Source organism: Alicyclobacillus shizuokensis NBRC 103103 (assembly GCF_001552255.1).
GTDB classification, from domain to species: Bacteria; Bacillota; Bacilli; order Alicyclobacillales; family Alicyclobacillaceae; genus Alicyclobacillus_G; species Alicyclobacillus_G shizuokensis.
Window position 1 is genome coordinate 1 of record NZ_BCQV01000009.1, and the last position, 56,799, is coordinate 56,799.

The 56,799-nt window shown below is 59.7% G+C and carries 58 protein-coding genes (1 of these 58 only partly in view); 44 read left to right on the forward strand and 14 right to left on the reverse strand.

What is annotated here, in order from left to right; translation table 11 throughout:
* Positions 1–49 precede the first annotated feature (49 nt).
* Positions 50–796, reverse strand: coding sequence for an RNA polymerase sporulation sigma factor SigK (sigK, locus tag ASH01S_RS04805; RefSeq protein WP_157066998.1), 747 nt, complete (start codon positions 794–796; stop codon positions 50–52).
* Between the two features lie 388 nt (positions 797–1,184).
* Between sigK and ASH01S_RS18805 the strand changes: the two genes are divergently transcribed.
* The 5 genes from ASH01S_RS18805 (at position 1,185) to ASH01S_RS04830 (ending at position 5,621) form a co-directional block, all read left to right on the forward strand.
* Positions 1,185–1,400, forward strand: a complete 216-nt coding sequence (locus ASH01S_RS18805; RefSeq protein ID WP_067924464.1) for an IS1634 family transposase N-terminal domain-related protein — start codon at positions 1,185–1,187, stop codon at positions 1,398–1,400.
* 35 nt (positions 1,401–1,435) lie between these two features.
* Positions 1,436–2,413: an ABC transporter ATP-binding protein gene (locus tag ASH01S_RS04815; RefSeq protein ID WP_067924467.1), complete on the forward strand. Its 978-nt coding sequence runs from the start codon at positions 1,436–1,438 to the stop codon at positions 2,411–2,413.
* Positions 2,414–2,422: 9 nt separating this feature from the next.
* Positions 2,423–3,169: an ABC transporter permease gene (locus ASH01S_RS04820; protein ID WP_067924469.1), complete on the forward strand. Its 747-nt coding sequence runs from the start codon at positions 2,423–2,425 to the stop codon at positions 3,167–3,169.
* A 135-nt stretch (positions 3,170–3,304) separates the two neighbouring features.
* Entirely contained in the window at positions 3,305–3,934 is a 630-nt protein-coding gene (locus ASH01S_RS04825) for a superoxide dismutase (protein WP_217996295.1), read from the forward strand.
* Positions 3,935–4,388: 454 nt separating this feature from the next.
* Positions 4,389–5,621, forward strand: a complete 1,233-nt coding sequence (locus ASH01S_RS04830) for a C40 family peptidase (protein WP_067924474.1) — start codon at positions 4,389–4,391, stop codon at positions 5,619–5,621.
* Positions 5,622–5,757: 136 nt separating this feature from the next.
* On the opposite strand, the gene ASH01S_RS04835 is transcribed toward ASH01S_RS04830, so the two are convergent.
* Positions 5,758–6,405, reverse strand: coding sequence for an SGNH/GDSL hydrolase family protein (locus tag ASH01S_RS04835; protein WP_067924476.1), 648 nt, complete (start codon positions 6,403–6,405; stop codon positions 5,758–5,760).
* A 245-nt stretch (positions 6,406–6,650) separates the two neighbouring features.
* Here ASH01S_RS04835 and ASH01S_RS04840 point away from each other — a divergent pair, with 245 nt between their 5' ends.
* A complete protein-coding gene (locus ASH01S_RS04840) occupies positions 6,651–7,316 on the forward strand; it encodes a sulfite oxidase-like oxidoreductase (RefSeq protein ID WP_067924479.1) in 666 nt (221 codons plus the stop codon).
* Here the strand turns inward: ASH01S_RS04840 and rnz are convergent.
* Positions 7,267–8,220, reverse strand: coding sequence for a ribonuclease Z (gene rnz, locus ASH01S_RS04845; protein WP_067924480.1), 954 nt, complete (start codon positions 8,218–8,220; stop codon positions 7,267–7,269). The genes ASH01S_RS04840 and rnz overlap by 50 nt on opposite strands.
* A gap of 80 nt (positions 8,221–8,300) precedes the next feature.
* Between rnz and ASH01S_RS04850 the strand changes: the two genes are divergently transcribed.
* On the forward strand, positions 8,301–9,290 hold the full coding sequence (locus ASH01S_RS04850; protein ID WP_067924483.1) for a 2-hydroxyacid dehydrogenase: 990 nt from the start codon (positions 8,301–8,303) through the stop codon (positions 9,288–9,290).
* Positions 9,291–9,296: 6 nt separating this feature from the next.
* On the opposite strand, the gene iadA is transcribed toward ASH01S_RS04850, so the two are convergent.
* Entirely contained in the window at positions 9,297–10,628 is a 1,332-nt protein-coding gene (gene iadA, locus ASH01S_RS04855; protein WP_067924666.1) for a beta-aspartyl-peptidase, read from the reverse strand.
* Between the two features lie 224 nt (positions 10,629–10,852).
* Between iadA and yfbR the strand changes: the two genes are divergently transcribed.
* A complete protein-coding gene (gene yfbR, locus ASH01S_RS04860) occupies positions 10,853–11,449 on the forward strand; it encodes a 5'-deoxynucleotidase (protein WP_067924487.1) in 597 nt (198 codons plus the stop codon).
* Positions 11,450–11,509: 60 nt separating this feature from the next.
* On the opposite strand, the gene ASH01S_RS04865 is transcribed toward yfbR, so the two are convergent.
* Positions 11,510–12,118, reverse strand: a complete 609-nt coding sequence (locus ASH01S_RS04865) for a superoxide dismutase (protein WP_067924490.1) — start codon at positions 12,116–12,118, stop codon at positions 11,510–11,512.
* Between the two features lie 212 nt (positions 12,119–12,330).
* On the opposite strand from ASH01S_RS04865, the gene fabI reads away from it, so the two are divergent.
* Positions 12,331–13,107, forward strand: coding sequence for an enoyl-ACP reductase FabI (gene fabI / locus ASH01S_RS04870; RefSeq protein ID WP_067924669.1), 777 nt, complete (start codon positions 12,331–12,333; stop codon positions 13,105–13,107).
* A 129-nt stretch (positions 13,108–13,236) separates the two neighbouring features.
* On the opposite strand, the gene pyrD is transcribed toward fabI, so the two are convergent.
* Positions 13,237–14,334, reverse strand: a complete 1,098-nt coding sequence (gene pyrD / locus ASH01S_RS04875; RefSeq protein ID WP_067924492.1) for a dihydroorotate dehydrogenase (quinone) — start codon at positions 14,332–14,334, stop codon at positions 13,237–13,239.
* A 206-nt stretch (positions 14,335–14,540) separates the two neighbouring features.
* On the opposite strand from pyrD, the gene ASH01S_RS04880 reads away from it, so the two are divergent.
* The 14 genes from ASH01S_RS04880 (at position 14,541) to ASH01S_RS04945 (ending at position 26,515) form a co-directional block, all read left to right on the forward strand.
* Positions 14,541–16,142, forward strand: a complete 1,602-nt coding sequence (locus ASH01S_RS04880; RefSeq protein WP_067924499.1) for an APC family permease — start codon at positions 14,541–14,543, stop codon at positions 16,140–16,142.
* Positions 16,143–16,289: 147 nt separating this feature from the next.
* Positions 16,290–16,826: a sigma-70 family RNA polymerase sigma factor gene (locus tag ASH01S_RS04885; protein WP_245628928.1), complete on the forward strand. Its 537-nt coding sequence runs from the start codon at positions 16,290–16,292 to the stop codon at positions 16,824–16,826.
* Positions 16,823–17,836: a hypothetical protein gene (locus ASH01S_RS04890; protein ID WP_067924502.1), complete on the forward strand. Its 1,014-nt coding sequence runs from the start codon at positions 16,823–16,825 to the stop codon at positions 17,834–17,836. Before ASH01S_RS04885 ends, ASH01S_RS04890 begins: the two co-directional genes overlap by 4 nt.
* Before the next feature lie 17 nt (positions 17,837–17,853).
* A complete protein-coding gene (locus ASH01S_RS04895; protein ID WP_067924505.1) occupies positions 17,854–18,129 on the forward strand; it encodes a hypothetical protein in 276 nt (91 codons plus the stop codon).
* Positions 18,130–18,279: 150 nt separating this feature from the next.
* Positions 18,280–19,398, forward strand: a complete 1,119-nt coding sequence (ald, locus tag ASH01S_RS04900) for an alanine dehydrogenase (RefSeq protein ID WP_067924509.1) — start codon at positions 18,280–18,282, stop codon at positions 19,396–19,398.
* Between the two features lie 227 nt (positions 19,399–19,625).
* Positions 19,626–20,000: a cupredoxin domain-containing protein gene (locus ASH01S_RS04905; RefSeq protein ID WP_067924512.1), complete on the forward strand. Its 375-nt coding sequence runs from the start codon at positions 19,626–19,628 to the stop codon at positions 19,998–20,000.
* Between the two features lie 30 nt (positions 20,001–20,030).
* The gene (locus ASH01S_RS04910; RefSeq protein ID WP_067924515.1) at positions 20,031–20,339 is read left to right on the forward strand and encodes a metal-sulfur cluster assembly factor; all 309 of its coding nucleotides are present in this window, start codon (positions 20,031–20,033) and stop codon (positions 20,337–20,339) included.
* 137 nt (positions 20,340–20,476) lie between these two features.
* On the forward strand, positions 20,477–21,262 hold the full coding sequence (gene sufC / locus ASH01S_RS04915) for a Fe-S cluster assembly ATPase SufC (RefSeq protein ID WP_067924518.1): 786 nt from the start codon (positions 20,477–20,479) through the stop codon (positions 21,260–21,262).
* A 12-nt stretch (positions 21,263–21,274) separates the two neighbouring features.
* Positions 21,275–22,573: a SufB/SufD family protein gene (locus tag ASH01S_RS04920; protein WP_067924521.1), complete on the forward strand. Its 1,299-nt coding sequence runs from the start codon at positions 21,275–21,277 to the stop codon at positions 22,571–22,573.
* Complete coding sequence (locus tag ASH01S_RS04925) at positions 22,570–23,802, forward strand: cysteine desulfurase (RefSeq protein WP_067924523.1); 1,233 nt, start codon at positions 22,570–22,572, stop codon at positions 23,800–23,802. Before ASH01S_RS04920 ends, ASH01S_RS04925 begins: the two co-directional genes overlap by 4 nt.
* The gene (sufU, locus tag ASH01S_RS04930) at positions 23,789–24,226 is read left to right on the forward strand and encodes a Fe-S cluster assembly sulfur transfer protein SufU (RefSeq protein WP_067924525.1); all 438 of its coding nucleotides are present in this window, start codon (positions 23,789–23,791) and stop codon (positions 24,224–24,226) included. Before ASH01S_RS04925 ends, sufU begins: the two co-directional genes overlap by 14 nt.
* Before the next feature lie 44 nt (positions 24,227–24,270).
* On the forward strand, positions 24,271–25,668 hold the full coding sequence (gene sufB / locus ASH01S_RS04935; protein ID WP_067924530.1) for a Fe-S cluster assembly protein SufB: 1,398 nt from the start codon (positions 24,271–24,273) through the stop codon (positions 25,666–25,668).
* 3 nt (positions 25,669–25,671) lie between these two features.
* Positions 25,672–25,980 carry a Rieske (2Fe-2S) protein gene (locus ASH01S_RS04940; RefSeq protein WP_067924535.1) on the forward strand — a complete coding sequence of 103 codons (309 nt, stop codon included), beginning with the start codon at positions 25,672–25,674 and terminating at the stop codon, positions 25,978–25,980.
* Between the two features lie 88 nt (positions 25,981–26,068).
* Positions 26,069–26,515, forward strand: a complete 447-nt coding sequence (locus ASH01S_RS04945) for an RrF2 family transcriptional regulator (protein ID WP_067924538.1) — start codon at positions 26,069–26,071, stop codon at positions 26,513–26,515.
* Between the two features lie 113 nt (positions 26,516–26,628).
* Here ASH01S_RS04945 and ASH01S_RS04950 read toward each other — a convergent pair whose 3' ends face one another.
* Complete coding sequence (locus ASH01S_RS04950) at positions 26,629–26,913, reverse strand: hypothetical protein (protein ID WP_067924540.1); 285 nt, start codon at positions 26,911–26,913, stop codon at positions 26,629–26,631.
* 113 nt (positions 26,914–27,026) lie between these two features.
* Between ASH01S_RS04950 and ASH01S_RS04955 the strand changes: the two genes are divergently transcribed.
* The 4 genes from ASH01S_RS04955 to ASH01S_RS04970 all read left to right on the forward strand — a co-directional run bounded on the left by ASH01S_RS04955 (position 27,027) and on the right by ASH01S_RS04970 (position 30,162).
* Positions 27,027–27,566 carry a peroxiredoxin gene (locus tag ASH01S_RS04955; RefSeq protein WP_067924542.1) on the forward strand — a complete coding sequence of 180 codons (540 nt, stop codon included), beginning with the start codon at positions 27,027–27,029 and terminating at the stop codon, positions 27,564–27,566.
* A 178-nt stretch (positions 27,567–27,744) separates the two neighbouring features.
* Positions 27,745–28,419 (forward strand): fatty acid metabolism transcriptional regulator FadR, encoded by a 675-nt coding sequence (gene fadR / locus ASH01S_RS04960; protein ID WP_505578021.1) that lies wholly within the window; start codon positions 27,745–27,747, stop codon positions 28,417–28,419.
* On the forward strand, positions 28,385–29,155 hold the full coding sequence (locus tag ASH01S_RS04965) for an electron transfer flavoprotein subunit beta/FixA family protein (protein WP_067924544.1): 771 nt from the start codon (positions 28,385–28,387) through the stop codon (positions 29,153–29,155). The genes fadR and ASH01S_RS04965 overlap by 35 nt, the downstream gene beginning before the upstream one ends.
* Before the next feature lie 20 nt (positions 29,156–29,175).
* On the forward strand, positions 29,176–30,162 hold the full coding sequence (locus ASH01S_RS04970; protein ID WP_067924546.1) for an electron transfer flavoprotein subunit alpha/FixB family protein: 987 nt from the start codon (positions 29,176–29,178) through the stop codon (positions 30,160–30,162).
* Positions 30,163–30,342: 180 nt separating this feature from the next.
* On the opposite strand, the gene ASH01S_RS18390 is transcribed toward ASH01S_RS04970, so the two are convergent.
* Positions 30,343–30,483 (reverse strand): hypothetical protein, encoded by a 141-nt coding sequence (locus ASH01S_RS18390; RefSeq protein ID WP_157067000.1) that lies wholly within the window; start codon positions 30,481–30,483, stop codon positions 30,343–30,345.
* 173 nt (positions 30,484–30,656) lie between these two features.
* On the opposite strand from ASH01S_RS18390, the gene ASH01S_RS04975 reads away from it, so the two are divergent.
* The 3 genes from ASH01S_RS04975 to hutH all read left to right on the forward strand — a co-directional run bounded on the left by ASH01S_RS04975 (position 30,657) and on the right by hutH (position 33,245).
* Positions 30,657–30,995: a hypothetical protein gene (locus ASH01S_RS04975; RefSeq protein WP_067924549.1), complete on the forward strand. Its 339-nt coding sequence runs from the start codon at positions 30,657–30,659 to the stop codon at positions 30,993–30,995.
* A 44-nt stretch (positions 30,996–31,039) separates the two neighbouring features.
* Entirely contained in the window at positions 31,040–31,480 is a 441-nt protein-coding gene (locus ASH01S_RS04980; protein ID WP_067924552.1) for a hypothetical protein, read from the forward strand.
* Positions 31,481–31,727: 247 nt separating this feature from the next.
* The gene (hutH, locus tag ASH01S_RS04985; protein WP_067924675.1) at positions 31,728–33,245 is read left to right on the forward strand and encodes a histidine ammonia-lyase; all 1,518 of its coding nucleotides are present in this window, start codon (positions 31,728–31,730) and stop codon (positions 33,243–33,245) included.
* 66 nt (positions 33,246–33,311) lie between these two features.
* Here hutH and ASH01S_RS04990 read toward each other — a convergent pair whose 3' ends face one another.
* Positions 33,312–34,787 (reverse strand): class II fumarate hydratase, encoded by a 1,476-nt coding sequence (locus ASH01S_RS04990; RefSeq protein ID WP_245628929.1) that lies wholly within the window; start codon positions 34,785–34,787, stop codon positions 33,312–33,314.
* 267 nt (positions 34,788–35,054) lie between these two features.
* Here ASH01S_RS04990 and ASH01S_RS04995 point away from each other — a divergent pair, with 267 nt between their 5' ends.
* The 8 genes from ASH01S_RS04995 (at position 35,055) to ASH01S_RS05030 (ending at position 44,225) form a co-directional block, all read left to right on the forward strand.
* Positions 35,055–35,945 carry an inositol monophosphatase family protein gene (locus ASH01S_RS04995; RefSeq protein ID WP_067924554.1) on the forward strand — a complete coding sequence of 297 codons (891 nt, stop codon included), beginning with the start codon at positions 35,055–35,057 and terminating at the stop codon, positions 35,943–35,945.
* Between the two features lie 2 nt (positions 35,946–35,947).
* Complete coding sequence (locus tag ASH01S_RS05000) at positions 35,948–37,522, forward strand: nicotinate phosphoribosyltransferase (RefSeq protein ID WP_083516824.1); 1,575 nt, start codon at positions 35,948–35,950, stop codon at positions 37,520–37,522.
* A gap of 54 nt (positions 37,523–37,576) precedes the next feature.
* Positions 37,577–38,521, forward strand: a complete 945-nt coding sequence (locus tag ASH01S_RS05005) for a 4-hydroxy-3-methylbut-2-enyl diphosphate reductase (protein WP_067924557.1) — start codon at positions 37,577–37,579, stop codon at positions 38,519–38,521.
* A gap of 26 nt (positions 38,522–38,547) precedes the next feature.
* Positions 38,548–38,742 (forward strand): hypothetical protein, encoded by a 195-nt coding sequence (locus ASH01S_RS05010; protein ID WP_067924560.1) that lies wholly within the window; start codon positions 38,548–38,550, stop codon positions 38,740–38,742.
* A 182-nt stretch (positions 38,743–38,924) separates the two neighbouring features.
* Entirely contained in the window at positions 38,925–40,376 is a 1,452-nt protein-coding gene (gene proS, locus ASH01S_RS05015) for a proline--tRNA ligase (protein WP_067924562.1), read from the forward strand.
* Positions 40,377–40,397: 21 nt separating this feature from the next.
* Positions 40,398–41,312 carry a proline dehydrogenase family protein gene (locus tag ASH01S_RS05020; RefSeq protein ID WP_067924568.1) on the forward strand — a complete coding sequence of 305 codons (915 nt, stop codon included), beginning with the start codon at positions 40,398–40,400 and terminating at the stop codon, positions 41,310–41,312.
* Positions 41,313–41,492: 180 nt separating this feature from the next.
* Positions 41,493–43,100 (forward strand): FMN-binding glutamate synthase family protein, encoded by a 1,608-nt coding sequence (locus ASH01S_RS05025; protein WP_067924571.1) that lies wholly within the window; start codon positions 41,493–41,495, stop codon positions 43,098–43,100.
* A gap of 24 nt (positions 43,101–43,124) precedes the next feature.
* Positions 43,125–44,225: a M24 family metallopeptidase gene (locus tag ASH01S_RS05030; RefSeq protein WP_083516825.1), complete on the forward strand. Its 1,101-nt coding sequence runs from the start codon at positions 43,125–43,127 to the stop codon at positions 44,223–44,225.
* Positions 44,226–44,322: 97 nt separating this feature from the next.
* On the opposite strand, the gene ASH01S_RS05035 is transcribed toward ASH01S_RS05030, so the two are convergent.
* From ASH01S_RS05035 to ASH01S_RS05045, 3 genes are all read right to left on the reverse strand, one after another.
* Positions 44,323–44,634, reverse strand: a complete 312-nt coding sequence (locus ASH01S_RS05035) for a DUF1811 family protein (RefSeq protein ID WP_067924573.1) — start codon at positions 44,632–44,634, stop codon at positions 44,323–44,325.
* 98 nt (positions 44,635–44,732) lie between these two features.
* Entirely contained in the window at positions 44,733–45,194 is a 462-nt protein-coding gene (locus ASH01S_RS05040; protein ID WP_067924576.1) for a sporulation membrane protein YtrI, read from the reverse strand.
* Positions 45,191–45,535: a YtrH family sporulation protein gene (locus ASH01S_RS05045; RefSeq protein WP_245628930.1), complete on the reverse strand. Its 345-nt coding sequence runs from the start codon at positions 45,533–45,535 to the stop codon at positions 45,191–45,193. Before ASH01S_RS05045 ends, ASH01S_RS05040 begins: the two co-directional genes overlap by 4 nt.
* Positions 45,536–45,686: 151 nt before the next feature.
* Here ASH01S_RS05045 and ASH01S_RS05050 point away from each other — a divergent pair, with 151 nt between their 5' ends.
* Entirely contained in the window at positions 45,687–48,857 is a 3,171-nt protein-coding gene (locus tag ASH01S_RS05050; protein WP_067924578.1) for a DEAD/DEAH box helicase, read from the forward strand.
* Positions 48,857–49,621 (forward strand): SWIM zinc finger family protein, encoded by a 765-nt coding sequence (locus tag ASH01S_RS05055; protein ID WP_067924581.1) that lies wholly within the window; start codon positions 48,857–48,859, stop codon positions 49,619–49,621. The genes ASH01S_RS05050 and ASH01S_RS05055 overlap by 1 nt, the downstream gene beginning before the upstream one ends.
* Positions 49,622–49,635: 14 nt before the next feature.
* Here the strand turns inward: ASH01S_RS05055 and ASH01S_RS18395 are convergent, their stop codons facing one another.
* Complete coding sequence (locus ASH01S_RS18395; protein ID WP_157067002.1) at positions 49,636–49,782, reverse strand: hypothetical protein; 147 nt, start codon at positions 49,780–49,782, stop codon at positions 49,636–49,638.
* A gap of 204 nt (positions 49,783–49,986) precedes the next feature.
* On the opposite strand from ASH01S_RS18395, the gene ASH01S_RS05060 reads away from it, so the two are divergent.
* A complete protein-coding gene (locus tag ASH01S_RS05060; protein ID WP_067924584.1) occupies positions 49,987–51,153 on the forward strand; it encodes a thiolase family protein in 1,167 nt (388 codons plus the stop codon).
* Between the two features lie 47 nt (positions 51,154–51,200).
* Here ASH01S_RS05060 and ASH01S_RS05065 read toward each other — a convergent pair whose 3' ends face one another.
* Positions 51,201–52,403, reverse strand: a complete 1,203-nt coding sequence (locus ASH01S_RS05065) for a CynX/NimT family MFS transporter (protein ID WP_067924691.1) — start codon at positions 52,401–52,403, stop codon at positions 51,201–51,203.
* 309 nt (positions 52,404–52,712) lie between these two features.
* Between ASH01S_RS05065 and ASH01S_RS05070 the strand changes: the two genes are divergently transcribed.
* The 3 genes in view from ASH01S_RS05070 to ASH01S_RS05080 are tightly spaced (at most 11 nt apart) and all read left to right on the forward strand, a layout consistent with a single transcriptional unit that may run on beyond the window.
* Entirely contained in the window at positions 52,713–54,014 is a 1,302-nt protein-coding gene (locus ASH01S_RS05070; protein ID WP_067924586.1) for a Y-family DNA polymerase, read from the forward strand.
* The gene (locus tag ASH01S_RS05075) at positions 54,011–54,253 is read left to right on the forward strand and encodes a DUF6504 family protein (RefSeq protein ID WP_067924593.1); all 243 of its coding nucleotides are present in this window, start codon (positions 54,011–54,013) and stop codon (positions 54,251–54,253) included. The genes ASH01S_RS05070 and ASH01S_RS05075 overlap by 4 nt, the downstream gene beginning before the upstream one ends.
* 11 nt (positions 54,254–54,264) lie before the next feature.
* Positions 54,265–56,799, forward strand: partial view of a DNA polymerase III subunit alpha gene (locus ASH01S_RS05080; RefSeq protein ID WP_067924596.1) — the 5' portion only. 591 nt of this gene lie beyond the right edge of the window; only the first 2,535 of its 3,126 coding nucleotides appear in the window; it begins with the start codon at positions 54,265–54,267; the stop codon falls past the right edge of the window.

Consider the following 56,799-nt stretch of genomic DNA (forward strand, 5'->3'; position numbering starts at 1 on the left):
GGGGGGGGGGGGTGCCGACGCGCCGTGTCAGGATGTCAGGGGTGCCGTGTCAGGAGCGCCGTGTGCTGTCGGAGGGTGGTCGATAGACAAACGGCCGTCGCTTGCGTTGTCCGGTGAACGATTGGTGGAACATTTTCAACAGTGCCCGCTTTTCCAGCCGCGACACGTACGAGCGGGAAATGCCCAGCTCTTCCGCCACCTCGTTTTGCGTCCATTCGCGGCCGTCAGCCAAGGCAAACCGCAGTTCAATAACCTTCCGCTCACGCTCATCGAGGATATCCATCAGCTTCATCATGTTGCGGATTTCTATCCGCTTGTTGACCTCTTCTTCTGTCTCATCCGCCTCAGAACCGAGGACATCTGAGATGGTGATTTCGTTACCTTCTTTATCCGTTCCGATGGGGCTGTAAAGGGATACATCCTTGCGCGTTTTCTTGAGCGCCCGCAACTGCATGAGGATTTCGTTTTGAATACAGCGCGCCGCATACGTCGCAAATTTCGTGCCTTTCGTCGGCTGGTAGGTCTCGACAGCCTTGATTAGGCCGACGGTGCCGATGGAGATCAGGTCGTCGTGGTCGATGCCGGAGGCATCAAATTTCTTTGCGACGTGGGCCACCAGGCGCAGGTTGTGCTCAATCAGGGCATGGTACGCCTCGCGGTCTCCTTGTTGCCACCGCTCGAAATAGGCTTGTTCTTCTTTTTTGGACAATGGTTGCGGGAATGACTGGTTCACATAGCCGGTCGTCAACGTGAGGTCATGCATGAGAAAATGGGCGGCATTGGCTAAAGACAGCAATCGCACGACACCTCCGCGCGTGGGGCTCAGGATGGATCAGTGTATGCGGGGCGGACAGATAATGTCTGGGCGATGACTGGGGAGACGTCATATGCACTCCGTAACGAATCGCGGAGGACAATTTTGTTGTCAACGGACATGTTTAGAGTGTGGACGTAGAGGCCGTCGCCAGCCTGATTGATGCCTAGTTGGAAAGACCTTAAAGGATACTGTAAATGCGGCGGTTGGGAACTGTACAAGCACATGGACCACTGAGAGCTTGACGGACAAGGTCTCATGGCACCTTTGTTTTGGAAAACGTATCCATTCAATTATTGGCAGTGAGGAAGGAATCTTTCATTCCACGTCGAATATCTGTCGAATATCTATGGGAAAACTAACCAAAGTCATGTACGGAGCCATCACCAAACGCACATATAAGGGCAAGACCTACACCTCCATCTTTCTTCGACAGACTTACCGGGAGATTGGCAAGGTCAAATATCGCGCGCTCGCCAATCTGTCCGCGTTCCCCGAGCATGTCGTCGAGCTCGTTCGCCGCGCTTGCTTTCCAAATGAAAAAGAGGTCTTCGCAGAGGAAGAAGAATTCCGCGTCAAAATTTGAAACAAAAGCATTCGAAGGGAAAGTGAGGGAAGGTGATGGAGCCACATCCGTTGTTAGCGAAAGCCAACGGCAGGTCCATCTCGAAGCACTGTGTAAAGCCTTCGGTCATTGAAGTAAAAAATCTTCAAAAAAGATACGGCCAAACGGTCGCCGTCGAAGACATCAGTTTTCGAGTCGAAACCGGTGAAATCTTTGTGCTGGTCGGTCCAAACGGCGCCGGGAAAACGACAATTGTGGAATGCATGGAGGGGTTGCGCGTCCCGGATGGCGGATTGGTCCGCATTCTTGGATTGGACCCAAGAAAAGATAGAGCGCGCATCTTTCAACAAGTCGGTGTTCAATTGCAAGAAGACCAATTGCTCCCGCGCCAAAAGCTGATTGAGGCGCTGAAGGTGTTCGCGAGTTTCTACGCCGATCCGTTCCCGTATAAAGAATTGATGGAGGCATGTGGCCTTTCCGGCTTGGAAAATAAATTCTTTGGGAAGTTATCAGGCGGCCAGAAGCGGCGGTTTATGCTTGTCCTTGCCTTAATTGGCCGGCCAAAGCTTGTGATGTTGGATGAACCCACAAGCGGACTTGATCCGCAAGCGAGGTTCAATATTTGGAGCATGCTGGAGCAATTCAAGCGGGAAGGGATGACGATCTTTTTGACGACGCATGACATGAATGAAGCCGAGGAACACGCAGACACATTGTGCATGGTCGATCACGGCAAAGTCATTGCGATGGGGGCGCCCAAGGAACTATTGCAGGAAAATCAAATGGGCGTAATGGTTAAAATCCCGGATCAACGAAACTGTGCACTCGATGAATTGGAGAACATTCCGCATCTCGGCAAATTGGAAAAAGTCCAATCCGATTATTTGCTTTACGGAATCGATTCGGAATTTCTGCCGTCGATTCATCGTTATGTTCAGGCCAAAGGCATCCCATTGGATGAAATCGAAACGCGCAAAGCCAACCTCGAGGACTTGTATTTATTTATGACGGGTCGCGTTTATCGAAAGGAGTGAGAAATTTTCATGAAATCCATTGCGCGCATGTTTTGGGCAGAAATTTTGTTGTTCGTGCGTGAACCGTTCGCGATGTTTTTCACACTTCTTTTCCCAGTGATTTTATTGTTGCTCTTTGGCTCCGTGTACGGACATTACGACATGCACAATGGCTTTCGTTTTATTGATATCTACATTCCTTCACTCTTTGCCATGGTGATTGCGAATCTCGGATTGATTTCGATTCCGATCACGCTCGCCGAATATAGGGAACGGGGCATTCTAAAGCATTATCAAGTAACCCCGATGCCACGGTTTGTCTTTTTGACCGTTCAGGTGGCTGTTCAAATCTTTATGTTCTTGATTTCAGCTGTTTTAATTTTAATCGTCGGGAAGATTGTTTTTAATATTCATTATGGCGGAAACCTTTTTGACACGGGTTTGTTCCTGTTGTTAAGTATGGCGATGTTGTATGCGGTCGGTTTTGCCGTCGGTGGGCTGGCGTCTACAATAAGGACCGCGCAGACGGCGGGGATGACTCTCTTTTTTATCATGTTTTTTTCTTCGGGTGCCGCCATTCCTAGAAGCGAGTTTCCGGAATGGCTGCAGCATGTGACCGATTATATCCCTCTTTCCCACGTAGTAGATGTGCTCGATGATTTATGGGTCGGCAAGCGCCTGATTCATTATATGGATTCCACTATATTGATTTTAGCCATTCTTGTCGTGGCCTTGATCGTCGCCAAATGGAAATTTCGCTGGGAATCGGTCAGTTGACGAAATACGAGAACCCGATGACGTTGCCATTGAACGCTATGGAGGGAATGCAGAACAGGATTCGGGACAAAGCACACAGTACGATGACGCCTCATACGCTGACCCACAGAGGATATGACCTAGAGGTGGATGAACGTGTACGAAAAGTACGAAGTCAGACCGCTCTCGTCCAAGCTCTTGAAACTACGCGGAATTTCCCCGCGAACCATCACGGAGCACTATAAGTTGTACGAGGGATACGTCAATAAGGTGAACGAGACCAGGGAAAAGTTACAGGCTGTCGATATGACGAAGGGGAATGCCACATACAGTGAAATTCGTGCATTAAAGCGCGGCGAAGGTTTTGCCCTGAACGGAGCAAAACTGCACGAACTGTACTTCGAACAATTGGGCGGAAAGGGCGGTTCTCCATCCGGCACTCTGATGAAGGCTATCCAAACTCAATACGGGTCTTATGACGCATTTTTGCGAGAGTTTCGGGGTTCAGGCCTATCCGGTCGAGGATGGGCCATTCTGGCCCATGATTGGGTCAGAAACGAACTCTTCGTTTATATCACCGATGACCAACAGGACGGGCATGTGATTCAGTCCACGCCCATTCTGCCGATGGATGTATATGAACACGCCTATTACATTGACTATGGCACAAATCGAAGCGAGTATATTACAGCATTCTTGGAAAACCTGGACTGGTCCATCGTAAATATACGGTATCAAACATCCGTGAAGAGGACCAGTCCACGTTTTCGCATCAGTTTCTCCTAACCTCAGCTGCATACTGTCGATGGGTCACGTCCATGGTGACGGCATTCTCTCCGAATTCCTACCAGAAATATCAGGAAGAACGCACATCTTCGATCAACTTCCCGGTTTCGACACAGATAACAGATAATAATTGGTGGTAAACTCGTTGCCCTCTTCATCGTGCCGATGGAGAGAAGGTCGTTGTGGTCGATGCCGGAGGAGTCAATTTTTTTCGCCATATGGGCCACCAGGCGGTTGCGCATGGAGATGGCCGCACTTTTCTGGTCTTCTTCTGTCGATCTTGTAAGAGAAACGGGGACACTGTGAAATTCCCGACGTCAGCGGCAGGAATTTTGCGATACACGTCGAAATGGGAGATTCATGGTTTCATGCGTGGGATGTGAGTATACTTCCGCACGTGTGAGGTGGCATAGGAACGGCCAGAAAAAAACTCTTGGGTGAAGGGGTTGGCGTCTTGCGGTTGCGCAAACAGCTGATGGTCTCCCTGAGTGGCGCTTTGGTGGCCGTGTCCGCGTTGGTTCCGCAGGTGAAGGCGGACAGTCTGAGCGATAAGCAGCAGCGGCTCAACAAATTGCAGTCTCAGGCAGACCAGGTGTCCAGCGAAATCGCCCGCCAGCGGGCCAAGGCGAATGCGATTCAAAGCAAGATCGATGATTATCAGGCGCATATCGATTCGATGAATCAACAGATTGAAGCGAGCCAGCGCCAGGTCGATGAAATCCGCAGCAAGATAGATCGACTCATGGATCAGATGGCGCAGAATCAGAAACAGTTGACGGAAGATAAGCGAAAGTTGCGGGAGATGCTTCGAGCAGCCTATGAGTATGGTCAGGTGCCCTACCTGGAGGTCCTCTTCAAGGCTACTTCGTGGGATGATCTCTTGACGCGGTTGCAGGCGCTTTCTCAGGTCTCTCGCAGCGAGAAGCAACTGGCCGACCGAGTGGCGGCGTTGCAGGTGCAGCTGCGGGAGCAGCAGCGTGATCAGGAAGCATCCTTTCGGCAGCTGAAAACCAAGGTCCAGCGGTTGCAGGAATTGCGGGATCAGAATCTCGCTCTGCAAAGTGAACAAAAGCAAGCGCTGTCCATAGTCAGCCGCGGCTTGGACCTGCAAGAACTGCGCCGCGTCCAGTTGCAGAATCAGATTGGCATGACGCAAGACGAAATCCAGGAACTGAAACAGGAAGCGCAGCGGTCTGCGGCTCAGGCATCCGCCGCATCCGCATCGGCATCTACATCCACATCCACGAACAGTGGGAGTTCCGCGAGTGGTGGGTCGTCCCAGACGCCAGCGCCAGCCAGCACAACGCTGCGGTCGGGAAATGGGAGCGACATCGCTACATATGCCGCGTCGTTCGTTGGTCATCCATATGTCTGGGGCGCTGCGGGTCCAAATTCCTTCGATTGCTCCGGACTGGTCATGTACGTGTACAACCGATTCGGTATCAGCCTGCCACACTCGTCGTATGCCCAATTTGGCATGGGAACGCCGGTCGCCAAGTCCGACTTGCAGGCAGGCGATTTAGTATTCTTCAGCACCGACGGTGGCGGGGCGTCCCATGTGGGCATCTATCTTGGCAACGGTGAAATGGTGAGCGCGCAATCGCAGCGCAGCGGTGTGAAAGAGGCGTACATCTTCTCTGGATATTGGGCCAACTCTTACATAGGTGCCCGGCGTATCGTCCAGTGACACATGTGGCGGCCGTTATTCCGGCTGGAATCACGCGTGACGAAAAGACAACGTAAATCATATCGTGATACTGCTTTCCGCCGAAATCCGAGACGCGTTTGGGCATCCGCTTACGGAGGCCGAGGCGCGTTTTCCTTTAGCTCATGGCGAGGGCATGGGCCAGGTGCTCTGCAATGGTGCGGTGGCCCGCATCATTGGGATGAATCGGCAGCACCGGACTGGCCAGAGCGTCTTCGAGCCGCCCGGACCTGTAGCCTGCGATGAACTCCCGTTGCCTGCCGGAAAACCATGTGTGCACAGGCACCAGCTCGGCACCGGCGGCTGCGGCGACTTGTTCCGTTGTATGATTTAGTTTGCCAATAGCGCCTCCGGCCAGCGGGGAGTTCGGAAATGGGTTGTATTGCGTGCAGACCAGAATCCGGGCTTTGCTGACTTTGCGAATGAAGCGGCAGAGAAACGCCAAGTCGTCCGCGTAGGTTGCGAGTGCTTGCGCTACTGTCGTGGATGGAGCGCCACGCAGCATGCGCAGACCGGCGTACGCCAGGTCGTCTCCACCCACCCAAATCACTACCGCGTCCGACCGTCTAAGCGGCAGGACAGGGTTCTCCAGGACGGCAGCAGTCAGAGCGGCGCTCGTCCAGCCGGGTTCCGCCAACACGTGGGCGACGACGGGGCGGCCTGTTTTACCGAGCAAGCTTGCGGTCAATCCAGGATACGCCCTGCCCGGCGATGTGGCGTCTCGCCCGGCCGTGATGGAGTCTCCGAGTGCGGTGAATCCGCGCATCCACATTACCTCCCCTTGTATTGCATGTCAAATCTCGTCGAGCGACACCGATAGATGGACCGTAATTCGTCTCCCACAACAGCATGGGAGTCATAATAAGGAGAGCGGGCGCGATATGGTATAGTGGGGACAAGCGATGGGGGGCATATGGATTCGTGCTGTCGCCGAGCCGGATGTCCTGCGGCAGAAGGCAGCGGCAGGGCCGGGCCGCGGCGATTGCGTGCGGATGGAGGAGGCATACATGAATGGAAGGGAATCAGCGGCGGCTGCCACCAGGCCAGTTTTTGACGGAAAAGTGGCCTGTTTTGCACGCCGGCAGTGTACCCACGGTGGACCTGCAGACGTGGGATTTTCGCATCTTCGGTCTGGTCCGTGCACCCAAGCGGCTCACGTGGCATGAGTTCCGAGGTCTTCCCGTGACCACAAGCACGTCCGACATCCATTGCGTCACCCAGTGGTCGCGGTATGACAATCACTGGGAAGGGGTCTCCTTTCGCGACGTGATGGACCTTGTGGACGTGGATGCGGCTGCCAAGTACGTGCTGGTGCACGGTGAACAGGGTTACACCGCCAATCTGCCGCTGGAAGATTTGCTGCGGGAAGGTGTCCTCTTCGCTTACCGGCACGACGGTCGGGACTTGACGCCCGAACACGGTTGGCCGCTGCGCCTGGTGGTACCTCACCTCTATTTTTGGAAGAGTGTCAAGTGGGTGCGCGGCATCGAGTTCCTGTGGGAGGACGTTCCAGGGTTCTGGGAGCAGTACGGTTATCATCTGTACGGGGACCCCTGGCAGGAGCAGCGGTTTCGGGATGATCCGGAGTGGATGGGTACAGGCCCGACGACGGACGAATACTACCGGACTATTCGTTCACGGGTTCGTCGTGGTATGGTGCCGCCGAGGGAACGATGAACTCGCTGAAGTCGTGGGCCAATTCGGTGCGGGAGAAGACCGAGCGAGCTTCCGCCAATAGTTCTCGCTCGCGGTCGGGTTCGTAGCGGGAGCTCAGATGCGTGAGTATGAGTTGCTTTACACGCGCCCGGCCTGCCTGTTCCGCCGCCTGGACGCCGGTGCTGTGGTGATGCGTCAAGGCCAGCGCTGCGTCTGCCTGCGTGTAGGTGGCTTCATGTACCAGCACGTCCGCATCAGCCGCCAATTCCACCGTTTGCGGGCAGGGAAGAGTGTCGCCCATGATGGCAACCGTGCGGCCGCGAACGGGCGGATCGACAAAATCAGGTCCGTGCAGGACACGCCCGTCCGCCAACCGCACCGTTTTCCCCTGCTTGACGAGCTGATACAGGGGGCCTGGACGCACCCCGAGCGCCTCTAGGGATTCACGACGCAGGCGGCCGGGCTTCGGCGGTTCGACGATCCGATAGCCATAGCAGGTCACGCCGTGGTTCAGCGCGCGCACGTGAACCGAAAAGCCGTCTGCCGCAAGCCGCTGGCCATCGTGAAGTTCGTGAAGATTCAGCGGATAGGTCAGGTGCACCCCGCTCGCGGTCAGCGTGGCTTGTAGATAGTCGCCGAGGCCGGAGGGACCATACACGTGAAGCGGCCGCTCTGGGCTCTGGAAAGAACGGCTGGCCAGCAGCCCCGGCAAACCGTAGATGTGGTCTCCATGCAGGTGGGTCACAAAGATGCGCGTCAGCTTGCTCAGGCGGATGGGGCTGGCCAAGACGCGATGCTGTGTTCCCTCGCCGCAGTCAAACATCCAGACTTGACCAATTTCCGCTTCCAGGCGCAGGCACAGGGAGCTGACGTTGCGCCGCTTGCTGGGCACGCCTGCACCGGTGCCGAGAAAATACAGCCGCATGATGGCACCTCCAGGTCTCCGGCTATGACCGGACGGAAATCAGATTTGAAAGTGATTCATTCGCCAAGGAGTGGGGGACTATGCCGACTGTCTACGTCACTCGGCGCTTGCCCGACGATGTGATGAAACGTCTGCAGGCGTCTGTCCACGTCTCATTTTACCCGAATGACGCCGAGCCGGTTCCACGCACTCGGCTGTTGGCAGATGTGGCGGGCGCCGACGGCATCCTCAGCATGCTGACCGACCGGGTGGACGCCGAGGTGATGGATGCGGCGGGACCTCAGCTGCGGGTCATCGCCAACTTGGCTGTCGGGTATGACAACATCGATGTGGGGGAGGCTGAACGGCGTGGTATTGTGGTCACCAATACGCCCGATGTGCTGACGGAGACCACCGCCGACCTGACTTTCGCCCTGATGATGGCGGCCGCCCGCCAGCTGTCGAGCGCCGAGCGGAGCCTGCGCGCCGGGCAGTGGCGAGCGTGGAGCCTGCTCTCTTACACCGGAGTCGATGTGTACGGCAAGTGTCTCGGTATTGTCGGCATGGGACGCATCGGGGAAGCGCTGGCCCGGCGCGCCGCCGGGTTTGGCATGCGCATCCTGTATTTCAACCGTCATCGCCGCCCAGAGGTGGAACAGGCTTCGGGGGCGACCTTCTGTTCGTTTGACGAGCTGCTGGCCACGGCCGATTTTGTGGTCGCGCTGGCGCCGCTGACAGCCGAGACACGTGGCATGTTCAACCGGCGCGCCTTTGGCTTGATGAAGCGAACAGCCGTGTTTGTCAACACTGCCCGCGGTCCCATTGTCGATGAGGAGGCGCTCGTGGAAGCGCTGAGGGAACGGCAAATCTTCGCCGCCGGACTCGACGTCTATGCCGAGGAGCCTTTGCCGCCCGAGCACCCTCTGCTGCAGTTGGACAACGTGGTGCTGCTGCCGCACATCGGGTCCGCCAGCGTCGAGACAAGGCTCGCTATGGCCCGCCTGGCGGTGGACAACATTTTGGCGGTGCTGGGCGGGCAAGCCCCGCTGACGCCGGTCGTGGGCCCGACCAGCGGGATCCCACACGCCTGAGGCGCCTCAGCAGCAGTACTGCCGTCGCCGGCTGAGGCGCTGGCGCTCATGCGGGTCCGGGAAGTCGTCCGGATCGTCCTCGTCGGGGCTGACCATGTGGCGTCCCCGCTGTTTGTCCTCCTTGCCGGTCGCTGGTTTGCTGCCGGGAGCCCCGGGAACGGCGGAGGCGTTTTCGAACGTTCCGAATACAACAGGCTTTCCATTTTCCACCATCTGTTGGCCTTTGGCGAACACATGTTGGATTTGAAACTTCTCATCGGTGAGGATGAGGTCAGCGTCCAGCCCGGGGCGAATCATCCCTTTGTGACCCAGTTTCAGCACCCGCGCGACGTGCCGGGTGACGATGGAGACGGCCGTTTCGACCGGTATCTCCTCTTCCACCACCATGTCGCGCGTCTCCTCCCACAGGGTCGCAATCGATCCGATGCCCATCGCGACGATTTTTCCCGTGTCATCAAAGATGGGGGAGCTGCCGTTGCTGTCCGAACTCATGGTGATGAGCTGCGGCCGCACTCCAGCGTCAAGCAGTTGACGGACGGCGCGAGCCGGTTTGACGGAGATGTGGTCGTGTTTATCCGGGCGAATGCCCGACGTAACGTCGACAAATCCGCCCTGCCGGCCGTAACGGATGGCCTCCCGCAGCAGATCGGGGTTGCGGTTGAGGTGGGTGGGGACGAACACCGAACGGGGGAGTTCCGTCTGTGCCAGGACCTCAAACAGAATGTCCAGCCTCGAATCATCGTCACCCACGTGCAGATGCAAAACGCCCGCCTTGCCCGCCAAAAGCCCCCCGACGCGCGCCTCGCTCGCCAACTCGGCGATGTCGTGCCGGGTTGGATGGCTGGACCGGGAATCGGAGATGGCGATTTCTCCGACACCTATCACCTTGTCGATGAGCACCAGGTCCGAGCGAGGCGTGCCTGTGATGGTGCGCGTGGGGACCTGGTAGGCGCCACTGTAGATGTAGGTAGTGATGCCTTCAAACTCGAGGCCGTTGGCCTTGGCCAGCAGCTCGCGGGTACTGCGCGTGACGCCGTCGGTTCCCAGCACACCCACGGCGGTTGTCACACCCGCGGTGGTCAGGTGGCTGAGAGCGATCTCGGGTGTTCGATAGTGAAACCCGCCTTCCCCGCCGCCGCCGGCCATGTGCACGTGTTGATCAATCAAGCCCGGGAACGCGTACAGGCCTCGTCCGTCTATCTGCTGGATGTCCGGCAACACGCCGTGCAGTGACAGGTCATCGGCGATGGCGATGATTTGTTTCCCAGCCATCAGGATGTCCTTATTGCCCATAGGGGTGGGGGCGTAGACGGTGGCCCCTTTGATGAGGGTGAGCATGGACAAACGAATACCTCCTGTCAACCTTGGGGGTGATATCCGGTAGTCTACCCGGGGACGCCAGGACGGAATCGCCCGCAAGTGGATTGGCGATCCGGTCAGGCAAGCTGTCGAGTGAGCTTCCGATCTGATTGTCGGGCGCGGCTTCGTCCGATAAAGTAGACGGTGGCAAGGGATTCTCGTGGGTGTCTGTGGATTATCGTTTCTGGGAGCGGGGGAGTTGCGTGCAAAGCGTGTTCTTCGCGTTGCTGCATCGATTACGTTCCACCATCCGCTGGGGCGGCATGATGGCTCTGCAGTCGGAGGATGTGGCGCAGCACAGTTTTGGCGTGGCGCTGATTGCCCATGCGCTATGCGTGATTGATGAATCGGTGTACGGACAAAAGCCAGATGTGGCCAAGGTGCTGGCGGCGGCGTTGTTGCATGACGCATCGGAAGCCATCCTGACCGACGTGGTGGCGCCCGTAAAAAAGTACAACGAAGAAGTGGCGGAGGCATTTGGCCGCTTGGAGCGGTTGGCTGAACGGCAATTGGTCGCCTCCCTGCCCCAGGAACTGCGTCCCGCCTATGCGCAGGCATTGGCGAGAGAGGACGAGAGCGTGGCCGCCTATGTCCATGCCGCAGATAAACTGGACGCTCTCTGCAAGTGTCGATTGGAAGTGCGGCGCGGCAATCAAGAGTTTGCATTGGCCGCTGAGCAGATCTCCAAGCAGGTGGCCGCCATCGCGGAAACCATGCCGGCTGTGAGATACTTCGTGGAGCGGTTTTTGCCCGCCTTTGATCATACCGTCGACGAGTACAGGTATCTGCAGGAAAACTAACGGGGGACGACGCTTGTCGTCCCCCGCGGCCAGCTGTTGCCTTTGGCGCTTGCAAGCGGATTACTTAGCCGCCTCGTAACGCCGGTTAACCTCGGCCCAGTTGACAATGTTCCAGAAGGCGGTGATGTAATCAGGCCGCTTGTTCTGGTACTTCAGGTAGTAGGCGTGCTCCCATACGTCCAGGCCAAGAATCGGCGTCTTGCCTTCCATCAGCGGGCTGTCCTGGTTCGGTGTGCTGATGATCTCCAGCTTGCCGTTGTGGACGACCAGCCAAGCCCAGCCGCTGCCAAAGCGTCCAGCAGCTGCCTTCGAGAACTCGTCTTTGAACTTCTCGAAGCTGTCAAACGTCTGGTTAATGGCATCGGCCACCGCGCCGGTTGGCTGACCGCCGCCGTTGGGGCTGAGGATCTGCCAGAACAGGCTGTGGTTGGCATGACCGCCCCCATTGTTGCGGACCGCTGTACGGATGGACTCCGGAACGGAGTTAATACCGGCGAGCAGGTCCTCAATGCTCTTGGCCTGCAGGTCTGCGTGTCCCTCCAGGGCAGCGTTGAGGTTATTCACATATGTCCCGTGGTGACGGTCATGATGGATTTCCATTGTCAGCGCGTCAATATGGGGTTCCAAGGCATTGAATGCATATGGCAGAGGCGGCAGTTGGTGAGCCATGACAATCCCTCCAATGCAGTGTAATGGGTGCAACCATCACCACTCATCTTACCGCAACGGACAGACTATTTCCACTCACAGCTTCAGCTTGTCCGCGGCACCCTCGAATTGCTCAGGGCGAGCATTGATGGTATACATAGGAGGAAGTGGACAAGGCGGCACCTCGTGAGTTGTTGGAGGATGTTAGCACATTGTACAGGCGGGTGAACAGTTTGACACTGTTGCAAGGAAAAAACGTCCTGGTGATGGGTGTGGCGAACAAGCGCAGCATCGCCTGGGGAGTGGCTAAGTCGGCCTACCGGATGGGGGCCAGATTGGTGTTCACGTGTTTAAGCGAACGTGAGCGAGGAAAGATCCAGGAGTTGCTGGATGAGACTATGCCAAACGAGGACTTTCCTATCGTTCAGTGCGATGTCAGTGACGACGCGCAGATGGACAGGGCGTTTGCGGAAATCGGTGAGAAGGTGTCGGTTCTGCATGGACTGGCCCATTGCGTGGCATTCGCCAAAGGCGACGAGTTGCAGGGCGAATACGTGAACACCTCGCGTGACGGGTATTGGTTGGCTCAGAACATCAGCGCCTACTCGTTGGTTGCTGCTGCCCGGCGGGCGCGTCCCCTGATGCGGGAGGGCGGTTCCATCGTCACCCTGACCTACCTGGGCGGTGAGCGGGTGGTTGAAAGCTACAACGTGATGGGTGTCGCCAAGGCGGCGCTTGATGCCAGCATGCGTTATCTGGCCAAGGACTTGGGCAAGGACAACATTCGTGTGAACGCCATTAGTTCCGGCCCTGTGCGCACGGTGTCGGCCAAAGGGGTGCACGGATTCGACAAGATGCTGCACGTCTTGGCTGAACGCGCCCCGCTGGGCCGCGCAACGGATCCCGAAGAGGTCGGCGATGTGGCCTCTTTCCTGTTCTCCGACCTCTCCCGCAATGTGACAGGGGAGATCATCCACGTGGACGGCGGCTATCACATCCTGGGCATATAAACGGTCATGACCACCAGACAGCTTGGCCGGACCGGGACGGATGGGCCGGCCGCGCGCCCAGCCGAGCAACGCGCTGGGCGCCTATCTCCTCATCCTTGCTATCCCGTACAGAATTATGATTGTGCGGTTTCACAGCTGAGCCAGCGTCTTCGCGCGGCTGCCCACCGCTTCCCGGATGTGCGAGAACCCGTCTCTCGCCAACAGGGACGGCAGTTCTTGTACCAGGCTGCGCACAAGGGCGGGACCGTGGTAGATAAAGGCGGTGTAGACCTGCACCAGGCTTGCGCCCGCGCAAATCTTCTCATAGGCGTCTTGTGCGGTCGAGACGCCGCCACAGCCGATGATAGGCGTTTGGTCTCCGATGGCCAGGTGCAGGCGGGCAATGACCTGGGTGGAGCGAGTGCGCAGGGGTTTGCCGCTGAGTCCGCCTTGTTCATGGCTGTGCCGCGAAGAGAGTCCCTCGCGGCGGACGGTGGTGTTGGTCGCAATCAGGCCGTCCACTCCGGCTTTGCAGAGCCGCTGGGCGATGTGGACGAGCGTATCGTCCGGGAGGTCGGGTGACAGTTTGACAAGCACCGGCGGTCTATGGGGGACCATCGCCGTGTTCGCCTGGTACAGCTCGTCGCGCTTCGCCAAGACGCGGGCGACAAGCGGCAGCAGGGATTCTTCCGCTTGCAAATCGCGCAGTCCAGGCGTGTTGGGAGAACTCACGTTGATGACGATGTAGTCGGCGAGCGGATAGACGGTCTCCATGACCAGAAGGTAATCCTCGGCTGCCCACTCGTTGTGGGTGGTCTTGTTGCGGCCGCAGTTCACACCGACAATGCCTCGGCGCCGGCGCTGCGACAGATGTTTGCGCAGGGCGGCGGCGCCGCGATTGTTGAAGCCCATGCGGTTGATGAGCGCCTCGTCCTCGAGGAGGCGGAACAGGCGCGGCTTGGGATTGCCTGGTTGGGGTCTGGGTGTGACGGTGCCGACTTCGAGGAAGGAAAAGCCGCACGCGAGCAAACCGTCGATGGCGATGCCATCTTTGTCCAGTCCCGCCGCCAAACCAATAGGATGGGGAAAGGACAGCCCCCATAGAGTCTGGGACAAGTGCGGCGTTGCTGGCCCGATGCGTCCGAATAGGCGGGCGGCGCCTGGAAACAGGGAAAGGGTACGCAGGGTTATTCGGTGAGCTCGTTCTGGGTCCATGTGAAAAAGAACGCTGCGAATCAGGGGATACATGCAGTTCCTCCCGGACTGAAATAATAGTGCCTGGTGGCTGGGCAAACAGTCGAGTGTCTTTGAGTTCCAATATACGTTTTGGCACATGAATTGACAAATCTCGCTCTGCGCACGCGGGATGGGTTTGATTTATCCGAATATCATGCCTATAATGGTGGCACAAAGCAGTCATCTTATTTCTTTTTTTAGCTGAAAGGAGAGAACCTATGGCTGGGGCGGCTTCATTCAAAAAAAAGCTGAACCTGCTCGACCTCACGTTTCTAGGGGTGGGGTCCATCGTCGGTTCGGGCTGGTTGTTTGCAGCGCAGGGGGCAGCTGCGTATGCAGGCCCGAGTGCATGGTTGGCGTGGGTTATCGCTGCAGTGGCATTCATTCTTATCGGTTTAACGTATGCCGAACTTGGGGGCATGCTCCCGCGCGCTGGAGGTTTCGTTCGCTATCCCAATTATACGCACGGCAGCTTGACTGGGTATCTTACGGGATTTGCGGCGATGCTGGCGTATTCCAGCGTGGCCGGCGTCGAGGTGGAAGCGGTGCGCGGGTACGCGTCGCGTTGGCTTCCGGGCTTGGCCAGCGGTGATGGACCTTCCGCATGGGGTTACATCTTGGAAATCGCGCTGTTGGTGGTCTTCTTCCTCTTGAATTACTGGAGCGTCAATGTATTCGGCAAGGTCAACTCGATTGTAACGGCTATCAAGTTCATCGTTCCCCTACTGACTCTCATCGTGCTGTTGTTCAGCTTTCATGGCGCCAACTATTCGGTGGGCGGCGCCAGTCCCGGCGGCTTCAAGGGTGTCATGCAGGCAGTGGCGGTGGCGGGCATCGCGTTTGCGTTTCTCGGTTGGCGCCAGGCGGTGGACTTCGGCTCTGAGGCAAGAAACCCGCAACGGCACATCCCGCTCGCCATCATTATCGGGATCTCCATCAGCGCGCTGTTGTACATCGCGTTGCAGTTGGTGTTCATCGGGGCCGTACCGCCCGATGTTTTGGCTAAGGCGGGAGGCTGGGCGCACCTGCAGTTCCAAGACGCGCCCTATGCTGACTTGGCGACCTCGCTTGGCATGGCGTGGCTGGCTAATGTGCTGTTTGTCGATGCCGTCATTTCTCCGTCTGGGACGGGCAACATCTATGTTTCCGGCACCACCCGCGTGTTGTTTGCCTGGGCCAAGACGGGCCTGTTCTACTCGCTCTTCGGCAAGGTGGACCGCCGCACCGGTATTCCGCGTGGCGCCCTGTGGTTGTCGTTAATTTTGGCAATCGTCTGGGTTTTGCCGGAAAACTACAGCGTCTGGAGCGGTTTGGTGGGTGCCGTCACCGGGGCCACAGTGTTGACCTACGTGTGCGGACCGATTTCGGTAACTTCTCTGCGCAAAACGTCGCCAGACCTCCATCGTCCGTTTAAGCTGGGTGGGCTCGCGGTGATTGCGCCGCTGGCCTTCATCGCCGGCTCGTTCATCATCTACTGGGGTGGTTGGAACAACAACAGGTTCTTGATTGGTATGACGCTCGCGTCGCTGGTCCTGTACTTTGCCTTCATGGACCGGGATGAGCACTGGCACCAAAAGCTGAAGTCAGAGTGGCGGTCGGGCATTTGGCTGGTCGTATATTACGTATTCATGATGGTGATGTCCTACATTGGATCGTTTGGTCCTCTGAAAAACCCCATCATCCCGTATGGTTGGGATTTGCTGGTCGTCGCGGTGGGGGCCATCATCATTTATTATTGGGCGGTTGCTAGCGCTCTGCCGCAGCCGATCATAGATACCGATGATGAAGAGGACGTCGCGGTCAAAGCAGCCAATGTTTGACGTTTGACGAATCCTGTGTGCGGTCCCGGGCTCGGTGCCCGTGGGCCGCATCTTTGATTTTGACCCATTGTGGTTTGCGCGGCTGGTTCTGTCACGCAGGTGCCGAGATCGACGTCTAAATGAGTGACACGGGGGGTGTGGCGTCCTTTGTTCGAGGCATCCAATACCCCACCCGTCGATCCGATGGCCCTTCTGGACGAATGGATGCGCCTGTACGGGCAGGACGTCCTCAATCTGGCTTATTCCTATGTCCGCAATTATCATCAGGCGGAAGATATCGCCCAAGATGTGTTCTTGCGTGCGTTTGCCAAGATGGACTCGTTTCGCGGAGATAGCAGCGTAAAAACCTGGTTGTTAACCATCACCGCCAACCGTTGCAAAGACTATCTGCGCTCGTGGGTCGTTCAGCGTGTCGTCGTGGATGATGAGCATCTCAACCAGGTCGTGGATGATGTTTCACCGGAACTGGAGGTCGCACGGAAGTTGGAAGAGGATGGACTGTGGGCGGCTGTGCACTCCTTGCCGGCCAAGTATAGCGAGGTATTGATTCTCTATTACCGACATGACCTCAGCAGCCGGGAGATTGCCGAGGTGTTGAACACGACAGACCAGAACGTCCGTACAAGACTGCATCGGGGCCGAGCGATGTTGAAACGGCTTCTGGAGGGGGAAGGCAGTCTGTGAACAAGTATCCGCATGATGTGGAGAGACTGAGGGCGCTTCCGAAGATTCCGTTTTCCCAGACCTTGCATCAGAGAATTTTGGCGGCAGCGCAGTCTACCCATGAATCCGAATCGGCGGTCCGTGGGCCGCGGGAGCGGCGCTGGAACCAGTTATTGGGCGTATCCGGCATGCTGGCGGCGGCTGTCATGGTGGCTGCGGTGCTCTCCTCGGACGTGGTTTCCAATCGTCATGGTCAGCACTCGCAGGTCATCCAGCAGTCCGACTCCAGGGCAGCGCAGAGCAAGGCTGCGGGCCAGACGGGTTCGCCCATCCCGGCATCGGTTTCTCCTCAGCACGTCCAGGCAGCGCCGTTGAAAGTCGAATCCATCTGGATTGGGTCTGATGCCGAGCACCCTGGGGATGTGGTTTACGCGCGTTTGCGCAATAACGGCTCCCGCTCCTTGGGACGCTACGATGTTATAGGGGTGTTGGGCTTTGGTCCTGGTGCGGATAAACAGGATATGCTGAGCTATGATCACCTGATCCTCACGAACGGGCCGGATCGGCCGATTCGTCCCGGCACGGAGGGGACGTGGTCCTTTCGTCCCCTCGGCGTGAGTGAGAACGAGTGGAACAGCGCCACCTTTCCACATCTGTGGTTTTTGCAGAGCGCGGCCGCGTCGGCACAGTCGTCTTCACCTTGGCGGCCGGTGTCGGGACTGCAAGTGCAGGACTTGCACGTTCAGCCAGGGGATCATCCGGGCCAGGTGAAGGTAGGAGGCTTCTTGATGAACGACCGCCGCACTCGGGCCTCGTTGGACGATGTGTGGGCTATCGTCTGGTTGGCGCCGCCGGGTGTATCTGACTGGACGAATTCGCGCGCCATCCGCTTCATCAGCAGCCTGCGAGGGGCGGCGGGCGTTCATTCGCTTGCCGCCGGCCGTTCGCACGCAGTATACTTTCCGCTGCTGGGGCCCAATATCGATTATCGTCAACTGGTGCCGCACCTGGTGCTGGTAGAGCCGTCGTAGGAAGGCGGGGTGATTGTATGACCACGCGGTTCAGTGTGAGCGAACTCGCACAGATGCTGCAGGCGCCCGTGGAAGTGGTCCGGCAGGCGGTGGATGAACTGGCTGATCATGGAGAGTTGACCGCGGAGTCGTTCGTGTTCGGAGACCGAAACTGGCGCGTCGCCCCGAGCGATGTGAAACGGGTGCAGGACTGGATAGCGGAGCACAACGCAAAAGGTGAAGCGGTTCATCGAAAACCTGCGCGCAGAGTGCGGCGGAAGGTGGTCCGGCCAGCGGACACCGCCTGCGATTGAGAGCCGGCCTCGGCTGTTGGTTGCAGTCCCCGGCGGCGTGATCTACACTGGGGGCAATTCCAAAAGTATCAGGACAGGATTTAGGCTGGTCGCGCGGGTGTGGAATGTGATGTCGCCCGGCGGAAGTGAACGCGAAGGGGTAAAAGCAGCATGAAGATCGGGGTGCCGAAAGAGATCAAAAACAACGAAAACCGGGTGGCCATGACTCCGGCTGGCGTGCACACTCTGGTTGGAGCCGGTCATGAGGTTTACATGGAGAGCGGAGCGGGGGAGGGCAGCGGATTTTCCAACGAGGACTTTATCCAGGCGGGAGCGCAGATCCTGGCTGCTGCCGAGGATGTCTGGGGACAGGCGGACATGGTCATGAAGGTCAAAGAGCCGCTCCCGGATGAGTACCGGTACTTCCGCTCCGGGCTTGTTCTGTTCACGTATCTGCATTTGGCTCCGCTTCCCGAACTGACCAAGGAGCTCATGCAAAGCGGCGTGACCGCCATCGCCTATGAGACGGTGCAGCTGCCGGACGGGACGCTGCCACTGCTGACGCCGATGAGCGAGGTAGCCGGTCGGATGTCCATCCAAGTCGGGGCCCATCATCTGGAGCGTCCTCATCGAGGCCTGGGCGTGCTGCTCGGCGGCGTTCCGGGTGTGCCGGCCGCTAAGGTGGTCGTTGTCGGCGGGGGCACGGTGGGGCTGAACGCGGCCCGCATCGCGCTGGGCATGGGTGCTCAGGTGTCCATACTGGACATCAACCCGGCGCGGCTGGCGTACATCGACGAGGTCTATCAAGGCCGGATTCAGACCATCATGTCCAACGATTACAATCTCTATCATGAGCTACAGGATTGCGACCTGCTGATTGGCGCGGTGCTGGTTCCTGGGGCCCGCACGCCGAAGATCATCAAGACCGATATGGTGCGGTCCATGAAACCAGGCAGTGTCATTGTGGATGTAGCCATTGACCAGGGCGGATCAGTCGAGACGATTGATCGCATCACCACCCACGATGATCCGACATACGAAAAATTTGGTGTGGTCCACTACGCGGTCGCCAACATGCCAGGGGCCGTACCGCGGACTTCGACGTTGGCTTTGACCAATGTGACCATTCCGTACGCCTTGCAAATAGCCAATAAGGGGGCGCACCAGGCCATCCGCGACAATGCCGCGTTGGCGCGCGGGGTGAACGTGGTGGGCGGCAAACTGACTTATGAGGCGGTTGCCGAGTCGTTGAACCTGCCTTACACGCCGCTGGCCGATGTGGTTGGATAGTATGCGCGGGAGAATCGGCGTGTCGAACCGGGGCCAGTCCTATGCCCTGCATGTCGCTGCCGATGGTTTGGTGTGGAAGTGTTCCTGTTGACCGCAGCATGGCGCGCCCGCTTGGAGGGGTTCCGAGCGGGCGTGAAACTTATGTGACGATCTGTCCACAAGGCCTGTTTGGTGTATGATAGAGGGGTACTGGGAATGACACCGCAAGGGCTGGGGGGAAACTGCGGATGAAAACAGGCTGGGCCGCGCTAGCGGTGGCGACGGTCATGCTGATGGCGGGAGGCTGCGGACAGGCCAATCAGTCCACGTCCAAGGTCCCGGCCGACGCCGTGAAGGTCAAAGTAGTGGCGTCCGATTTCAAATGGTCGCTGAGCCAAACTGACTTTGCGGTGGGAAAACCGATAGATTTTGTCGTCAGTTCGAAGCAGGGGACACATGGATTTTCCATTGATGGCACGGATATCAGTCAGACTGTGTCGCAGGGGGATGCCCCGGTGAATGTGGTGTTCACTCCGAAGAAGGCGGGCACCTATACGATTCGCTGCGATGTGTATTGCGGTTCTGGACACCAAGACATGGTTGCCAAGTTTCATGTGCATTGAGCATGTTTCGATGACGAAAGGGTGAGGTGAATGGTCACTGAGGAGCAGGTGCGCAGTGTTCTGACGGAAGTGGTGGATCCTGAGATTCAAATTGATATTGTCAATCTCGGCATGGTCTATGGGATCGACATATCGGAGGACGGAAAAAAGGTCAAGATCACCATGACTTTGACCACCATGGGTTGCCCAGCTTACGACATGCTGCGCGATGACATCATTGAACGGGTTGGCAGCTTTGAGGGTGTGGAGGACGTAGAAGTGGAGTTGACGTTCGATCCGCCCTGGGATAAGGAAATGATGTCCGAAGAGGCGAAGCTGGTTTTCAAATATTTGTTCTGAACAATCGGCGCCCAATAAAATTCGGGCATGCGCCTTGCAATTGACAGCGTATATGGTACGCTGTGGATGTAAACATGACTTCATGAGTCAACTTTTAGGTACGCGGCTGAGATCTTGCTGGGAAAGAGGTTGGTCACATGTCATCGCCGGTATTGACAATTGAAGATTTGCGTGTGTCTGTTGAAGACAAGGAGATTGTGAAGGGCCTGAGCCTGCAGATAAAAGGCGGTGAAATCCACGCCGTCATGGGTCCCAATGGGACCGGGAAAAGCACCTTGGCATCCGCGCTCATGGGTCACCCCGCTTATTCGGTCACGAGTGGCCGGGTGACGTTGGACGGTGAAGATGTCCTGGCCATGTCGGTGGATGAACGCGCTCGCGCCGGTTTGTTCTTGGCGATGCAGTATCCGGCGGAGGTGTCGGGCGTATCAAATGCCAACTTTCTCCGGACCGCTTTGAATGCGCGGCGAGGAGAAGGCAACGAACTGCCGGTCATCAAGTTTCACAGGCTGTTGCAGCAGAAGATGAAGGATCTCAATATCGACCCATCGTTTGCCGAGCGTTATTTAAACGAAGGCTTTTCCGGCGGTGAGAAGAAGCGCAACGAAATTTTGCAGATGAGCCTGCTGGAGCCGAAGATTGCCATTCTGGACGAGATTGACTCGGGCCTGGACATCGACGCGTTGAAGCTGGTGGCCGATGCGGTCAACCAACTGCGCTCTCCCCAGACCGGGTTCCTGATCATCACGCACTATCAGCGGCTGCTGCAGTACATCGTTCCGGATTATGTGCACGTGATGATGCAGGGCCGAATCGTGAAGTCTGGCGATAAAACGCTGGCGGAGTACCTGGAGGCGAACGGATACGACACGCTGAAACGGGAACTCGGCATCGTCGACGAGACGGTCGGCGCCGAAGCGTAAGGAGGTAGGACGATGAGCATCAAAACATCAGCCCACTCCCCGCTGGTAGCCGACTTGGCCAGCCGTTTTCAGGAAGCGCCATGGCTGGTTCAGCAGCGTGAGCGCGCCTTTGCGTTGTATACATCCATGCCTTCTCCAAAGCTGGAGAAAACGGACCTGCGGGATCGCCCCTGGCTCGTGGAGTCGATTCCCAGCGCCACTACGGGTGGTGCCGGCGCGGCGGCGCAAGCGTTGCTGGAAGGTGCCAAGGCGGCTGGCGGGGCTTACGTATACGTGCGCGACGGTGTGACCATCGAGACATCGCTGCCCCACTCGTTGGCCAAGCAAGGGGTCGTGCTGCTGGATCTGCACACGGCCGTGGACCAACACCCGGAATGGGTGAGGCGCCATCTGTACTCCGTAGTGCCGGCGGAGGAGAGCAAATGGGCGGCCCTCAACGCTGCGCTCTGGCACGGTGGCGTCTTTGTCCATGTGCCAAGCGGGGTGCGTCTGGAGCTGCCCATCCACTTCATTTATGAGGAGACCATGACGGGCAAGGGCGGCTTGCCGCGGTCGCTGATTGTGGTGGAGGATAGGGCTTCTCTGTCGTTCGCGGAGGCGTACCTGTGCCACGGAGAACGGCAAGAAGGAGTCGTGCACAGCGCTGTCACGGAGTTGGTGGTCGGGCCGGATGCCGATGTGACCGCCGCCTGCCTGAGCCGGTACGGCAAGGGGCCGACGAACTTTTTCACCCGGCGCGCCAAATTGGCGGACAATGCGTCGGTGGACTGGGTGATTGGCGATGTCAGCGACGGATTTACCGTCGGTTTGGTGGAATCGCGCCTGGAAGGACCCGGTTCGAAATCGACCACGCGCAGCTTCGGAGTGGGGTATGGACGACAGCGCTTGGATTTTACAGCCAGCATGGATCACTTCGGTCACCATTCGGAAAGTGATATCACCCTGATGGGCGTCCTCCGCGGGCGTGCCAGCAGCACCTACCGCAGTTCGACGCACATTGAGCGCGGGGCCGACGAGGCCAGCAGCGAGCAGCATGATCGCATGTTGATGCTGGGCTCCAGGGCGCAGGCTGACGCCATTCCGATGCTGCTGATAGATGAAAATGATGTGCAGCGCTGCGGCCACGCCGCAAGTGTCGGGCGGATCGACGAAAATCAGGTGTATTATCTGATGGCTCGGGGGATTCCGCGCGCCGAGGCGGAGCGTATGATCATCTGGGGATACCTGCAGCCATTGGTCGATGCCTTCCCGGTCGAGCCGTGGCGGAGCGAAGTGGCATCCTGGATTGACGGGGAGCTGAATTTGCGATGAGCATGGACGACGTGCGCAAGGACTTTCCGATTTTCAAACAGGTCATCAACGGACACCCGTTAGTGTATTTGGACAGTGCGGCCACTTCCCAGAAGCCGCGGCCGGTCATCGAGGCCATTGACCGCTACTACCGTGAATCCAATTCGAATGTACACCGCGGAGTGCATACGCTCGGATCGCGCGCGACGGAGGCATATGAGTTGGCCCGGGAAAAGGTGGCGCGGTTCATCAACGCTCCGTCTTCGGATCTGGTGGTGTTTACGCGCGGGACGACGGAATCCTTGAACATGATTGGATACGGGTATGCCCGCACGAAACTGGGTGAGGGGGACGAGATTGTCCTCACCCCGGCGGAGCACCATAGCAACCTGATCCCTTGGCAGCAGGCGGCGCGGGCGACAGGCGCCCGATTGAAGTATATTCCGCTGCAGGCGGATGGGACCATCACCCTGGAGGATGTGCGCCGCACCATCACCGATAAGACGCGATTGGTCGCGATAGCGCAGGTATCCAATGTGCTGGGGACGATTTATCCCATCCGTGAAATCGTCGATTTGGCCCATGCGGTCGGCGCTGTGGTCGTGGTCGACGGGGCGCAGAGTGTACCGCATATGCCGGTCGACGTTCAGGCGCTCGATTGTGACTTTCTGGCGTTTTCGGGGCACAAGATGTGCGGACCGACGGGTGTCGGGGTGCTCTACGGCAAGCGGGAGCGGCTGGAGGAGATGGAGCCGACTTACTTCGGCGGCGAAATGATTGATGTGGTGGAGCTGTACGAAGCTTCGTGGAAAGAGATCCCGTGGAAATTTGAAGGCGGTACACCTATCATTGCCGGAGCCATCGGATTAGGGGCCGCGGTTGACTATTTGACCGGGATTGGCATGGAGGAAATCCGCCGCCATGACCGAGAGTTGACGGAGTACGCCCTGGAACGGCTGCGGTCTCTGCCGGGAGTGACCGTCTACGGCCCGGAGGCGGCCGGCGAAAGAGGGGGGCTGGTGACCTTCAATGTGGATGGGGTCCATCCACACGACGTGTCCACGGTGCTCGACTCCGAGGGCATTGCCATTCGCGCCGGCCACCACTGCGCGCAGCCGTTGATGCGCTGGCTCCATGTGTCGGCTACCGCACGGGCCAGTTTTTACTTGTACAACACGAGGGCGGACGTGGACGCGTTGGTGCACGGCCTGAATACGGTGAAGGAGTTCTTCCAACATGCAATTGGATGAGTTGTATCGCCAGGTGATCATGGACCATTATCAGCACCCCCGCAACCAGGGCGAGCTGACCGCGAAAACGGTCAGCGTGGACTTGCGCAATCCCAGCTGCGGCGACGAGATCACGCTGCAGTTGGAGGTGGCAGACGGGCGGGTGCAGGATGTTCGCTTCCGCGGATCCGGCTGTTCCATTTCCATGGCGTCAGCGTCCATGATGACTGAGGCGATTAAAGGGCAGGATGTGCCTGAGGCGTTGTCGCTGGCAAAGGTGTTTCGGTCGATGATTCGCGGCGAGGCGGTAGACACGGAAGTGCTGGGGGATTTGGAGTCCCTGCAGGGTGTCTCCAGGTTTCCGGCGCGCGTGAAATGTGCGTTGCTGGCTTGGCAAGCGCTAGAGAAGGCGGTGTCTGGGCACACAGACCATCAGCCGGAATAACCCTTCCGTGATAACATTGTCGAGCGAAAAGGAGGAGACGGAAAATGGCCAAGTCGCTTCCCGAGATTGAGGAGTACCAGTATGGTTTTCGGGATCGGGACGTGTCGGTCGTCAAATTCCAGAAGGGCTTGAACCGCAAGGTCGTTGAGGAGATCTCCATGATGAAGAACGAGCCGGGCTGGATGACCGATTTCCGGTTGCGTTCACTCGAGATCTTTCAGTCCAAACCGATGCCGACTTGGGGCGGAGACCTGTCCGAACTGGACTTTGACGATATTACCTATTACGTGAAGCCAACGGAGCGGCAAGGCAAGACCTGGGAGGAGGTGCCGGACGAAATCAAGCAGACCTTTGACCGTCTCGGCATCCCGGAGGCGGAGCAGAAGTTCTTGGCTGGTGTGTCGGCCCAGTACGAGTCCGAAGTGGTGTACCACTCGATGAAGAAGGACCTCGAAGAGCAGGGCATCCTGTTCATGGACACCGACTCCGCGCTGCGGGAGCATCCGGAAATCTTCAAGGAGTACTTTGGAACGGTGGTGCCGCCGGAGGACAACAAGTTTGCTGCCTTGAACAGTGCGGTCTGGAGCGGCGGCAGTTTCATCTACGTGCCCAAGGGCGTGAAGGCGGAGGTGCCGCTGCAAGCCTACTTCCGCATCAACTCGGAGAATATGGGTCAGTTTGAACGCACGCTCATCATCTGCGACGATGACAGTTTTGTGCATTATGTCGAGGGCTGCACGGCGCCCATCTACAGCACCAACTCGTTGCACAGTGCGGTGGTCGAAATCATTGTCAAGGACAGGGCGCGCTGCCGCTATACGACCATCCAAAACTGGGCGCCTAACATTTACAACCTGGTAACGAAGCGGGCCGTCGCCTACAAGGACGCGACCATGGAGTGGGTCGACGGGAATATCGGATCGAAGTTGACCATGAAATACCCGAGCGTCTACATGATGGACGAGGGCGCGAAGGCGATGGTGCTGTCGATCGCGGTCGCCGGAAGGGGCCAGCATCAGGACGCCGGTGCGAAGGTTGTTCACAACGCACCCAATACCACGTCGACAATTGTGTCGAAGTCCATCAGCAAGCACGGAGGCAAGACCACGTACCGGGGGTTGGCCAGCTTCGGACCGAATGCGCGCGACGCCAAAGCGAACATCAAGTGTGATACGCTCATCTTCGACGAGGATTCGACGTCCGATACGATTCCGCACAATGATATCAGGAACGACACCGTGACGCTGGAGCACGAAGCGTCGGTCTCAAAGGTCAGCGAGGAACAGCTGTTCTACCTGATGAGCCGGGGGATCTCGGAAGAGGACGCGACGCGGATGATTGTGATGGGCTTCATCGAACCGTTCACGCGCGAGCTGCCGATGGAATATGCGGTGGAGATGAACCGTTTGATCAAGTTTGAGATGGAAGGGTCTGTGGGCTGATATATGAGTTGGATCAAGGTTGCGAGCGCCGCCCAGATTCCAACCGGGCACATGATGCGTGTGCAGGTGGAGGATGAGGACATCGCTCTGTACCATCTGGATGACGGATGGTACGCGACGTCTGCCATTTGTACCCACGCGTACGCCGACTTGACGACTGGCCGCTTGCAGGACGCGCTGGTCACCTGTCCAAAACACGGCGGACAATTCAATGTGAAGTCTGGCGCGGCGGTCAAACTCCCGTGTGTCGTTGCGCTCGTAACCTATCCGGCCGAAGTGCGCGGAGAGGACGTGTTCATCGATTTTGAATGACCGTGTCCGGTCGCGGTGATGAACCGGTGGGCGGACGCAGACCGGGACACGGGGCCGATCCTTATCCGCAGCAACGGAGGGGATTGTGGTGCGAGTTTCGAGCAAAACGGAGTATGGGTTGCGCGCGATGGTGGCGCTGGCGCAGTTGGCCAGCAATCAACGGCCGGTGCCGTTGCCGCGCATCGCGGATCAGGAAGGAATTCCGGAACAGTATCTCGATCAGATCATCGCGCGGTTGCGACGAGCCGGCTTTGTCAAGAGCGTGCGTGGGGTCAATGGCGGCTACCTGCTCACCCGCTCGCCTGAGGACATCCGGATTGGCGAGCTGGTGCGGGTTCTGGAAGGCAGTCTGTCGCCCATTGGTTGTGTCAGTGAGGAAAATGAGTCGCCCGCCGATTTCTGCGGGCTGTATAAACAATGCCACACTCGCAGTGTCTGGCTCCGTGTGATGGGCGCCGTGACACAAGCGTTGGATAGCATTTCTCTGGCGGACGTGATGCATGACGAAGTTCCGCTGGCCGTGAAACTTAAGTAGTGGGGTGGCGTAGAGAGCAAAAGGCGGTCCCGAATGCGGGACTGCCTTTTGCTCTACCCGCTTGACGGAGCCGTCCACGATACAACATCGCCACAAATGTCACCCGAGAAACACTATTCGGCGCTGAAGCCCAGATCAATCTTCGGAAGCTGCTGCACCTCTCTCAGTGATTTATCCCGCTGCGCGCAGGCATTGAGGTATTCACGGTAAAGCGCGTCCACATCGGGGTGCTGTTGCAGCAGTTTTGTATCCAGGACCAAGTGGTTGCCCGACCTGTCATACGCTACATGGTTGCTCGGGTTGTATCCGTGATCCCGCAGCGTCGACAGCAGCTTCGACAAGAGTTCTGTCACTTGGAGATGAGCAGCACTCCAGGTTTCCGAAATCGGTCCGCTCATGGCGACCCATCCTTTCATGATTTGAAGTGCTGATACTGGGTATAGTATAATCCAGTTGGAACGGCTTCGCCAACTTTTGGTTGTTCAATTCCGGATTGAAGGAGGTCATGGTCATGCCGTTGGTGGGCAGTCCTGCTCCCGATTTCGACATGTTGTCGACAAAGAACCTGAAAACCCTGAATGAACGGGTCAAGTTGTCGGATTACAAAGGCAAATGGCTGGTTCTGTTCTTCTATCCGCAAGACTTTACATTTGTCTGTCCGACCGAGATTTTGGCGATGAACGAGCGTCTGCAGGAGTTCAAGGACCTGGACGCGGAAGTCTTGGGTGTGAGCACGGATAGCGTACACAGCCACAAGGCGTGGATTGAGACCCCCCGGGACAAGAATGGCCTGGGCGGCATTGATTACCCACTTGCGGCCGACTTCACGAAGGAGGTCGCCCGTAAATACGATGTCCTGGTGGAGTCGGAAGGTGTGGCTCTGCGCGGGCTGTTCATCATCGATCCCGATGGTGTTCTGCGCTATCAGGTGGTTCATGATTTGAACATCGGGCGCAGTGTGGATGAGACGCTGCGTGTGCTGGAGGCGCTGCAGGCGGGCGGCCTGTGCCCGGCCAACTGGAAACCTGGGGACAAGCTGCTGGAAGTATGAGCTTGTGGCCGTCGCGCAGAAGCTGTCTGCCGAGAGGAGGGTTCGGGTGACCGAACCCTTTTGTGTTATAGCATGATGCGATGATATGCATGGGATGGGAGCGCGATTGACAGCTGCATTGTCCAACCGCTACAATGTGATAACTGAATGAGCATTCATTCATTAGGAGGGGAGGCGCATCGGAAACCGTCGGGACGAATCCAAGTATGACGCGATTCTTCGCGCTGCGGTGCAGGTCATGGCGGAGTCGGGGTACCATCACGCCCAGATTTCCCGCATCGCGCGGGCGGCCGGGGTTGCGGACGGAACCGTCTACCTGTACTTCAAGAACAAAGAGGACATCCTAGTATCGCTCCTTCGCCGCTCCATTCAGAAGATTGTAGCGACGCTGCAAGACGCTCTGCGCTCTATTGACGACGCGGCGGAGAAGCTGCAGTTTTTGGTCCACCTGTATCTGCGTGAACTCGGGGCGGATCCAGAACTCGCTATGGTGACACAGGTGCACATGCGCCAGGTGGATGCCGGGATTCGCAGGGCCATAGGGGACTTCATGAAACCGTTTTATTCCGTGCTGGACGAGATAGTGGAGGCTGGTGTCAGGCAGGGTGTCTTCCATGAACCGATGGATCGGCGCGTCGCCAGGCGCATGATTTTTGGCACGATGGACGAAACCGTGACCGCCTGGGTGCTCAGTGGCAGCAAGTATGACCTATACGCACAGGCGGATGCTGTGGTGGACGTGTTGCTCCACGGTTTGTGCGGCAAGCCCGTCGATTGCCAATCTGCCCATTCTGGGAAGCAAGAGAGGGGTGTCCCGGGTGAACATCATCGTGTGTTTGAAGCAGACGTTTGACACGGAGGAACGGATTGTCCTTGAAGACGGGGTCATCAAGGAAGAGGGCGTCCGCTACGTGATCAATCCGTACGACGAGTATGCAGTCGAGGAAGGAATCCGTCTGAAAGAGGAGCATGGCGGCGAAGTGGTGGTCATCTCGGTCGGGCCGTCCCGGACCGAAGAGGCGTTGCGGACCGCCCTGGCGATGGGGGCCGACGAGGCTATTCTGGCCGATGACCCCGAGTTGTTCGGAGACGAGTACACCATTGCGCGGGTACTGGCGGCTATCATTCAGCAGCGTGAATACGACATCATCCTCGCCGGGAATCAGGCCGTGGACGACGGCTCTGGGCAGGTGGCCGTGCGTCTGGCGGAGGAATTGGGCATCCCCCATATCTCCACGTTGACCAAACTGGTGGTGGAAGGGGACCGGGTAACGGGCTACCGGGACGCCGAGGGGAACGAAGAGCATGTGGAAGGGAAACTGCCGATCCTGGTCACGGCGCAGCAGGGCTTGAACGATCCGCGTTATCCTTCGTTGATAGGGATCCGCAGAGCGGGCAAGAAGCCCTTGAGTCATGTGACCAGGGCGGATCTAGGATTGTCCCGGGACGATATCCGTCCCCGCACGCAAGTCGTCAAGACGTTCCTGCCCGCAGCCAAGCAGGCTGGACGCATATTGAGCGGAGACCTGGATGCTCAGGTGAATGAGTTGATCACGGCCCTGCGTACCGTGGAGAAAGTCATAGATTGACAGACTGGGAGGGGACCGGCATGGCCAAAAAGGTGCTGGTGGCGGCCGATGTACGCGCTGGAAAACTGCGTAAGGTCACATATGAGATGCTGGCGGCAGCGGGACGCGTCGCTGAGGGGGGACCAATCGCAGTCGCCATCCTGGGACACCGGGTGGAGAACCTGGCGGCTGGGCTCGGCGATTTTGGCGCAGATACGGTATACGTCGCGGATGCCCCTCAATTGCAGGAGTATACGCCCGCGGCTTATCGCAAGGTGTTGCTGGAAGTGGTGCGAGGTTTTACGCCGGACGTGATCTTGTTCGCCCATTCGGCGGTCGGGCGGGATTTGGCGCCGATGGTCGCTATGCGGATGGGCGCCGGGCAGGTGTCGGACGCCGTGGACGTGGCGATGGAGGGCGGACAAATCGTGTTCACGCGGCCCATCTATGCCGGCAAGGCATTCACGAAAGTGGTGGTGCGTGAAGGTGTGACCGTGGCGACCCTTCGCCCGAACAACCTGGAAGCGGCTTCCGGAGGGCAGGGTAAATCTGGGACGATACAAAAGGTCGACGTCCAGTTGGAGCCGGCGGACCTGAGTACGACGGTGCGGGAAATCGTCCAGAAAACCACCGGCGGGGTAGACCTGGCAGAGGCCCGAATCATCGTCTCCGGCGGCCGAGGTGTCAAGAGCGCGGACGGATTCAAGCCGCTGTATGAATTGGCCGAGGCCTTGGGCGGTGCGGTTGGCGCCTCCCGCGGCGCCTGCGACGCCGGCTATTGTGATTACGCCCTGCAGATTGGTCAGACGGGCAAGGTGGTGACCCCGGATCTGTACATCGCCTGCGGTATTTCCGGGGCGATTCAGCACTTGGCGGGCATGTCGAATGCCAAGGTGATTGTGGCCATCAACAAGGACCCAGAAGCCCCCATTTTTCAGGTGGCGGATTATGGCATCGTCGGCGATTTGTTTGAGGTGGTGCCTAAGATCACGGCGGCCGTGCGCCAGCTAAAAGGGCAAAGCGTATGACTCCTGTTCGTCGCACACCCGAGACGGGGACAGACGGGACTGACCGTTCTGCCCCGTCTGTATCTGTGCGGTTTCCTTCTCCCCGTTGCCCAGACGCAAAAGGGATGGGCACGAATGCCCATCCCTTTTCGCCGAGGCACTATGTATAGACGGACAGACGCCCAGGCTGTCCTTGACCCATCACTTGCCGGGGAAAGCTTGCAGCAAGGATACTGCAGCGTCCATGCCGGCGACGTCTGGAAACGGTGGCTGTGGCCGGAAGGTGAAAAAGGCGACGATGATGAGGATAACTACAAACAGAATTTCGAAGACCCTCCGCATGATGCGCTCCCCCTTGACACGAGTATACCCCAGGATTGCCGCCCCTAGCGGTGTTACGGGAATTATTGTAGCAGACTGGACGGTAGGCTGCACTCGCTTGCAGGACCATGGTGCGAATCGATACACTGAATGCGAATGACGACAGTCATACTGCGGCATAGGGGGCGCGGGGGTTGGACCCGTTGGATTGGACGCATCAATGGGATGACTACGAGATGATGATGTATGTATGCGACGATCCGGATGAGGAAGGCATTCGCATGCAGGTGAGCCGCCGCCAGCATCGCGATGGTGCGGAGGAGTGGGAGCTTCTTTATGACCGCAAACTCGCCGATCTTCCTTCTCGTCCGCCGCAGACAGAGCATCCCAAGGAGCGGGAAGACTGGGAGGAGTCGCTGTTGCGCACCCACCTGCATGAGCACCCGCACCTGGTCGACGAGGAGAAGCGGTACTTGGCGGAGTGGCGGCGTCAACGGTCGGATGAGGAGCCGACGGACGGTGGCGAAAGGTAAAAGCATCAATACCATCCAGGCACCCGCAGGAGGGAGGATGCAAGATGGGCAAGCGGCGAAAAAAATCGGCGCCCCGAAACGCCGATGCCGTGGATAAGCCAGAAGGAGCATGGGACAGAATGGAAGGGACCGTCTCGGCCGGCCGACAGGCGGGTTCGCATCGTTCGGCCGCTCGTGGAACGGCCGACACCGGCAGCGCCAGTGTGCGTGAGACCCTGTCCGAGCAGGTCTTGGAGAAGCTGGAGCGTCTGCGCCGTGAAGCGGAGCAACAGGCGGCTGCAGCTAAGGCCAAGTCGCACCGCAGCCGTGCTTCCGCGACCGCAGGGTTGGAAGGCAGCAATTCCGATGGGACGGGCGTAGACGAGGCACCATCCGAAGCCGAACCGACGTTTGCCGAGTTGTTCGATCCGCAACCCGAGACCGATGAACTTTCCTTCGCCGAGCTGCTGCGCGAGTCCCGGCTGGACTGGAGAAAATTCAAGTGACAGGTTCCACGTGTGAGGCATACAGGACAGTGTAAGATATCGAGGGGTGTCGGGCGGAGGCGTGCAGGGCGATGCGTGAGTTCGAAACACTATATTGGAAATTATGTATAATTATAGAGAAACTGAGACCCGCTGTTGCGGGTCATTTTTTATGGAGTTAAAGCGCTGCTGCGATGTGCAGGGCATTGATGTGCAGGGCATTGAGGAAAACCCGTATGCGGACACTGACACGGAGGAGGAGACTGACATGACGCATCCGGTAGTTGCGCTGGACGGCGAGGGATTGACACCTGAACAGGTGATGGCCGTGGTGGCGGGTGCCACCGTAGAGGTGGGCGCGCAAGCTTGGGATAAGGTGCAAGAGAGCCGCCAGCGGATAGAGGAGCAGGTCAGGGCGGGGCGCGTGGTGTACGGAGTCACGACCGGGTTTGGCAAGTTGGCCGACGTAAGGATCGACAGCCAGGACGTCGATCGATTGCAGGTGAACCTGCTGCGCTCCCATGCGGTCGGGGTCGGGAGGCCGTTTGCGACCGATGTGGTGCGGGCGATGTTGACCCTGCGCGCCAACTCGTTGGCCAAAGGATTTTCCGGTGTGCGTCCGGAAACGCTGCGCCTGTTGGTGGAGATGCTCAACCGGCGGGTGCACCCAATTGTCCCGGCGCAGGGTTCCCTGGGCGCCAGTGGGGACCTGGCTCCCCTGGCGCACGTTGCGCTGGTGATGATTGGCGAAGGCAAGGCCGAGTTTGGCGGGCAGGTGCTGCCAGGCCATCAGGCCTTGGCCGCCGCCGGGCTGACGCCTGTGCGTCTATCGGCGAAGGAAGGATTGGCGCTGATCAACGGAACCCAGGCGATGACCGCCGTCGCTGTCCTGACGCTGGTGGAGGTGATGCGAGTGGGGCTGGCGGCGGACGCGGCGCTCGCCTTGACCATGGAAGCGCTGCAGGGGATTGTCGACGTCCTGGATGAAGACTTGCTGGTCGTACGTCCGCACCGGGAGTTTGTCGAGGTGGCCCAGCGGATAAAGGCCTGGCTCCAAGGCAGTTCGCGGGTCTCTCGGCAGGGGGAACTGAGGGTTCAGGATGCCTACTCCATTCGCTGTGCTCCCCAGGTTCACGGGGCTTCCTGGCAAGCCGTCGGATACGCGCGGGGACGTGTGACGGTGGAGATGAATTCGGCCACAGACAATCCGATAGTCCTGGAGGACGGCCGCATTCTTTCCGGCGGGCATTTTCACGGCCAACCGATTGCGCTGGCGATGGACCTGCTGAAGATTGGGGCGGCCGAATGGGGCAGCATTTCAGAACGGCGGATTGAGCGCCTGGTCAATCCATCGTTGAGCGGGCTGCCTGCATTCCTGGCGGCGGACCCTGGGCTTCAGTCGGGCCTGATGATTGCCCAGTATGTGGCGGCGGCGCTTGTTTCCGAGAACAAAGTGCTGGCCCACCCGGCCAGTGTGGATTCGATTCCCTCGTCCGCCAATCAAGAGGATCATGTCAGCATGGGGACGATTGCCGCCCGCCAGTGCCGAGAGATTGTGCACAATGTGGCGCGCGTGGTGGCGATTGAGATGGCCTGCGCGGCGCAGGCGGTGCATCTGCAGCAGTGCGCGGGCGGTTTGGCCCCGGCCACCAGGCGTCTGCTGGAACAGGTGCGGCGTTTTGTCCCGCCTCTCACGGAGGACGCGTCGCTCTCTGAACCCATTGAGCGGCTTGCCAAGGCGATATTATCCGGCCAGGTTCCCGGATTCTTGCCTACGGGTGCGTGAGGGAAACCCCGTGCTGGCGGGCGGGCGGGCCGGGCGACGGGGCATGCCCGCCCGATGGGCTGTGATTCAATCGCCGCCGTCCGGATCGGACAACGCAGGGAAGCGCGGCGGTGTGTCCAGGGGGATGGCGGCATCCGGGGTCACGGTTCTTGGTGCCACCTGGGACAGGCGGTCAATGTCCAATGCCCGGTCGATGACGCTGGGTTGTATCCCCACCTGGATGGCGGCTTCGCGCAGGCTCAAGCTGTGGGCAAGGGCGTGTTTGACAATGCGCGCGGCGGTGTCGTACCCCAATTCCACGTTCAGCGCGGTGGCCAGGGACAGGGAGTGTTCTGCGTACGCCCGGCAGCGATCAGCGTGGGCCACAATCCCTCGCACACATTTTGTGGTAAAGGCCTCCGTTGCTGTTGCCAGAATGTGAATCTCGTGCAGGAAATTGGCGGCCATGACCGGCATCATGACGTTCAGCTCAAGCTGTCCGGCACCGCCAGCCTGAGCGATTGCCGCGTCGCAGCCCTGTACCTGGAACGCCACCATGTTCAGCATCTCGGCCATGACGGGATTGACCTTGCCTGGCATAATGGAGGAACCTGGTTGGACGGCGGGCAGCTCAATCTCGGCCAGGCCGGTTCTCGGCCCGGAGGCCAACAGGCGCAGGTCGTTGGCGATGCGCTGCAGGGCCAGGGCCAGGTTGCGCAGCGCGGCGCTCACCCATACGACCTCGTCTGGATTCTGGTTGAATGTGAACGGGTTCTCCGCCAGGCGAAAGCCAAGACCGGTGAACTCGGCGACGTTGCGAGTGGCCACCTCTGCAAACCCGGCGGGCGTATTGATGCCTGTGCCCACCGCGTTGCCCCCCAACCCGATTTCCAGCAGGTTGGCCGCGGCTTGTTCCAGCCAACGCCGGTGCCGTTCCACATTATGGGCATAGGCGAAGAATTCGTCGCCCAAGCGCATGGGCACCGCATCCTGCAAGTGTGTCCGTCCAGATTTGACTACGCCAGCAAACTCCTGCCCCTTTTGCCGCAACGCCTGCGCTAACTGCGCTAGGGCGGGGTCCAACCTGTGCGCCAACAGCTCCATGCCGGCAATCTGCATCGCCGCGTGGATGGTGTCGTTGGTTGATTGGGAGCGGTTGACATCGTCGTTTGGATGGACCAGGTTATAGTCCCCGCGCGCACCCCCCAACAGTTCGGCCGCCCGGGACGCAATCACCTCGTTGGCGTTCATGTTCTGGGACGTGCCGGCTCCTGCCTGGTACACATCGACCTGGAATTGGTCATCCAGTTTCCCGTCGATAACTTCTAATGCCGCCTGGCAAATGGCGTTGGCCTTACGCCCGTCCATGACGCCCAATTGGGCGTGGGCCTGGGCGGCAGCCCATTTGATGATCCCTTGCGCGCGAATGAAGGCGCGCGGCAGGCGCAGGCCGCTGATAGGGAAGTTTTCCATGGCGCGGGCGGTCTGCGCGCCGTAGTAGGCGCTTTGTGGGATGCGCAGTTCACCGAGCGAATCGCGGGCAATGCGTGTGGTTTCTGTCAACAGATATCCCCCCTGGCAAGGATCGTCCCCTTCAAACATGGGTAAAAATGGTTTCCTTTACAATCTTCCCAATCCGCCGTGGTTCGCAACCTCCCTACATCTATTACGCGGAGCATAGCGATTTTGCACAAAGTATGTTAAAGATCTAGAAAGCAGTGGTCGCTGGTTGACGGTTTTCATCCGGCACTGCCACCTGCCAAGGGCGTTTGCCAGCCAAAGGGTAGGGCGACGAGCTGTATACCGTAAAATGACGAGAGGTTGTTGACATTGGCGCACTCTGCAGAGCAAGCCAGGTTGGCTGTGGCTGTGGCAGCAGCACTGGAGGCGGGGCGTTACTTTTCCTCCCGCCTATATAACGACAAACAGGTCAAGAGCAAGTCTTCGCCCAGCGATTTGGTCACGGATGTGGATCCGAAATGTGAGGACATCATTCGTCGTCATATCCGTTCGTCGTTTGCCGACGATGCGATTTTGGGGGAGGAGACCACAGAACCCGGTTCCGACGCCGCCCGGGCCGCGGCAAGTCAGGCGGTCGACCAGGAGCGGGTTTGGGTGGTCGATCCGCTCGACGGTACGACCAACTTTGTCCAGCAGATTCCCCTCTCGGCGGTCTCCATCGCCTATGCCGAGCGGGGGCTGCCGATTGTCGGTGTGGTGTTTGATCCTTATCGGTCCGAGGTGTTTCTCGGCCTGCGCGGTCAAGGCGCATATCTGTGCAGCGCCGAAGCGGCTGAGGCTTGGATGGGCAGACCGGACGAACCGTTGCCCGGGGTGCGCCTCTCTGCATCCGCCCAGGAGACGGTGGCCCGCAGCGTGATCGCCACCGGCTTTCCGTCGCGCCATCCGGTGCGCGAGAGCCGAGCCGCGGCATTGGCGATAGCTTCCCAGGTCAAGAGCCTGCGTGTGTTGGGCACGGCTGCCATTGAAATGGCGTACGTTGCCGCGGGCCGTCTGGACGCCTATTGGGAATACGACCTGAACGCCTGGGATCTGGCGGCCGGTGCCCTGTTGGTGACCGAGGCCGGCGGGATTGTCCTTGATGTCGAGGAACACCCATATGATCTCACACTGCGCAACGTGGTGGCGGCCGGACGGGAGAGTCTGGCGCGCGCCTTGTGCGCACGCATTCAGCATGCAGCGCGAACAGGGGATGAGTGAGCATGACCAGCGAGGTGCGGCAGCCCCTGCGATGTGAGGTGCCGAAGCCGCCGCGGGCCGTCCTGGAGCAGGCGCGGCAGCGGGTGGAGGAGATATCGGGCAACGCGGTGTACCGCGACCGTCGGCTGTCGCTGTTGACGGATCTGTACCAGTTGACGATGATGTACGGGCAATACCGGCAGGGGCGGGATGGCCAATGGGTCGTCTTTGACCTGTTCTACCGCAATAATCCCTGCGGTAACGGCTACGTGATTGCGGCCGGACTGGAGCAGGTCGTGTGGTACCTGCACAACCTGCGGTTTACGGACGAGGACATCGCGTATTTGCGCAGCCTGCAGTTGTTCGATGAAGATTTTCTCGAGCGTTTGCGGCGTTTGCGTTTCACGGGTGACTTGTACGCAGTGCCCGAGGGCACGATTGTATTTCCCAATGAACCGCTGCTGCGCGTGGAAGGCCCGGTATTCGAGCTGCAGTTTGTGGAGTCAGCAGTGCTTTCTTTTATCAATCACCAGAGTCTTATCGCCACTAAGGCGCAGCGCATGGTGGACGCTGCCCGGACGGACAGGCGCCATCCCGGCGCCAAGGTGCTGGAGATGGGGCTGCGCCGGGCCCAGAACGCGGATGCTGCGATTTTTGGCGCGCGGGCCGCGTTCATCGGCGGGTGTGCGGCGACGAGCAACCTGTTGGCGGCGCAGGCATACAACATCCCTGCGGTCGGCACCATGGCGCACAGCTGGATTCAGAGTTTCCCGAGCGAACTGGAAGCGTTTCGCGCTTACGTCGATACGTTTCCCGACCATGCGGTGTTGCTGGTGGACACGTATGACGTGCTGCACAGCGGCGTTCCCAACGCGATTCAGATTGCCCGCGAATTGGCCGCCAAAGGCAAGCGGCTGCTCGGTATCCGCATCGACAGCGGAGATCTTGCCTATTTGTCCAAGCGGGCTCGAGCGATGCTCGACGAGGCTGGGCTGTATGACGTGGGCATCATTGCCTCGTCGGATCTCGATGAGCGAACCATCCGTGAGCTGGTCATTCAGGAGGCCGAGATCACCGATTGGGGCGTCGGCACCAACCTGATCACCAGCAGCGGCTGCCCGGCGCTGGGGGCCGTGTACAAGCTGGTCGCGCAGGAGGCGGAAGGCTATATGGTGCCGAAGATCAAGGTCTCCGAAAACCCGGCAAAGATCACCAATCCAGGGCGCAAGCAGTTGCTGCGCCTGTATGTGCACGGGTACGCATCCGCCGACCTGATTGCGCTGGCCGACGAGACCTACACGGCCAAGCAGCCTCTGGAATTGTTTGATCCCGTGCACACCTACAAGCGCAAGGTGCTGCGGGAATACGAGATGGAGTCGCTGTTGACCCCGATTTATCTGGGCGGAGAATTGGTCTATGAGCTTCCCGATGTGCGCGCCATTCGCCGGCGCGTGGAGGACAACATCAGCCGCTTTTCATCGGAGGTGCTGCGACCGGTCAACCCGCACATTTATCATGTCGACCTGTCGCAGCCGTTGTGGGATTTGAAGCAGCGGCTCCTGCATGAATGGCGGCCTCGGCAGATGGCCGGCGAGTAGTCGCAGGCGCGCAGGGCGCGCAGCGGGCCGGTTTTTACAAAAGGAGGAGCAGCCATGAAGGTGATTCGCATTGCTCCCAGGGGCTATTGCCACGGTGTGGTGGATGCGATGGTACTGGCGCGACAAGCCGCGGAGGACCCATCTCTGCCTCGCCCCATCTATATCTTGGGCATGATTGTTCATAATCAGCACGTGGTGGAGGCGTTCGAAAAGGCGGGCATCATCACCCTGGACGGGGCCAATCGCCTGGAATTGTTGGAGCAGGTGAAAGAGGGCACGGTCATTTTCACCGCTCACGGAGTCTCTCCGGAGGTGAAGCGGCGGGCCGCGGAGCGGGGACTGCGCGTAATTGACGCGACGTGCCCAGACGTAACGCGCACGCACGACTTGATCCGCGATAAGGCGGAACAAGGGTATGATATTGTTTACATTGGCCGCAGAGGCCATCCGGAGCCGGAAGGGGCTTGCGGCGTCGCGCCCGACTGTGTGCACCTGGTAGAAAACGAACAGGATATTGAGCGACTCAACCTCAGCAATCCGAAGATCGTTGTGACCAACCAGACCACCATGAGTCAGTGGGATACCGCTCACTTGATGGCGGCGGTCAAGGCAAAGTATCCGCAGGCCGAGGTGTATAACGAGTTGTGCATGGCCACTCAAACCCGGCAACAGGCGGTGGCGGAGCAGGCCAAGGAGGCCGACCTGTGCATTGTCGTCGGTGATCCCCGCAGCAACAACTCGAACCGGCTGGCCCAAGTGTCCGAGGAAATTGCCGGAACAAAGGCCTATCGGGTTGCGGATGTCACGGAGATCCAGCGAGACTGGCTGAAAGGTGTGAAAACGGTCGCCGTGACGGCCGGCGCTTCCACGCCGACCGCTATCACCAGTGAGGTCATCGCCTACCTGGAACAATTCGATGAGAATGACCGGGCGACCTGGGTGCCGGTGCGCACGGCCAGTGTGGACAAGATCTTGCCCACGCCGCGGCGGCGCGCTTAACGTCGAAATGGTTGGGAGAGGTGTGCGTGGTCCTCACGGTGACCTTGGTCGTGTTGTTCCTGCTGGCGGTGGTCTGCTGGTTTGTGCGCAAGAAAACCCTGCGCGGACTGTTTGCCACCCTGGCAATTCTCTTCTTTCTGGCCTTTATGGGGCTGCTGGGATATGACATCGGCTATCAGGCGGGGGTGCGCGGTGTGCACATCTTGGGTTTCCTGATGTAGCGAGCAGCCGGTCGAGGCGCCAGTCCACTCCGCGTGTCAGGTTAAGGCAGGCGTGAGGGGTTAGGAACAAGCTTATCCGTCCGATACTGACGACTAGGAGACGGTCACTACGGCGGCTGAGAGTCGGCCGGCGGCGCCTGGTCATGGATGGGTGCTGGTATGAACGATGTGGGAGGATGCAGATGGCGAAGCAGGATAAAGAGTTTGTGAAGGAAATCACGCCCCAGAGTGAAGACTTTTCACGGTGGTACATTGACGTGATTCAAAAGGCCGACTTGATGGACTACGCGCCGGTGCGCGGCTGCATCGTGTTCAAGCCGGACGGGTACGAACTGTGGGAGGCCTGCCAACGCGAACTGGATGTTCGCTTCAAGCGGACAGGCCACCGCAACGCCTATTTCCCGTTGTTTATTCCGGAGAGCTTCTTTGAGAAGGAAAAGGAGCACGTGGAGGGATTCAACCCGGAGCTGCCCTGGGTGACCGAGGCGGGCGGAGAAAAACTGGAGGAACGCTTGGCCATCCGCCCCACATCGGAGACAGTCATTGGCCACATGTATGCGCGCTGGATTCACTCATATCGGGATTTACCCGTGCTCATCAACCAATGGGCGAACGTGGTGCGCTGGGAGAAGCGGACCCTGCCGTTTTTACGCACCAGTGAATTTCTCTGGCAGGAGGGGCACACGGCCCACGCGACGGCCGAGGAGGCGGAGCGGGAGACGCGCCAGATGCTCGATGTGTACACCGACTTTGTCGAGAACGTGCTGGCGGTTCCGGTCTTCCGCGGGCAAAAGACACCTTCGGAGAAGTTCGCCGGTGCGGTGGCCACGTACTCGCTGGAAGCGATGATGAAGGACGGCAAGGCCTTGCAGGCGGCCACGTCCCACTACCTGGGGCAGAATTTCGCCAAGGGGTTTGAGATCAAGTATTTGGACAAGGACAACCAGCTGAAATACGTGTACACCACTTCCTGGGGCATCAGCACCCGCATCCTGGGGGCCATCATCATGGTGCACGGCGACGACAAAGGCTTGGTGCTGCCGCCCAAAATCGCGCCCACCCAGGTAATCATCGTGCCCATTGGCCCGCAGAAAGAGCGGGCGCGGGTTGTCGAACACGCCGGAACGCTGCGCGATCAACTCCTGTCGGCCGGGTGGCGGGTGCGCATGGATGACCGCGAAGATTTCAGCCCCGGTTGGAAGTTTAACGAATACGAAATGCGGGGCGTCCCGATTCGTCTGGAGCTGGGACCGCGCGACATCGCCAGCGGTCAAGTGACGTTGGCGCGCCGCGACACCGGGGAGAAGTTGGCCGTGCCGGAGAGCGAATTGGCGGCCAGGCTGCCGCAGTTGATGGACGATATCCAGGCGACGATGTATCAAAAGGCCAAACAGTTCGCCGACGACCATTCGCACATCGCGCACAGCCTCGGCGAGATCACCGAGATCATCCAGAGCCAGCGAGGTTTCGTGTTGGCCGGATGGTGTGGCGATGACGGGTGTGAACGGCGGATTAAGGAGGAAGCGGGGGCGACCAGCCGCAACATCCCGTTCCAGCCGCCGCAGACGTTGCCGACCTGCGCGGTGTGCGGACGTCCTGCCGCGCATTCTGTGTGGTACGCGAAAGCATACTGAGTGGATAGGGGGGACGCACACATGGAAGCCATTCTGAGGTCGTTCTTTCAGGCGTTGGCGGCCAACTCGTTGGCAAATCGCTGGGCCAAGCGGTACGGATTGCGCCTGGGCGCCCAGCGGTTTGTCGCCGGTGAGACCATCGCGGATGCCATCGATACGATTCGCGCCCTTAACCGCTCCGGTATGAAGGTGACGCTCGACCATCTGGGGGAGTTTGTCCGCGATGAGGTGGAGGCCCGGGATGCTGCCAAGGTGTGTGTGCGGACACTGACTGCTATCCACGAGTCCGGCGTCGATGCCACACTGTCGTTGAAGATGACGCAGTTGGGGTTGGACATCCGGCGCGAGCTGTGCATGGAAAATATGCGCTGGATTCTGGATACGGCCGGCCGGTATGGGATCTTGGTCACCATCGATATGGAGGACTATCAACACTGTCAGGTGACCCTCGATATCCTGGACGAGTTGCGTCGCGACTACAGCAATGTGGGAACGGTGATTCAGGCCTATCTGTTCCGCAGCCTGGAGGATGTCGAGCGCCTGGGAGCAGAGGGAGTGCACCTGCGCATCGTCAAAGGCGCGTACAAAGAGCCGGCCTCAGTGGCCTTTCAGGACAAATCGCAGGTGGACGCCAACTACCTGCGCCTGCTGGAGACGCAGCTGCAAAGCCGCGGCTTCACCGCCATTGCCACGCATGATCCGGCCATCATTGCGCATGCCAAGCGGTTCATTGCCGAACACCGCATCCCGCAGGACAAATACGAGTTTCAGATGCTGTACGGCATTGCCACGCAGCTGCAGAGCCAACTGGTTGCAGAAGGGTATCCGCTGCGCATCTACGTGCCGTATGGAAACGACTGGTTTGGCTACTTCATGCGCAGGCTGGCGGAACGGCCGGCGAACGTGGCGTTTGTGCTACGGGGGCTGTTTCACTGAGCCTTCGCGGGTGGACTCGCGCGTGCGGTGCTATAAGGAGATGGGGGCCAGGTGTCCCCCTCCTTACGAATCCATCGCTTAGAAACCTGATTATGCCATATGTTACACTGGGGCAGAAGGGAAGGGCCGGGACGCCTGCGACAGCTTTCGGTCCTCGCCGGTCTTGAGGGGGAAGCCGCCGTGGAAACGACGATTCTGTGCATCTTGCTGGTTGTGGTCATCGTACCGCCGATTGCGTTTGTCGGCTACATGTACGCGCTCTCCAAGAAACCGCAGCATTCGGTGATTCGCGCCCACCCCTATCTGGGGTGGCTGCGCTATTTGCTGGAGAAGCTGGGCCCTGAGTTTCGCCAGTACTGGTTTGACCACGACACCGCCGGCAAGCCGTTTTCGCGGGCGGACTACCTGGCGGTCGTGTTTGCCAGCAAATACCGAACGGACCTCATCAGTTTTGGCGCCAAGCGCGATTACGAACAGCCCGGTTTCTATCTCTCCAACGCGTTGTTTCCGAAGTTGGCCGAGGAACTGCGCGTGGACAACGGCGCTGTGGTGCCGGCTCACAAGTATGAAATCGTCAAGGAGACCCTGTTCACTCGGCACGAGCGAATGGTCGCCGACAAAGCGCGGAAGTGGTTATACACGGACGAGGATGCGATTGTGGTCGGCCCGCAACGGCGTCACCCGTGGCGATTGCAAGGCATGTTTGGCGCGTCGGCCACATCCTACGGGGCGGTGGGCGAGCATTACATCCGAAGCACCGGAAACGGCGTGCGGATGGCGGGCGGATCGTGGATCAACACGGGCGAAGGGGGCGTGGCTCCGGAGCACCTGGAGACGGGGGCCGATGTGATTGCCCAGATTGGCCCGGGCCTGTTTGGGTATCGGGACGATGCGGGGAACTTCTCGCTGGCGGAGTTTGTCAAGAAGGCGAACGAACCCAACATCAAGGCGTTTGAACTGAAGTTTGGGCAAGGGGCGAAGATTCGCGGCGGACACCTGGAGGGCGCCAAAGTCAACGCCAAAATCGCCGCCATCCGCAAGGTGTCGCTGGGCCAGACGGTGAACTCCCCCAACCGCTTTCCGTTTTTGCAGAACGAGGAGCAGGCGTTGCGTTTTGTGCGGACCCTGCAGGTGGAAGGCGGGAAACCGGTTGGCATCAAGATTGTCGTAGGCGATGCCAAGCGCCTTGTGACTCTGTTTGAGGCGATGCAGCGGCTGGACATTTATCCGGACTTTATCACCGTTGACGGCGGCGAAGGGGGCTCAGGCGCCACCTTCAAGGCGATGGCGGACAGCATGGGTCTGCCGCTGTACGCCGCCTTGCTGACGCTGGACGACGTGGCCCGCGAGATGGGCGTGCGCGATAAGTTTGTCGTGTTCGCCTCGGGCAAGTTGATTACGCCGGACAAGGTCGCCATCGCGCTGGCGCTGGGGGCGGACTGTGTCAATTCGGCCCGCGGCTTCATGATGGCCAACGGCTGCATCATGGCGTTGCAGTGTCATACGGGCAAGTGTCCGACCGGCGTAACCACGACGGATCCGAAGTACCAGGCGGCGCTGGTACCGGAGGAGAAGCAGTGGCGGGTGATGAACTACATTCTGCAGATGCGCGAGAGCCTGTTTGCGCTGGCGGCGGCTGCCGGTCTGGAAAGCCCGCGCCAGTTGAGCCGCGAGCATGTGGTATATAAGAACGAGTACGGGCGTAGCGTGCGGGTCAGCGAATTGTTTCCCTACCCGGCCCCCCGGCAGGGAGCGAAGCCGGCGCCAGACGCGCGGGGAGCGGTGTGACGAAAAGCGCAGGAGGATGAGACGATGGAAAATCGACTCGCGGACCGGCGTCACCGTCTGTATCGATTGATGCAGGAACAGGGCGTCGAAACGGCTGTCGTGGCCTCGGTGCCGAGCATCTATTACCTGACCGGGGTGTGGGTGGAACCGGGCGAACGGGTGCATGCCCTCATTCTGCGGGCGGACGGGGACCCCGTTTGGGTGGCGGCGGAAATGTTCAAGCAGGAGATTGAGGGCAGCGGGGTGGAGATGCACTATTTCCAGGACGGGGACAATCCGTATGAGCGGTTGGCCGAGGTCATCGGCAGCGGCAAGAACCTGGTTGTGGACGGGGAGTGGCCGACTCGCCACCTGCTGGGCCTGGCGTCCGCCCTGCGCCTGGAACGGTTGCCAGGGAATGCGGATTTGCTCCTGCAGCGCCTGCGCGTCATCAAGGATGACCAAGAGATCCAGGCGCTGGAACGGGCCTCCCAGATGGCGGACGCGGTGGTCGGGAAGCTGGCCGAACAGTTGCGTCCCGGCATGAGCGAGCGGGCGGCGGCCGAACTGCTGGCCGGTCTGTGGCGGGAGGCGGGCGCTCTGCAGATGTCCTTTCCGCCCATAATCGCGTCCGGGAAGCAAGGGGCCGCCCCTCATCACGAACCGGACGACACCCCGCTGGCCCGAAACAGCACGGTGATTGTCGACACTGGAGGCGTTTACGACCACTACTGCAGCGACATCACGCGCACCTTTGTCTTGGGCCGCCCGAGCGAGGAGATGGAGCGGGTGTACAAAGTGGTGTGGGCCGCCCAGCAGGCGGGTGTGCAGGCGGCCAAGCCGGGACGCACGCTCCACGATGTGGATGCGGCCGTGCGGGAAGTGATCATGGAGGCTGGGTATGGAGAATACTTCACCCACCGCACCGGGCACGGGGTGGGGTTGGACATTCACGAGGCGCCGTACGTGATGGCGGGCAACACACAGGTGCTGGAACCGGGCATGGTGATGAGCGTGGAACCCGGGGTGTACCTGCCGGGGAAGTTTGGGGTACGCATCGAGGACCTGGTGGTGGTGGAAGAAGGAGGCGCTCGTTCGTTGAACAGGGCGGCCAAGACCTGGGAGTCGATGTGCTTGGACGTGTGAGCGCGGCGCTGCAGTCAGGCACCGAATGACGTGCAGCGAGGGAACAAGAGCCGCGGAATGGCCAGGCCGGAGCCGACTGCGCTTTTTGCGGCGCCGGCTATTCTGCGTCCTTTTCCAACATGGCGATGGGGACGGCGATTTCGGCGCCATCGGACATGCGGGTGCCCCATGCCATGATGCCCTTCACTTTTGACACGGTCAGCCGGTCGTACTCCTCGGCCAATCGGTAGGTTTCTCCGATGGCAATGCGGATGTCTTGCTGAACGAGGTACGATTTAGCCAAATACCACTTTTTCATCAGGACTTCGTACTCGCTCCAGTTTTCTGCGTCATAAGCGCGCTGCCCCTTTTGCTGCAGCTCCTTCATCTCACGCTGCAGCTGTTCCGGCGTCATGTCGCTGTACAGCACGCCATTTCCCTCCCTTTCTTGTACCCTTTGATTATACCGCATGCAGGGATGGCCTGACGGGGGCCCGAAGACCCGGTGGCGGGCGAAGGCGGGGTGTCTCATTCAACCGCGGTCAGTGTCACCTGCAGGTAGGGAACCTCTCCGATGACCAGGGTTTTGACGTGGAACCGGTACGCTTTGTCGTCGATGGTGATGGTCCGCCCGTCGATGATGGACGGGATGAAGGCCGGCGTTTCGACGAGCGGATCCAGCGGCAGGCCGACCAAAAACGCCAGCCGTTGTTTCACGTATTCGGCCGCCCTGATTTTTTGCAGTTCGGTCACGTCACTGGGCGCCTGCACGATTTCAACACTGAACTTTTGAATCGTCGGCTTTTGTACGGGCCTTTCCGCCTGGTCCTTGAGGTGTTGGATCTGCGCGTTGAGTTCCTCGATGGTCGTTTCCGATTTCTGCAGCTCGGTGGAGAGGGTATCGATACGTGACCCCAGCACGCACAGCATGGCCACAGCCCCCACCAGTGCGCCCAGGATGAGGAGTGTGACGGCGAATCGCAGTTTCATTTGGGGAGTTCGCTCCCGTGCGCGCCGTAGAGGGTCTGAATCAGCCAATAACCGACCTGGCAGCCGAAAAAGGCGGCGGATAGGTAGGTGAATTGTTTGCCCAGCACATGGAGGTTGGCGTTCAGGACGCCCGTCTCGATGGCGCGCAGCGTGTCCATCGTGCCGCCCAAGGTGCTGACCATCGCCCAAATTTTGAGCCGGTCTGCGAGCTGCAGCATGTACCCCATGGGAGCAGGCCAGTGGATGAGGACCGCCGCCACACCGCCGAGCAAGGAGCCGCCGAGAACCATGCCCATCGCGATAAAGAAATAGGCGAACAGGTTGCCGAGAAAGCCGTTCAATCGTCTCGCCTCCGAAAAACGGGTTTGCCGTTGCTGCCTATCGAGAAACAGGTCCGTCGCTCGTACTCAAACATACGGGACAAGGAGGGCGAATATGCGGTCGGTGCCATTCTTGTCCGAGTGATATAATGACGGAATAGGGTTTGACTGCATGGAGGCGGACAACACGGTGGAGGACAGCCACATCAACGGGACATCTGAGCTTGTGGGAGCGGGAGATATCCGTCGCTGGCAAGATGGACAGGGTGGTGCGCAGGTTAACGGGGTGTTTCTCGCGCAGGATCCATGGACACAGATGGGCACCGGGTTCCTCTGGCTGGATGGAGGTTCTGCCGCGCAATTGGAAGATCTGGCCTTGGTGTTGGGTGTGGCGGGTCGACCGCAACTTGGGCCGTTTCAGGCTGGTCCTGCACTGGCGCTGTCCGGGCGGGAGTTTGCATGGCTGCTGAGCAACGAGGAAATATGGCAGCAAGCCGTTGTCGGCCCGGAGTTGGCCGTGCATTTGGGCATAGCGCGATTGGCCCGGATCTTGGTGCAGCGCGCGGATGTGCTGCCGTTTGCCGCTTTATGCGATTGGGATTGGGGACAGGTGCTGCGGATGCCTGTGCGGCTGGCACAGGAAGACGGCGTTTTTGTCCGCCATGACGAAGGCCCGACCGGCCGGTACGCAGGTATGCTGATCCCGGCCTGGCGTGTGGAGGCTGGAGCTGCGCTGTACCGGGCGTACCTCGGCCAGGCTGCTGATTTGCCCAGGCTGGCCGGAAACGAGCACGCGCTGGCGGCATGGCTGTGGGTATGCACGGACTGGCTTGGACGCCGTTCGCTTGTCGATTCGCCCCGGGTGCACGAGGTGTCCACGCGCCAGCCGTTTCAAATCCGGTACCGCGGTGAAGAGGAGCTGTTGGCCGATTGGCGCCGCAGTTTAACCGACACTAGCCCACAGGGGCCGCTGCTCGGGTTTGTGGCGGATCACTGGCTGATGATGCGAATGTTGGCATTGGAGCTGCGCGGCTCTGGGTGGGAGGGCGCGCTGTTCGACACGACGGGGAAAGCGGATTGGCAGGTCGGATTTGAACTCATTCCTCCCACACAGGACGAGAGCGGGACGTGGACGCTGCGCGCTCTGCTCGTGCATCGATGGTTTGCTTGGCGCGCGCCGCTCGCAAAGTGGTGGCAGCAGCCAGAACGGGGACGGTGGCGGATTGGCAGTGGGGTGCTCCGCGAGCCGGACCGTTGGTTTCTGCCGCAGCTGGCCAGGGCGGCTGAAGTATGTCCGGCTGTGGCGCGCCTGCTCGTTCAGCCTGCGCCCGCAGAGACCGCGGTGGGCGCAGGAGAGGTCATGGAGTTGGTGAATCAGCATGTTCCCCGTTTGCTGGAGGCCGGATTTGCTGTGTTCACCCCCAGGTGGGAGCACGTCGACCTGCAGGATGTCCGCATTCGCGTCGGGGTGAAAAGGGTGAGCCGCCGGCGGCTGGCGAGCAGGAGAAGCGCCACCGCGGACTCTTGGTTTGACGTGGACAGGTTGATTGAGTTCGACTGGTCTGTGGCGGTTGGCGACGAGGAACTGTCCAGAGAACAGTTTGAGGCGCTGGTACGTGAACAGCAGCCGTATGTACAATCAGGGGGAACATGGAAACGCGTCCCGGTGGAGGCCATTCTGGAACGAATCCGGGATTTGACAAAAGGGGTGCGTACGGGAACATCGGTCTGGGATTTGGCCCGATCGGTGTTGCAGGCGGACGATACGGACGTGCCTGTGGAGGTTTCCTTTTCCGCCGAAGCGGCTCCCGCGCAGCAGTTCCTCAGGTCGTTGGCAGAAGCGAAGGCCCCACCGCCGCGCCCGTTGCCGAACGGGTTTCGGGGCGTGTTGCGGGATTATCAGAAGCACGGGGTGTTCTGGCTCCTGCAACTGCGCGATCTGGGCATCGGCGGGTGTCTGGCGGATGACATGGGGCTTGGCAAAACCATTCAGGTACTGGCGTTCCTGCTCAGCCTCAAGGAGCAGAGACAGGCGCGGGGACCGCACCTTTTGGTCTGTCCGACCTCCCTTTTGTCCAATTGGCGAGCAGAAATCCAGCGGTTCACGCCGGACCTGAAGCTTTACATTCACCATGGGGCTGCACGCCACGGGTTGGACCAGACGGGACGCACAACCCTGTCCAAGGCGGTGGCCACGGTCGATGTGGTGCTGACGACGTTTGCCACGCTTGTCCGCGACATCGAAGAATTAGCGCAGGTGGCGTGGGATGCGGTGGTCGTCGACGAGGCTCAGAACATTAAGAATGTAGATACGAAACAGGCGGCCGCCGTGCGCAAGCTCAAGGCGCGGCAGCGGATCGCCTTGACGGGGACGCCGGTGGAGAACCGGCTCATCGAACTGTGGGCCATCATGGACTTCGTGAACCCGGGGTATCTGGGGGGACAGTCCTGGTTTCGACGGCATTTTTCCGGCCCCGTCACCGCCCAGCCGCAGGGGCCGCAGGTGCGCCGCCTCAAGCGCTTGCTGACGCCGGTTCTGTTACGGCGTCGCAAGACCGATCCGTCGGTACAAGCGGAACTCCCGGAGAAATGGGAGGTGCGCGACACGGCCGGACTGAAGTCGGAGCAGGCGGCGTTGTATCAGTCGATTGTCGATGATTTGTGGCAGCGCCTGCCCCGTGCGGGATCGGAGATGTCGCGCAGGGGGCGGATTCTGGCCGCTTTGACGCGCTTGAAGCAGGTGTGTGACCACCCTTGCCTGGTGGCCGGCGGCCGCGGGGATGTGGACCGGTCCGGCAAGCTGTCGCTGCTTGTGGACCTGGTGGAAGAGGTGGTCGAGCAAGGGGAGGCGGGGCTTGTTTTCACACAGTTTCGCGAGATGGGCGAAATCATTTGCGATGTCCTCGCCGAGAGGTTTGGCTGGAGACCGGGATATCTGCACGGCGGACTGCGCCCCGGCGAACGCGGTGAATTGGTGGCCCGTTTCCAGGCGGGATGGCCAGCGCCGCCCATCCTCGTCCTGTCGCTGAAGGCTGGAGGGGTTGGACTCAACCTGACGCGGGCCAACCACGTGTTCCACTTCGACCGCTGGTGGAATCCGGCTGTCGAAGACCAGGCCACGGATAGGGCGTTTCGCATCGGGCAGACGCGGGACGTGCAGGTGCACAAGCTGGTTTGTTCGGGCACGCTGGAGGAGCGTATCGACGAACTGATTGCGGCCAAGCGGCAATTGTCAGCCGCCGTGGTTGGGGAGTCCGAGGGGTGGATTACGGAACTGGCCGACGCGGACTTGCAGGCTCTGTTCCGCTTGGACGTGGAGTCGGCGCTGGAGGAGGATGGTTGATGGTGAACAGCAGCAGGCTGCCGGAGAAAGAGACACAACCGGTAGGCGCCACTGCGCGCTTTGATGAGACGTGTTGGCAGCCTGTGTGGGCCGGTGTGGACAAAGGGGCGTTGCGCAGGGCCAAGGGATTGGCGGTGGACGGGGTTCTGGATTGGCATTACGAGCCTGGGCTGGTGGCGGCCAGAGTTCGTGGATACGGGCCAGTCCCGGAATACGAGGTCCACTTTCCGCTGGTCGATAATTGGCGGCCTCGCGCCGAGCAGGTGGCGGATTGGTTCTCCCGTCATCCGGACTGGCTCGCCGGGCTGATGGCTGGCAGTTTGCCGCTGGCGTTTTTGCAGCGCCTGCATAGCGCAGGCATGGCGCTGTGGCCGGGCGATGCATACGCGGCGCGGTTTCGCGCCGACGCCAGCTGTACCTGCCGAGAATCTTCTCCGTGTGCACACGTCTTGGCAGCTGCACTGGCTTGGGTTCGGGAACTGGCGGATGAGCCGGTGCAATTGTTGGCCTCGGTTGGATTGGACGTTGGGCGCACGCTGGATGAGGTGCACCGGCTGACCTACGAGCGACTCTCCGGAACCAGGGCCGTGGACGAAGGAATCCAAGGCTCCGTGGAAACCGAGGCCCGGCCATGGCAGCCGTGGCCCGAGGAGGAACGCGTACAGATGAGCGGCGACGAATCGGGATCCGGACGGACCGAGGACCCTGTCATGCTGTCGCGCAACCTGTCTCTGTATCTGCGTGCACCCCTGGGCCCGGTGTGATGCTGTGGCCGGTTTCACATCGCGTGCGGGGGATGGGTTGCATCGTCCGATTCGGAAGTGTCGGTGCTGTGTTCGGCGGATTCGGCGGTGAGTGTTTGTCGGGCAAACAAGCCGAGCAGACCGCCGAGAAAGACGACCGTGACAATCAGGCCAACGCCCACAAGTGACACCCCTTTGCAGCGGTTCAGCAGGGCGGACTGGAACGGATCGCCGAGCTGGCTGGGAGTTTTGCTTCTCAATACGTATAGACGGGAAACGAGGCTTGTTTGTTGCAGGCAACAGCCAAATCGAGATGAATTTGTTGAGCCGACAGAGGACTCATGGCTTCAGACGGGCAGCGGAGAGCGGAAATGGAGGATGGTGCAATGCGCGAAGCGGTGATTGTCGACGCGATTCGTACGCCGATTGGCCGCAGGCATGGGGTCTTGTCGGGGGTACACCCGGTGGACTTGATGGCGGACGTGTTGAAGCAGCTTCTGCAGCGCAACCCGGTGCAGCCGGGGCTGGTGGAGGACGTCATCCTGGGGTGTGTCGATATGGTCGGGGAACAGGCGGCCAATGTCGCCCGCAACGCGTGGCTCAGCGCGGGGCTCCCGGAGTCGGTGCCCGGCGTCACCCTGGATCGACAGTGCGGATCGAGCCTACAGGCGTTGCAGTTTGCCGCCCAGGGGGTGATGTCCGGCGGGTATGATCTGGTCGTCGCCGGCGGGGTGGAGTCGATGTCCCGGGTGCCGATGTTCAGCAATTTCGGCCAAGGTGTGGGATCGCCGCTGGTGCCGCGCCTGGCGGCCAGGTATGGGGTGACGGGCGCGTGGTTCAGCCAGGCTGCGGGGGCCGAACGGATCGCCAAGGAGTGGGGAATCAGCCGTGAGGAATTGGATGCGTTCAGTCTGCGCAGCCATCAACGGGCGGCGCGGGCTCGGGACAGCGGGTGGTTTGCAGAAGAAATGGTGCCCGTGAGGGTGAGTGTGAATGGGGAGTCGGTGTGTATCTGTGAGGATGAGGGGATTCGTGCGGACACCTCGATGGAAAAGCTGTCCGGGCTCAAGCCGGCCTTTCCGGGTCTTGACCTGATAACCGCGGGCAATGCCAGTCAGATTTCCGACGGGGCGAGTGCGGTGCTGGTGGCTTCCCGGGAGGGGGCAGAGCGGCTGGGGCTGAGGGTGCGCGCCCGGCTGGTCTCCTTTGCGGTGGTGGGGGTCAATCCGGTGACCATGCTGACGGGGCCGATTCCGGCGACCGAGAACGTGCTGCGGCGCGCGGGCCTGTCGCTCAAGGATATCGACTTGTTTGAGGTCAACGAAGCGTTTGCTTCCGTCGTGTTGGCTTGGCAGCGCGAGACGGGGGTGGATTGGGAGCGCATCAACGTCAATGGCGGCGCGATTGCGCTGGGGCATCCGCTGGGGGCTACCGGAACCCGCCTTGTAGCCACCCTATTGTGTGAACTGGAACGGCGGCAGGGACGATACGGCCTCATCGCCGTCTGTGAGGGGGGAGGCATGGCCAACGCGGTGGTTTTGCAGCGCCTATGAGCCCGGACGGTCAGGCGGCCGTCCCGGCTGCACCAGACGCAGGTGGCTTATTCGCCCGTGATGTATTGGTTGCGCCCGGCGGCGATGGCGGCTGCGCTCATCAGCGCGGAGACGGCCACCAGCAGGAAGAGCGGCAGTCGCCAGGTTTGGCCGTGGTCATAGAGGGAGCCCAGGAGGACGGGACCGGCGGCGGCCATCAGGTAGCCTATGGATTGGGCCATGCCGGAGAGTTTGGCCGCTTGACGAGCGTTGTGGGTGCGCAGTCCCATGTACGCCAAGGCCAGGCTGATGCTCGCTCCCTGCCCGATGCCGATGCCGACGATGGCCGACCCGGTCAGCACGGGTGTGGGAAAACACAGGGCGACAAACCCGCCTGTGTAAATCAGTCCAAGGATGAGCGCGAGCGAGCGTTGATCCGTCAAGCGGGCGGCGAGGATGGGTGTGAGAAACGTAGCCGGCAGGCCGATGAACTGTGTGATGGAGAGCAGCCAACCAGCCGTGCTCACGCTGTATCCGTCCGAGTGGAGGATGTCCGTGAGCCAAGCTACGGCCGAGTAGAACAGAAACGATTGCAGGCCCATGAACACGGTGACCATCCAGGCCAACGGTGCCCGCCAGACGCCGCCGGAACGGCGGTCGGGCACCGCCCGCGCCGGCTCCGGCCGCTCTGCGCGCAGCTGCGGCAACCAGACGAGGATGGCGCACAGACCAAGCGCGCTCCAGCACAGCAGGGTGTTTCGCCAGCCCCAGCCGGCGCCATGGGCGAGCGGGATGCTGATGCCGGAAGCCAACGCCGCACACACGTTCATCGCTGTCGAGTAGCTGCTGGTGAGAAGCCCGACTTGGTTGGGAAAGCGGTGTTTGACGACGGCCGGCAAAAGGACGTTGGCCACAGCGATGCCCAGGCCGACAAGCGCCGTGCCCGTGAACAGGGCCAGGGTCCGTCCACCGGAGCGGACGAGGGTGCCTGCGACCAATGCGGCAAGCCCCAGCATAAGGGTCCGCTCATTGCCGATGCGTTGTCCGAGGCGAGGCACCCAGGGCGAGAAGATGGCAAACGCGAGCAGTGGCAGAGTGGTGAGGAGACCGGCCAGGGTGTTGCTCAGGGCAAGAGACGAGCGGATGTCGTCGACCAGCGGGCCGACGGAGGTCAAGGCCGGCCGCAGATTGAAGGCAATCAGAACGATTCCCGCAACCAACAGCAGCTTGCGCCTGGTGGCGGCATGATGTACTGCGAGATCGGGTTTCACTTCGGCAGGGGGAGAATTTGGCTTCACGGCGGATTCTCCTATCCTTAATGAATCACTATACAGGAGCATAATGGTCTTGTTTTGCTCGCGCAAGGAATGCGAGGGGGTACGGTACCCGATGGGAGCGGCGGGAGGCGGAGCGAAGGTCCAGCGTCCGTGTGGCCCCGGCCGTGATAAGGCTGTTCACGGCTTCAACTGCGCTCCCAGAACAGGTGCAATTTGGATGAGAACATGTGTTTGTTTTCGCTGCGGGTGCGGGTATAATAGACCTCACAAACAGAACATATGTTCCCATCGGGAGGTACCCAGATGCGATACACACTGTTTGGCCTGGGGGAAGGGGTGCGCATCGATGAAGGTCCTCGCCTGTGGGCCTCCGTCGAGCGAGGTCGAGTCAGCGACGCGTCGGCTGCTGCCCGTAAACAAGGGCTTCGGCCGGGAACGCCGACAGCCACCGCCAAGGCGCTGGTGCCTGGACTGGCGCTGTACGAAGAACCTGCTTCACCCTCGCGGATGATGGAGCAGGTCTGGAGCACCCTGTGGGGCTATACCCCGTGGTTGGAGACTGTAGGGAAAGATTCTTTTTTTATCCAAGTACCAGGCTCTGTCCCTCCTTTGCAGGAAATCCGAGAGATTATGCAACAATTGGACACGAATTTGCCAGAAGGATCTCGCTTTTGCATGGGGTTGGCGGAGACTCCAAAATTGGCTCGGGCGTTGGTGCAGTGGGCGGCGAGTAGAAGGCGGGAGATGCCAAGGATAAGCCGCACGATGGGCCGGCAGCGTTTATGGATTTCTCCCGGACTTACGGGGCGGCGGAAAATCTCCTCGGAGCGGGACGGAATTCGGCATGCAGACAGTGGCGATAGGCCCGCAGCGGTTCATCCTCCCGCTGCGGCGCCGGGGTGGATTCTCGCCTTGCCGGTCGATGCCGTATGGTTTCTTTCCAGCGATGTACAAGCGAAATTGAAGGAGTTCGGCGTGTTTCGCTTGGCTGATCTGGTGGCTCTTCCCGACGCGGATATCATGCGTTGGTTTGGACGAGAGTCGCTGCTGTGGAAGCAGGCGTTTGCCGAGGTGCCTCCCGGACAAATTCAGGTCAATTATCCGCCCGCAATCTATTCTGAAGAATGGGAATCTCGTGTTGGAGAAACCATGCCTGCGGAGTACATTCCCAAGCTAGTGGAGGCGCTGATGGCAGCGGTCGTAGATCGCCTGCAGAAGGCGGGGCGCACCGCCCTGCGGGCAGGGATGGTTTGGAAGTCTACATCCAGCGAGGGACGGTTTGCACAGGCGGCTGGGCGGCCGCTGCATCGCCTGTCGTCGTGGCTGGCGCATCTGCAGGAAGGCGTTCGGCGGTGCCGGGAGGAGGCGGCGCGGGCCGGTGGGATTGCATACGTGGAGGTCTACGCGGCCGATTTGCAGCCGCTTCGCGTTCGTCAGTCCAGGTTTACCGTGAAAAACGGCTTGCTGATTCCAGATAGATGGGAAGCAGGGCGGAAGATAGAGCACATCATGACGCAGATCAACGGCCGGTTTCCAGACAAACTGCGCATCGGGGTGCGCGGAAGCCTCCGGGAATTACGCTGGCGGATGGTGGCGGAGGCGTGACGCGGATTGTCCGGCGTCCTATTCAGATTGAATCATGGTGTGCGCATGTGCCGCAGCAGTTTCGCGATAAGGGAACTCTGCACCGGGTGGCCGATTGGCTCGATGTATGGAGGGAAATGGGGAATTGGTGGGAGGGGGAGGGAGAACGGTGGATGATTCGGGTGATGACCGTGGATGGCCAAATCTTTGATCTGGAGTCGTCGGATGGACAATGGTGGCTGTATAAGGTGTGGGATTAGGGGGATGCCGGGTGTTTGTACACCTTCACTGCCATTCTTCGTTTTCCTTTCAGGACGGCGCGTCCACGATTGAATCCTTGGTGGCGCAGGCGGCCGCCGAAAACATGCCGGCAATGGCATTGACAGACCACAATACGATTGCCGGCCTGCCCGAGTTTCATCACTGGGCGTCCGTATATGGGATTCAGCCGATTTCGGGGGCGGAGTTGACGCTGGAGGATGGGACGCACCTGACCGTGCTCGCGGAAACCCCTTTGGGTTACGAAAACCTCTGCCGATTGTTGACCCTCGCTCACGAGGGCCGTCGGCGGCAGCCGGCTTTGCCGGAGCAGGAGCTGTTCCGGCACGGTCAAGGACTGATTGTGCTGTCCGGATGCCGCCGCGGCCGCATTCCCCAACTGGTTCTACAGCACCGGGCATCCGAGGCTAAAGAGACCGCCAGGCGCTATCATGATCAATTTCCAGGGGCGTTTTATTTGGAACTGCAGGGAGACGAATATCCTCGGACCCACTGGCTGAATCGGCAATTGGCAGACCTTGGGAAGGATCTGGATATTCCTTTGGTGGCCAGCAGCAATGTCCATCACGCCACGCCTGAACAATTTCCTGTTTACGACATCTTATCCTGTATTCGTATGGGGATCGCCGTTCATGATCCGTCGGGGGAGCGGCCGCTCAATCCCAATCGTTGGCTGCATGATGCGGCGGAAGCAAGGCGGCGATTCTCGGCGTATCCGCAAGCGTTGGAGAACACAATGCGGATTGCAGAACGCTGCCAAGTGGTCGTGAAGCTGAACCAGTCCCTGTTTCCAGCCTATCGGCTGCCCCGTGGTGAGACCAGCGCTGCCGCCTATCTGCGCAGGTTGGTTTGGCGCGGGGCGCGTGAGCGGTATCCGCATGTGGACGGGGAGCTGCGGGCCAGGCTGGATCATGAATTGACCATCATTGAACGCTTGGGTTATGTGGATTATTTCCTCGTGGTATGGGATATTGCCAACTTCGCGAGAAGTCGCCGCATCCGCTACGCTGGGCGGGGGTCCGCGGCAGATTCGGCCGTAGCCTATTGCCTGTACATTACCGACGTCGATGCGGCGGGGCGAGGATTGTTGTTTGAACGGTTTTTGAGTCTGGAACGGGCAGAGAAACCGGACATTGATATCGACTTTGACAGTCGGCGCCGGGATGAAGTGATGGAGTATGTGTACCGGACGTATGGAGAGCAGCATGTGGCGCGGGTGGCGACGTATCAAACGTTTCGGGGCAAATCGGCCATCCGCGCGGTGGGAGCTGCGCTCGCCCTGCCCGAGGATCTGGTGGATCAGCTGGCCAAGCGGATTCCTTGGGGAACACGGGCGGATCGACTGGAAGAGGTGTTGCAGCGGGTGCCAGAACTCAGGCCATATCGGGCGCATCAGCGGCAATTCGCCTGGCTGTGGCGATTGGCCGCTAGCATAGCCGGCTTTCCTCGCCACTTTGGTTTACACCTGGGGGGTGTGGTCATCAGCAGCCGTCCTTTGTTTGCAGTGACTTCGCTGCAGCCGTCTGCCAAAGGAGAGCGAATGATTCCGTTCGATAAGGAGGCGGCGGAGATGGTGGGCTTGGTCAAGCTGGACTTATTGTCGCTGCGCACGATGTCCGCGATTGACGATGCCATCGGATTGCGGGAGAGTCAACAGATGGCCTTGGATTACGAAGCCATACCGCTGGATGACCAGGCGACGTTCCGCAGGCTGGGGCGGGGAGAGACGGTCGGTGTTTTTCAGTTGGAGAGCCCCGCACAGCGCGCGCTGCAAACCCGTCTGCAACCGGATCGCTTGGAAGATATTGTGGCCAGTGTCGCTCTGATTCGACCCGGCCCTATCAAGGGCAATATGGTTGATCCGTTTTTGCGCCGGCGCAAAGGGCTTGAACCGGTTTCCTATTTGCATCCAAAATTAGAACCCATTCTTGGCAAGACCTATGGGGTGGTGCTGTTTCAAGAACAAGTGATTGAGATTGCCACAGCGATTGCCGAATTCACGCCCGGCGAAGCTGACCAGTTGCGGAGGGTGATGAGCCATGCCCGCTCCACAGCAGAGATGGAGAGGATAGGCGAGCAATTCCTCGCCAAGGCGGCGCAAGCGGGGGTGGAGGAGGAGGTGGCCAAAACCATCTTCTCATATATCCAGGGATATGCCAGTTATGGATTTTGTGAGGCGCACGCTGCAGCTTTTGCCACCACCGCGTATAAGACGGCGTATTTGCTGGAGCATTACCCGGCCGAATTTTATGCGGCCGTCTTGAATCAGTACCCGATGGGGTACTACCCGATTCACGTGATTGTGGCAGAGGCCAGACGGCGAGGGATCTCTGTGCTGGGTGTGGACATCAATGCCAGTGAGTGGTCCTGCCGTGTCACCGATGGGCAAATTCGCTTGGGGTTTCGTTTGCTGAAGGGAAGTCAAGAGACGCTGATTCGCACTCTGGTGGACGAGCGCCGGGCTCATGGACCCTATCGTTCGGTCTGCGACGTGCTTTGCCGTGTCCCGCAGCTGGACACCCTGTTA

Bases quoted from the DNA above. Each gene is read 5' to 3' on its own strand.
- pyrD (WP_067924492.1), bottom strand. From the start codon at position 14,334: ATGTATCCCCTGATTCGCAGCGTTCTTTTTCACATGGACCCAGAACGA.
- ASH01S_RS04980 (WP_067924552.1), top strand. From the start codon at position 31,040: ATGGGCAAGCGGCGAAAAAAATCGGCGCCCCGAAACGCCGATGCCGTG.
- ASH01S_RS18805 (WP_067924464.1), top strand. From the start codon at position 1,185: ATGTACGGAGCCATCACCAAACGCACATATAAGGGCAAGACCTACACC.
- ASH01S_RS04865 (WP_067924490.1), bottom strand. From the start codon at position 12,118: ATGGCTCACCAACTGCCGCCTCTGCCATATGCATTCAATGCCTTGGAA.
- ASH01S_RS04815 (WP_067924467.1), top strand. From the start codon at position 1,436: ATGGAGCCACATCCGTTGTTAGCGAAAGCCAACGGCAGGTCCATCTCG.
- ASH01S_RS05050 (WP_067924578.1), top strand. From the start codon at position 45,687: ATGGAGGCGGACAACACGGTGGAGGACAGCCACATCAACGGGACATCT.
- ASH01S_RS04820 (WP_067924469.1), top strand. From the start codon at position 2,423: ATGAAATCCATTGCGCGCATGTTTTGGGCAGAAATTTTGTTGTTCGTG.
- ASH01S_RS04880 (WP_067924499.1), top strand. From the start codon at position 14,541: ATGGCTGGGGCGGCTTCATTCAAAAAAAAGCTGAACCTGCTCGACCTC.
- ASH01S_RS04910 (WP_067924515.1), top strand. From the start codon at position 20,031: ATGGTCACTGAGGAGCAGGTGCGCAGTGTTCTGACGGAAGTGGTGGAT.
- ASH01S_RS04925 (WP_067924523.1), top strand. From the start codon at position 22,570: ATGAGCATGGACGACGTGCGCAAGGACTTTCCGATTTTCAAACAGGTC.
- ASH01S_RS04920 (WP_067924521.1), top strand. From the start codon at position 21,275: ATGAGCATCAAAACATCAGCCCACTCCCCGCTGGTAGCCGACTTGGCC.
- ASH01S_RS05040 (WP_067924576.1), bottom strand. From the start codon at position 45,194: ATGAAACTGCGATTCGCCGTCACACTCCTCATCCTGGGCGCACTGGTG.
- sufC (WP_067924518.1), top strand. From the start codon at position 20,477: ATGTCATCGCCGGTATTGACAATTGAAGATTTGCGTGTGTCTGTTGAA.
- ASH01S_RS05070 (WP_067924586.1), top strand. From the start codon at position 52,713: ATGCGATACACACTGTTTGGCCTGGGGGAAGGGGTGCGCATCGATGAA.
- ASH01S_RS04950 (WP_067924540.1), bottom strand. From the start codon at position 26,913: ATGAGCGGACCGATTTCGGAAACCTGGAGTGCTGCTCATCTCCAAGTG.
- ASH01S_RS18390 (WP_157067000.1), bottom strand. From the start codon at position 30,483: ATGCGGAGGGTCTTCGAAATTCTGTTTGTAGTTATCCTCATCATCGTC.
- ASH01S_RS04895 (WP_067924505.1), top strand. From the start codon at position 17,854: ATGACCACGCGGTTCAGTGTGAGCGAACTCGCACAGATGCTGCAGGCG.
- ald (WP_067924509.1), top strand. From the start codon at position 18,280: ATGAAGATCGGGGTGCCGAAAGAGATCAAAAACAACGAAAACCGGGTG.
- ASH01S_RS05000 (WP_083516824.1), top strand. From the start codon at position 35,948: ATGACCAGCGAGGTGCGGCAGCCCCTGCGATGTGAGGTGCCGAAGCCG.
- ASH01S_RS04835 (WP_067924476.1), bottom strand. From the start codon at position 6,405: ATGCGCGGATTCACCGCACTCGGAGACTCCATCACGGCCGGGCGAGAC.
- proS (WP_067924562.1), top strand. From the start codon at position 38,925: ATGGCGAAGCAGGATAAAGAGTTTGTGAAGGAAATCACGCCCCAGAGT.
- rnz (WP_067924480.1), bottom strand. From the start codon at position 8,220: ATGCGGCTGTATTTTCTCGGCACCGGTGCAGGCGTGCCCAGCAAGCGG.
- ASH01S_RS05055 (WP_067924581.1), top strand. From the start codon at position 48,857: ATGGTGAACAGCAGCAGGCTGCCGGAGAAAGAGACACAACCGGTAGGC.
- ASH01S_RS05030 (WP_083516825.1), top strand. From the start codon at position 43,125: ATGGAAAATCGACTCGCGGACCGGCGTCACCGTCTGTATCGATTGATG.
- sufB (WP_067924530.1), top strand. From the start codon at position 24,271: ATGGCCAAGTCGCTTCCCGAGATTGAGGAGTACCAGTATGGTTTTCGG.
- ASH01S_RS05005 (WP_067924557.1), top strand. From the start codon at position 37,577: ATGAAGGTGATTCGCATTGCTCCCAGGGGCTATTGCCACGGTGTGGTG.
- ASH01S_RS04970 (WP_067924546.1), top strand. From the start codon at position 29,176: ATGGCCAAAAAGGTGCTGGTGGCGGCCGATGTACGCGCTGGAAAACTG.
- sufU (WP_067924525.1), top strand. From the start codon at position 23,789: ATGCAATTGGATGAGTTGTATCGCCAGGTGATCATGGACCATTATCAG.
- iadA (WP_067924666.1), bottom strand. From the start codon at position 10,628: ATGCTCACCCTCATCAAAGGGGCCACCGTCTACGCCCCCACCCCTATG.
- ASH01S_RS05060 (WP_067924584.1), top strand. From the start codon at position 49,987: ATGCGCGAAGCGGTGATTGTCGACGCGATTCGTACGCCGATTGGCCGC.
- ASH01S_RS04905 (WP_067924512.1), top strand. From the start codon at position 19,626: ATGAAAACAGGCTGGGCCGCGCTAGCGGTGGCGACGGTCATGCTGATG.
- hutH (WP_067924675.1), top strand. From the start codon at position 31,728: ATGACGCATCCGGTAGTTGCGCTGGACGGCGAGGGATTGACACCTGAA.
- ASH01S_RS04850 (WP_067924483.1), top strand. From the start codon at position 8,301: ATGCCGACTGTCTACGTCACTCGGCGCTTGCCCGACGATGTGATGAAA.
- ASH01S_RS05020 (WP_067924568.1), top strand. From the start codon at position 40,398: ATGGAAGCCATTCTGAGGTCGTTCTTTCAGGCGTTGGCGGCCAACTCG.
- ASH01S_RS04940 (WP_067924535.1), top strand. From the start codon at position 25,672: ATGAGTTGGATCAAGGTTGCGAGCGCCGCCCAGATTCCAACCGGGCAC.
- ASH01S_RS04955 (WP_067924542.1), top strand. From the start codon at position 27,027: ATGCCGTTGGTGGGCAGTCCTGCTCCCGATTTCGACATGTTGTCGACA.
- ASH01S_RS04840 (WP_067924479.1), top strand. From the start codon at position 6,651: ATGGAAGGGAATCAGCGGCGGCTGCCACCAGGCCAGTTTTTGACGGAA.